Consider the following 56,996-nt stretch of genomic DNA (forward strand, 5'->3'; position numbering starts at 1 on the left):
GAGGCGCAGCCCGTCGCCGAGGCGGTCGTGGAGCAGGCCCCCGAGGCCGTGGCCGAGGTCGCTGCCGAACCCGCCGCCGAGCCCGCCGTCGAGGCCGAGGTGCCCACCACGGCGGAGGCCGGTCAGGAGGCGGCCCCGGCCGCCGAGCAGGCCGAGCAGCCCCAGCAGGCCGTGGAGGCCGTGGAGGCGCCGGCGACCGAGGCGCCCGCCGCCGAGGCCGCCGCGGCGGAGGCCGTGGCCGCCGACGCCGGGGCGCCCGAGCAGCCCGCCGGCCAGTCCGCCGAGCAGCCGGAGGAGCAGCCCGCGGCCGAGGCGGCCGTCGAGGAGCCCGCCGAGCCGCGCGGCCCGGCCGCCCCCGGCTTCGACGAGGCCGGCCGCGAGGCCGTCCACCAGGTGATCCGCGAGCGCCGTGACATCCGCAACGGCTTCCGCCCGGACGCGATCCCGCACGAGGTGCTGATCCGCGTCCTGGAGGCGGCCCACACCGCGCCCAGCGTCGGCTACTCCCAGCCCTGGGACTTCGTGGTGATCCGTTCGGCGAAGACCCGTCGCCGGATGCACGCCCTGGCCGAGCGCCAGCGCGAGGCGTACGCGGACTCGCTGCCCAAGGGCCGGGCCAAGCAGTTCAAGGAAATCAAGATCGAGGCCATCCTCGACACGCCGGTCAACATCGTGGTGACCGCCGACCGCACCCGCGGCGGCCGGCACACGCTGGGCCGGCACACCCAGCCCCAGATGGCCCCGTACTCGGCCGCCCTGGCCGTCGAGAACCTCTGGCTGGCCGCCCGCGCCGAGGGCCTGGGCGTCGGCTGGGTGAGCTTCTTCGACGACGAGGAGCTGGTCCGCGAGCTCGGTCTGCCCGAGCACCTGGAGGTCGTCGCCTACCTCTGCGTCGGCTTCGTCGACAGCTTCCCGGACGAGCCCGAGCTGGAGCAGCAGGGCTGGGCGAAGAAGCGCCCGCTGTCCTGGGTCGTCCACGAGGAGCAGTACGGCAACCGCGCCCTGCCGGGCGAGGAGCCGCAGAGCCTGCTCGCCGAGACGCTGCGCGGGATCCGCCCGCTGGACGCCAAGGCGCTCGGCGAGGCCTGGGACCGCCAGAAGCGGATGACCAAGCCGGCCGGATCGCTCGGCATGCTGGAGATCATCTCCGCGCAGCTGTCCGGGCTGTCCCGCAAGTGCCCGCCGCCGATCCCGGAGCCCGCCTGCGTGGCGATCTTCGCCGCGGACCACGGCGTGCACGCCCAGGGCGTCACCCCCTGGCCGCAGGAGGTGACCGCCCAGATGGTCGGCAACTTCCTGGCCGGGGGAGCGGTGATCAACTCCTTCGCCAAGCAGATCGGCACCGAGGTCTGCGTGGTCGACGTCGGCGTGGCCGCCGAGCTGCCGGACGCCATCCAGCAGGGCCGCACCACCGGTCTGCTGCCGCGCAAGGTCCGGCCCGGTACGGCCGACATGACCCAGGGCCCGGCGATGACCCGCGAGGAGGTCCTGCAGGCCGTCGAGGTCGGCATCGAGACCGCCCGCGACCTGGTAGCCGCCGGTAACAAGGCGCTGGTCACCGGCGACATGGGGATCGCCAACACCACCGCCTCGGCCGCCCTGATCTCGGTCTTCACCGGCCTGGACCCGGCCGAGGTCACCGGCCGCGGCACCGGCATCGACGACGAGACCCACGCCCGCAAGATCGAGGTCATCCGCGCCGCGCTGGCCCTGCACCAGCCCGACCCGGCGGACCCGATCGGCGTCCTCGCCGCCGTCGGCGGACTGGAGCACGCCGCGATCGCCGGCTTCCTGCTGGGCGCCGCCTCGCTGCGCACCCCGGTGGTCCTGGACGGGGTCATCGCGGGCTCGGCGGCGCTGGCGGCCAAGGCGATCGCCCCCGAGGTGCTGGCCGCCTGCATCGCCGGCCACCGCTCGGCCGAACCCGGCCACCAGGCGGCGCTGGCGAAGCTCGGCCTGCGTCCGCTGATCGACCTGGACCTGCGGCTCGGCGAGGGCACCGGTGCCCTGCTGGCCCTGCCGCTGGTGCAGAGTGCGGCCCGGGCGATGCACGATGTAGCCACCTTCGACTCCGCCGGGGTCACCGAGAAGGCCTGACGCACCCCGTCACCGCTCCGCGGACCGGCCCGAGGGCGCGCCGGTCCGCGGAGCGGCGTCACGTCGTACCCCCACCCCCACACCCGCACCCCCGATCCAGGAGCAGCGCCGATGACCGCGCCCACCCCGCACCCCAGCACCGAAGGACGCACGCCCTACCCGGTCGGCCTGCTGCTCGCCGGCCGCCGCGTGGTCGTGGTCGGCGGCGGCCAGGTCGCGCAGCGCCGGCTCCCGGCGCTGATCGCCACGGGTGCGGACCTGCACCTGATATCGCCGGCCACCACCCCTGCCGTCCAGGCCATGGCCGACGCCGGCGAGCTGACCTGGCACGCCCGCCCGTACCGGGACGGCGACCTGGCCGGTGCCTGGTACGCCCTGGTCGCCACCGACGACCCGGAGGTCAACGGGGCGGTCAGCGCCGAGGCCGAGCGCGAGCGGGTGTTCTGCGCCCGCAGCGACGACGCCTCCGCCGCCACCGCCTGGACGCCGGCCAGCGGCCGGGACGCGGGTGCCACCGTCGCGGTGCTCACCGGCGACCCGCGCCACTCGGCGGGCCTGCGCGACGCCATCGTGGACGGCCTGCGGGACGGCTCGCTGGCCGCCCGCCAGTTCCGTGCGCACGGTGCCGGCGTGGCCCTGGTCGGCGGCGGCCCGGGCGACCCGGACCTGATCACCGTGCGCGGCCGCCGGCTGCTCGCCGACGCCGACGTGGTGGTCACCGACCGGCTGGCCCCGCGCGAGCTGCTCGCCGAGCTGCCCGAGCACGTCGAGGTGATCGACGCGTCCAAGATCCCGTACGGCCGGTTCATGGCCCAGGAGGCGATCAACCGGACGCTCGTCGAGCACGCCAAGGCCGGCAAGTTCGTGGTCCGGCTCAAGGGCGGCGACCCGTACGTCTTCGGGCGCGGCGGCGAGGAGCTGCTGGCCTGCGCGGAGGCCGGGCTGCCGGTCACCGTGGTGCCCGGCATCTCCAGCTCGATCAGCGTCCCGGCGGCGGCGGGCGTGCCGGTCACCCACCGGGGCATGACGCACGAGTTCACCGTCATCTCCGGCCACGTCGGCCCGGACGACGAGCGCTCGCTGACCAACTGGGCGGCCGCCGCGCAGATGAGCGGCACGCTGGTGCTGCTGATGGCGGTGGACAAGATCGGTGCGATCGCCGCCCGCCTGGTGGAGCACGGGCGCCCGGCCGACACCCCGGTGGCGATCGTCCAGGAGGGCACCACCGCCGCCCAGCGGCGGGTGGACGCGACCCTGGCCACCGTCGCCGCCGTGGTCGAGGCGGAGCGGATCAAGCCGCCGGCGGTGATCGTCGTCGGCGACGTGGTCAACGTGCTCGCGGCGGCCTTCCGCAGCTGAGCGCCGCGCGGTTCCGGGGCGGGCGACGGGTCAGGCCCCGCCCCCGGAGCCGCGCGGGGACGCCGCACCGGCGGCCGGGCCCCTGGCGGGCTACTCCAGCGGCTGCTCCGTCCAGATCACCTTGCCCGTCGCCGTGTAGCGCGTCCCCCAGCGGTCCGCGAACTGGGCGACCAGGAACAGCCCGCGCCCGCCCTCGTCCGTGGTCGCCGCGTACTTCAGGTGCGGCGAGGTGCTGCTGCCATCCGAGACCTCGCAGATCAGCGCGCGGTCCCGGAGCAGCCGCACCCGGATCGGCCCGGAGCCGTAGCGGATCGCGTTGGTCACCAGCTCGCTCAGGATCAGCTCGGTGACGAACGCCGCCTCGTCCAGCCCCCACGACGCCAGCCGCTCCGCCACCGACGACCGCACGGCGCCCACCGCGGCCGGGTCGGAGGGCACCTCCCACTCCGCCACCTGGTCCGGTGCCAGCCCCCTGGTCCGGGCCACCAGCAGGGCGATGTCGTCCAGCGGGCGCTCCGGGAGCATCGCCCCGAGCACGTCCGCGCAGGTCTGCTCCGGCGTGCGCGGCGGCCCGGTCAGCGCCGCGCGCAGCAGCTCCAGCCCCTCGTCGATGTCCCGTTGGCGGTCCTCCACCAGGCCGTCGGTGTACAGCACCAGGCGGCTGCCCTCCGCCAGGTCCAGCTCGACGGTCTCGAACGGCAGCACCGCCAGCCCCAGCGGCGGGCCGGTGGCCAGCTCCGGGAACACCACCCGGCCGTCCGGGGCCACCACGGCCGGCGGCGGGTGCCCGGCGCTGGCCATCGTGCACCGGCGCGCCACCGGGTCGTAGATCGCGTAGAGGCAGGTCGCCCCGGCGAGCGCCGCGTCCGAGCCGCTCGCGGACTCGTCCTGGTCGATCCGGTTGACCAGCTCGTCCAGGTGCCCGAGCAGTTCGTCCGGTGGCAGGTCCAGGGTCGAGAAGTTGTGGATCGCCGTCCGCAGCCGCCCCATCGTCGCCGCCGCGTGCAGGCCGTGCCCCACCACGTCCCCGACCACCAGCGCCACCCGTGCGCCCGGCAGCGGGATCACGTCGAACCAGTCGCCGCCGACACCGGCCTGGGCCGGCAGGTAGCGGTGCGCGACGTCCAGCGCGTTCTGCGCGGGCAGGTTGCGCGGCAGCAGGCTGTGCTGGAGGGTCACCGCCATCGCGTGCTCGCGGGTGTAGCGGCGGGCGTTGTCGATGCACACCGCCGCGTGCGACACCAGCTCCTCGGCCAGCGCCACGTCGTCCGTCTCGAACGGCTCGGGCCGGTCCGAGCGCCAGAACCGGGCCACCCCCAGCAGCACCCCGCGGGCCCGCAGCGGCACCCGCACCAGCGAGTGGACCCCGTACGCCAGCACCCTCGCGGACCGCTCCGGATCCTGCTCGCGCCAGTCCCGGGCGTCCGCCAGCCGGGGCTCCAGCCCGGGTCTGCCGCTGTGCAGGGCCCCGGCCAGCGGCGTCTCCGGCACCACGTCCAGCACGGTGTCCACCGGGTAGAAGGGCGCGTCGTCCCGGATCCCGGCGAACGCGGCGCGCCGCATCCGTCCCATCGAGGGGCCCGGCGGCGGCTCCTCGCCGGCCAGCACCTGCTCCGCCAGGTCCACGGTGACGAAGTCCGCGAACCGCGGCACCGCCACCTGCGCCAGCTCCTCCGCCGTGCGCGTCACGTCCAGCGAGCTGCCCACCGTCACCCCGGCGTCGTAGAGCAGCCGCAGCCGGCGCTGGGCGACCTCCGCCCGGCCGGAGAGCGCGAGGAGTTCGGTGGAGTCGCGCAGCGTGGCGACGCAGCCCTGCGGACCGCCCGCCGTACTGGTCAGCCGGACGTTCACGGCCAGCAGCCGCTCCCCGGCCATGACCACCTCGTCGGTGACCTGGCGGTCGGCGGTGAGCAGCTCCAGCGGGGCCGGTTCCAGGCCCAGCTCGGTGACGGGCCGGCCCTCGGCGTCCGCCGGCAGGTCCAGCAGCCGCCGGGCCTCGTCGTTGCAGAGGATCAGCCGCCCGTCGCCGCCGACGATCATGACGCCCTCGCGCACCGCGTGCAGCACGGCCGCGTGGTGCTCGTACATGCGGGTCATTTCCTCCGGGCCCAGCCCGTGGGTCTGCCGCCGCAGCCGCCGGCTGATCAGCGCGGTGCCGAGCGTGGCGAGCCCGACCGCGCCCGCGGCGGCGCCCAGCACCACCGGTAGCTGGCGCTCGCTCGCGGTGCTCACGTTGGCCAGCGTGATGCCGGCCGAGACCATCCCGGCCACCGAGCCGTCCGGCGCGTAGACCGGGACGACGGCCTGGACCAGCGGGCCGAGGGTGCCGGTGACCTCCTCGGTCACCACCTGGCCCTGGAGGGCGGGCTCGTAGGTGCCGATGAACTTCTGGCCGATCCTGGCGGGGTTGGGGTGGGTCAGCCGGATGCCGTCGTTGTTCAGCACGACGATGAAGTCGACGCCCGCCGCGACCCGCGCGGACTGCGTCTTCGGCTGCAGGATCGCGGTGGGATCGGGGGAGCGCAGCGCCGCCACGATGCCCGGCGAGTTGGCGAAGGTCTGTGCGACCGCCACCGACCGGTTGCGGGCCTCGTTGTTCGCGTCGTTGCGGGACTGCACCACCAGAGCCACCGCGGCCGCCACCACGAGCAGCAGCACGACGAGGATCTGCAGCGCGAAGACCTGCCCGGCCACCGACCGGTGCTTGACGGGCCACGGCCGTTTCGCGCGTGGCAGCTGTTGCCGACCGTATGGGCGCCCACCGGAGGGGCCGGCGGAACCAGTAGCACCAGAGGCCGACGGAGCCCAGGATCGACCCGGAAAACGGGCCATACGGTCATATTTGCACTATGGCTGGCGGAGAGCCAAGGCCAGCGGATCCGACCGCTTGGGCCGTTTGGCCTTCGCCGCCCCGCCTTGGCAAGATCGCAGGGTGTCCGAACCCCGTGCCATCACCGACCCCGCCGACCCTCGCCTCGGCGACTACACCGGCCTCACCGACGTCGAACTGCGCCGCCGGCGCGAACCCGCCGAGGGCCTGTTCATCGCCGAGGGGGAGAAGGTCATCCGCCGCGCCCTCGCCGCCGGCTACCGGATGCGGTCGATGCTGCTGACCGCCAAGTGGCTGGACGTGATGGCCGACGTCATCGCCGAGGCCGACGCCCCCGTGCACGTCGTCGAGCCGGGGCTCGCCGAGGCCGTCACCGGCTACCACGTGCACCGCGGCGCCCTCGCCTCGATGGAGCGCAAGCCGCTGCCGGAGGCCGCCGAGCTGCTCGCCGGGGCCCGCCGGGTCGCCGTCCTGGAGGGCCTGGTCGACCACACCAACCTCGGCGCCATCTTCCGCAGCGCGGCCGCGCTCGGCATGGACGCCGTCCTGCTCTCGCCGGACTGCGCCGACCCGCTCTACCGGCGCGCCGTCAAGGTCTCGATGGGGGCCGTGTTCGCGGTGCCCTACGCCCGACTCGATCCCTGGCCCGCGGCCCTGGACGCGGTGCGCACCGCCGGGTTCACCCTGTTGGCCCTCACCCCCGCCGACACCGCCGTCGACCTCGCCACCCTCTCCCCGCACCGGCTCCCCAGGGCCGCCCTGATGCTCGGCGCCGAGGGCGACGGCCTGACCCGCGCGGCCCTGGCGGCCGCCGACCACCCCGTCCGCATCCCGATGGCGCACGGCATCGACTCCCTGAACGTCGGCGCCGCCGCCGCAGTGTCCTTCTACGCCGTCACCGCCCCCACCCCCTGACCCCGCCGCCGACCGAAAAGCCGCCCCACCAGGCGGCAGCCCCCAGCCGTCGCCTCGCGTACAGGACGTCGCCCTCCCCGACCTCCCACGCAAGACCCCCAGCCGCTCGACCCGGATCCGGGCGCTTCACCCCCAGCACGAGACATCGCCCCGCCCGACTTCCCACCCGGCCGAACGGCAGGCCCACCCCGTCCGGTGCCCGCGGCACTTCGGCGGCTCCCTGCGGCCACGAAAGGTCGCCCGCCCGACTTCCCATGCGGGATGCCCTGGGCGGCCGGCGTGGATCCGGTACTACCCCAGCACGAGACGTCGGCCCGTCCGACTTCCCGCGCCGGTAGGCAGCAGATCGCTGCAGCCCGTGCCCGCGGCACTTCGGCGTTTCTCCTCGCACATGAAAAGTCGCCCCGCCGGACTTCGCGGGCGGCGATGCTTTCAGGGTCTGCTTCGGGCGTGGGAAGTCGGTCTGGCCGACTTTTGGGTGAGGTAGTCGGGTTGGTAATGGGGGGACTCGATGCCGGTGGGTTCACCCGGGGCACGAAAAGTCGGCCGGGCCGACTTCCTGGGTGGTTGTGGGGTCAGCCGGTGGGGGAGGTCGGCGGGGGTGGGGCGGCGGCGGGCGGTGGGGTGCCGGGGGTGGAGGCGCCGGGCCAGGACTCCTCCAGGGTGCCGTCGGCGCGGACGGTGTAGCGCGTGGAGGTGACGGCGCCGCCGGGCGCGCGTTCGTCACGGACGACCGTGCCGCCGTCGAGCCGCCAGGCGGCCGCCGCCTGCGGGTCGGCCGCGGAGGAGCGGGAGGAGGCCGCGGCCGGGGTGTCCCCGCTGAAGGCGAAGAGCTGGACGAGGTCCACGGGAACCGAGCCCTCGGTCCGGCGCAGGACGACCACCGTCGCCGGGGAGCCCTTGTACCGGGCCGGCAGTACCGCGCTGAGGGTGACCTGCGGGCCGCCGCCGACCGATCGGCCGTCCCGCAGGGCGATGCCGGGCCCGCCGGCGCCGTCGGGGTAGCTGCGGTTGGGCCAGTCCACGGCCGGGCCCGTTCCCTGCGGGGGAGCCAGCGCGCTTTCCCCGGGCCGGACGGCCGCCGGCGCCGCGAGCGGCGTGGCCTGGGGCTGGGCGGCGGCCGGTGGCGCGGCGGCCCCGTCCACGGAGGTCCCGCCCACCGAACCGCCCACCGAACCACCCGCCGACCCGCTCGGCGCAGCCGGTGCGCTGACGGCCGGGGAGGCCGGGGGCCGCAGACCCTGGTTGCTGCGGTTCTCGCAGCCCTGGGCGGCGGCGATGGCGAGGGCGACGCCGATCGTCACGGTGACGAAGACGACGATCCGCTGCCGCAGCAGCCGCTGCCGGGCGCTGCCGGGGCGCCCGCCGCCGGGGGCGGGAGTGTGCTGGCGGTCGCGGGGGCGTCCCCGGTCGCGGGGCCCGGGACGGCCGGGCGGCGGGGTCTGCGGGCGTTCCTGCAGCCGTCGGGTCACCGGGGTGGGCTCGGGGCGGGGGAGCGGTGCCGCGGACCCCTGCGGGCGGCGCGTCGCCGCCGCGCGGGGCCGGGCCGCCGCGGGTTCGGGCGAGCGCCCGGGTGCGGGTACGCCGTGCCGCGCCGCGTCGGGCGCGGGCGGTCCCCCCGGTGCGGGTGCGGGCGGCGCGCCGCGGCCCGGTCCGGGCCGGGTGGCGCGAGGGGCACCGGCGGCCGCGCCGCGGGCGGCGAGTTCGCTGAGCCGCTCGTGCAGGGCGGCGGCGCCGGGCCGCTCGGCGGCCTCCTTGGCGAGGCAGGCCCGGATGAGGGGGGCCAGCTGCGGCGGTAGCGCGGAGAGGTCGGGTTCCTCGTGGACGACCCGGTAGAGCATGACCTCGGAGGAGGCGCCGGATCCGAACGGGGTGTCCCCGGTGAGCGCGTAGGCGAGGGTGGCGCCGAAGGCGAAGACGTCGGTGGCGGGTGTGACGGCGGCGCCGCGGACCTGTTCGGGTGCCAGGAAGCCGGGGGAGCCGACGGCGGTGCCGACGTGGGTGAGCGTGCTGGCGCCGCGGGACCAGGCGATGCCGAAGTCGATGATGCGCGGGCCGCGGGGGGAGAGGAGGATGTTGGAGGGTTTGAGGTCGCGGTGGACGACCCCGGCCTCGTGGACCTTGACCAGGCCGTCGGCGAGGGCGGCCCCGATCCGGGCGGCCTCCGGCCAGCTGAGCGGCCCTTCGTCGCCGACCCGCTTGTAGAGCGAGGGGCCGGGCACGTAGGCGGTGGCCAGCCAGGGGCGGTCGGCTTCGATGTCGGAGCCGACGACGCGGGCGGTGCAGCCGCCGCGGATGCGGGAGGCGGCGGCGATCTCGCGGGCGAAGCGGGTGCGGAACTCCTGGTCCTCGGCGAGTTCGGCGCGGATCAGCTTGAGGGCGACGCGCTGGCCGCGGCGGTCGGAGCCGAGGTAGACGACGCCCATGCCGCCGGCGCCGAGTCGCCGGTGCAGACGGTACGGCCCGACGATGCGGGGGTCCTCACGCCTCAGCCGCATCATCGCCATGTTCCGTCCCCGTCAGCCCGTGGGTGAGGCCCCGTCGGTTGGGGCATCGTCAGTTCCTGTCTGGCACAGCTTACGGACTGCCTGCTGCGGTGTGCTGATACGCAACACCTCAAGCGGCCGTGCGATTGTCGGATCTTGCGTTGACCCGCAGGTCACAGGGGTGCCGGATCGTTTCTCGGGGTTGCCCCTCAGGGTTCCCCCGGGGGTGCGGCGAAGGCTCTCTCCCCCTCCGGTAGTACGCCCCGAGTCCGGGCGTCATACTCCGGGATGCCCGCGGAACAGTACGACGGCATGACGCCCGAACGGCCCCCCGAGCCATAGCGTTGTGGTCAGCGGTGGACGGGGAGCTCGTCCCCCGAGGTAAGCCGTCCACCGCGCCAACTCGATCGGATCACAGGAGCAAGGGCATGGCACCGCAGCTCACGGGAACCCCCCGCCGCCGTCGGCCGGCCTTCACCCAGTCCCGGTCGACGGAGCAGCCGACCAGGCACCCGGCGGTGGCGCTCGCCATGGCGCTGCCCTGCGCGGTGCTGCTGGTGATCCTGTTCGGCGGTTGGGACCAGATGGCGAACCAGGCCCAGGCCGTCGCCGACCTGATCTCGCGCTGAGAGCGACCACCCACGAGGGGAACCACACTCCGGCCCGCAGGGGCCGGCCACAGAACGGGCACTGGTCCCCTGGGGACGGGGAGCAGTGCCGCCGGGGAGGCCGTGGCCGCGTTGACACGCGGACGGGCGAGGAGCGGTGCGCAGAGCACCCCGGCAGGCGGAGACGCCGCGTACGGACGTCGGTGAGGGCGACCGTACGCGGCTCTTCCCTTTTCCCGGGCCGGGCAGCCCCGGGCCCCGGCCCCACGAGCCCCCTCCAGGGGCCGCGCCGGGAACCCACGCCCCCTTCCGAGGCCCCGCCGCGCGACGTCATCGGACCGCCGGGGGAACGCCGAAAGGCCGGGGCCGTGATCCTCACGGATCACGGCCCCGGCCGTTGCTGTGCGCGATACTGGGATTGAACCAGTGACCCCTACCGTGTCAAGGTAGTGCTCTCCCGCTGAGCTAATCGCGCCTGGTGTGGCGGTCCTGCAGCAGACCCCTAAGGGCCCGACGTGCGCGATACTGGGATTGAACCAGTGACCCCTACCGTGTCAAGGTAGTGCTCTCCCGCTGAGCTAATCGCGCGGGGAGGTCGTCCGGTGGAACCGGTCGTCCTCTTGGAGGTGGAGACGGGATTTGAACCCGTGTACACGGCTTTGCAGGCCGTTGCCTCGCCTCTCGGCCACTCCACCAGGCAACACACGAAGAACGATCTTACACTGTTCTCCATCGAGCGGACGACGAGATTCGAACTCGCGACCCTCACCTTGGCAAGGTGATGCTCTACCAACTGAGCCACGTCCGCCTGTCTCCCGGGGGCTTCACCGCTTTTCTTCGGCTGCGCTCCCTGGCGACGTGTTGAACTCTAGCGGATTCCCGGGCCAGCTAAAAATCCGTTCCCGCAGCGTGCCGAGGGGATGCCCGCGGAGGGGGGTCCGGCCGGGCCCCGGAGCCGGTCACCGGCCGCCACCTGCGGCGCTCCCGGACGATCATCCGCAGGCCACCTGGCGCACACCCGCGCGACCTCCGGAGCTGCTCACGCCCCCCGGGCCGGACCCGCGCCCCCGACCTACACTTCAGGCACCGCCGCCCAGCACCACCGCGCAGGAGAACCGTGTCCGGCCCGATCGACCCCCGCACCCCGCTCGCCCGCTTCGGCGGCCGCCTGGCCACCGGCCTGCGCGACGTCACCTCGGACCCGGCCGCCCTCGACTCCACCGGCCACTGGGCCGTCGCCTACGACTTCGAGGGCCGGCTGACCTGCGCGCGCTTCGACGAGGTCCGCCCCGCCCCCGCACCGCCCTCGGGAGCGGGCTGGCGCGGACCGGAGGCCGGTGACTGGCAGAGCTCGCTGGACCGGGCCGCCTACACCGCGGGCGTGCGCCGCATACGCGAACACATCGCCGCCGGCGAGGTCTACCAGGCCAACCTCTGTCGGGTCCTCTCCGCGCCGCTGCCCGACCCGGAGCTCAGCGACGTCGACGCCCTCACCGGTCTGCTCGCCCACGGCAACCCCGCGCCCTACGCGGGCACCATCCGGCTCCCCGCGCACGGCGTCGAGATCGCCACCGCCTCGCCCGAGCTCTACCTGCGCCGCACCGGCCGCACCGTCTCCTCGGGGCCGATCAAGGGCACCGGCCGCACCGAGGACGACCTCCTCGACAAGGACCACGCCGAGAACGTGATGATCGTGGACCTGGTCCGCAACGACCTCGGACGGGTCTGCGCCACCGGCAGCGTCACCGTCCCCGACCTCTGTGCCGTCGAGAAGCACCCCGGGCTGGTCCACCTGGTGTCCACCGTCGAGGGCACCCTGCGCGAGGGCGCCGGCTGGCCCGAGCTGCTCGCCGCCACCTTCCCGCCCGGATCGGTCACCGGCGCCCCCAAGTCCAGCGCCCTGCGGATCATCGAGGCCCTGGAGACCGCCCCGCGCGGCCCCTACTGCGGTGCCGTCGGCTGGGTGGACGCCGACCGCGGCGAGGGCGAGCTCGCCGTCGGCATCCGCACCTTCTGGATCGACCGGAGCGACCCGGCGGCCCCCGTGCTGCGCTTCGGGACCGGCGCCGGCATCACCTGGGGCTCCGACCCCGACCGGGAGTGGGCGGAAACCGAACTGAAGGCCGCTCGGCTGGTCGCGATAGCGTCGGGCGGCGAAACCGACCCGACCGGGACGTAAGCCACCCCGACTCCCGCCCTAGGAGCAGCCCTCCATGCAGAACCCCACCACGAGCTGGGTCAACGGGACGCTCGTCGACTCCGCCGACGCCGCCGTCTCGGTCCTCGACCACGGACTCACCACCGGCGACGGGGTCTTCGAGACCATGAAGGCCGTCGACGGACGGGCCTTCGCGGTCACCCGCCACCTCGACCGGCTCACCCGCTCCGCCCGCGGACTCGGCCTGGCCGACCCGGACCGCGACCTGGTCCGCGATGCCTGCGCGCAGGTCCTGGCCGCCAACCCGGTCCCGCTGGGCCGGCTGCGGATCACCTACACCGGTGGCAACGCCCCGCTGGGCTCCGAGCGCGGCACCACCGGCCCCACCCTGGTCGTCGCCCTCGGCGCGATCGACCGCCGCCCGGACGAGACGGCCGTGGCCGTCGTCCCGTGGCGCCGCAACGAGCACAGCGCCGTCGCCGGCCTCAAGACCACCTCCTACGCCGAGAACGTGGTCGCCCTGGCGGCCGCCCACCGCGTCGGTGCCTCCGAGGCCCTCTTCGCCAACACCGCCGGCCGGCTCTGCGAGGGCACCGGCTCGAACGTCTTCGTGGTCATCGGCGGCCGGCTGCTCACCCCGCCGCTCGAGTCGGGCTGCCTGGCCGGCATCACCCGCCGACTGGTGGTCGACTGGTGCGGCGCCGAGGAGGCCGACCTGCCGCTGAGCGCGCTCCAGGACGCCGAGGAGGTCTTCCTGACCTCCACCACCCGCGACGTCCAGGCCGTGACCCGCGTCGACGACCGTGAACTGCCGGGCGTCGGCCCCGTCACCGCCAAGGCGATGGCCGTCTTCGCCGAGCGCAGCGGGGACGACCTCGACCCGTGACCCCGGCGCGTGACTCGGGCCCCGGCCCCGGCCCGTGACTCCGGCCCGGCGACGGACCCGGTGGCCGCACCGCCGACGCGGTCCGGCCACCGGGGTGGAGGGATCCGGGGTAGAGGGATCCGGGCACGGGGAAGGGACCACCACATGACCACGACGCTGCGTCCCGAGGGTCCCGAGACACCCACTGCCGCCGGCGGCCGCACCAGGCGCTGGCAGATCTGCGCCAACGGCCGCCCGGTCGGCGCGCTGCGCACCACTGCCGTCCCGCACGGCTCCCAACTCTGGGGTGAGATATCGGAGTTGGAGGTCAGAGAAGGGCGCGGCCGGGGCCGCGGAACGTTCGGCGCGCTGGCCGCGGAGGAGGTGCTGCGCAGCTGGGGCTGCACCCGGCTGGACGCCAACGTCCCCGAGCCGGCGCGGATCGCCAGGGAGCTGGCCGTCACCCTCGGCTACACCGAGCGGACCAGGAACCTGGCGAAGCGGCTGACGGCGGCCCCGGCCCTCCCGCCCGGCGCCACCGCCCGCCGGATCGGGCAGGCCGAGTTCCCGGCGTGGCTCGACCGGTCCGCCCGGCACTACGTGCGGTCCCTGGTCGACTCCGGGCTGAGCGAGGAGCAGGCCCGCGCGAAGTCGGAGCTGGACCACCTGCGCCAGCTCCCGCAGGGCGCCGACAGCCCGGGCGTCGCGCTGCGCCGGCTGTGCGCGGACGGCACGGAGGAGCCGCTCGGCTCGCTCTGGCTGGACCTCCACCTGCGCGACCTCCCCGACGGCGCGCCGCTCGCCTGGGTGATGGTCGTCGAGGTGTCCCCGGCCCACCGGGGCCGGGGACACGGCCGAACGCTGATGCTGCTGGCCGAACGCGAGTGCCTGGCCGCCGGGGTGCGCGACCTGGGGCTCAACGTCTTCGCCGACAACGAGGTCGCCATCGGGCTCTACGCCTCGCTCGGCTACCGGGTCACCAACCGCCTCTACGGAAAGCCGCTGTGACCGGACGTGGCGTCAGGAGGCCTTCGCCGCCTCGAGGACGGCCTCGATCCGGGCCCGCAGGCCGTCCTGGCTCTGCCCGCCGTCCAGCCGCTCCCGGCCGATGACGTAGGTGGGCGTGCCGGTGATCCCGATCGCCCGGCCCTCGGCCTGGTCGGCGTCGACGGTCAGCATGTGCCGGCCGTCGATCAGCGCGGTGTCGACCTCCTCGACGTCGGCCCCGACCTCCCGGGCGACCTCCAGCAGCACCTGCTGACCGCGTGCGTCCAGGTCCTCGACCCGGGCCAGCAGCGCCTCCACGAACGGCCACCCCAGCCCCTGCGCGAACGCCTCCTCGGCGGCCTCCGCGGCCGCGTAGGCGTGCTTGTGCTTCTCGAGCGGGAAGTGCCGGACCTCGATGCGCAGCGCGTCGCCGTACGCGGCGCGCAGCGCCCGTACGTCGTCCAGCGCGGTGCGGCAGTCCGGGCACTGGAGGTCGCACCAGAACTCGAGGCGGGGGAGGGAACCATCGATCATCCCCCCAGTGTTCCACTAGTGGGCGCCCGCTCCGGCCGACGGTGCGCCCCGGTGCAGGCCGACAGGGAGGCAGTGATGACCAGGACGACCGGACTCGAAGGGGCGGGCCGGTGCTGACGGCGGCGGTCAGCTTCGTGCTCACCGCCGGCGGGGTGGCCGTGGCCGGTCTGCGGGCCTACCGGCGGCGCTACCTGTCCGCGACCCGCTGGTTCGCGGTGGCCCTGCTGCCCGCCGGGCTCTACCTGACGGGCCTGTTCCCGGTGGCCCGGACGATCGGTGACGAGTTCGCCGACTGGGCGACCAGGCTGGTCTTCGACCCCCGGGTCTGGACGGGCATCGTGCTGCTCGGCGTCTCCGCCGCCCTGCTGGTCGCGACCCGCTGGCTGGGCCGCCGGGGCGCGGCGGACGCGGAGCAGGTGGCCGCACCGGCGCGTCCGGCCGCGGCCGGCCCGGCGGCGGAGCGCCCCGCGGTGGCCCCGGCCGCACCGAAGCGGCCGGCGGCGGGCAAGCGCGACGACGGGCTCGGCGATTTCGCCGACATCGAGGAGATCCTCCGCAAGCGCGGCATCTGACCTCCGGCGCCGGGCGCCTGCGGCGCGGCGGCTCAGGCGGAGGGAACGGCCTCCGCCGACCGCTGCCGCGCCCGGTAGGCGGCGACGTGCAGCCGGTTGCCGCAGGTGCGGCTGTCGCAGTAGCGCCGGGAGCGGTTGCGGGAGAGGTCGACGAAGACCCGGGCGCAGTCCGGCGCCTCGCACCGGCGCAGCCGCTCCCGCTCGCCCGCCATGAGGATGAAGGCCAGCGCCATGCCCAGCTCGGCGGCCAGGTGGTCGCCGAGCGCGGCGTGCGGCGCGAAGTAGTGGATGTGCCAGCCGTGGTGGTCGTGGTTGGTGAGCCGCGGCGTCGTGCCGGCGGCCGCGACGATCCCGTTGACCAGCTCGGCGGCCTCGGCGGTGGACTCCGTCCCGAACACCTCGCGCAGGCGGGTGCGGAGCTCGTGCACCTTGCTCAGGTCGTCGTCGGTCAGCGAGTCGATCTCGCTGATCGCCTGGCCGACCACGAAGGCGTCGAGCGCGGCCACGTCGGGCAGGCGCTCGGTCCCGCAGACCTCGGGCGCGGTGTTGAGCAGCTCGACGAGGATGCTCAGCGCGCACTCGGTGTCATGGGTGATCAGCACGTTGGGGGCTCCTCGCGCAGGGGGCTCCGGTACCCCGCGTCCACGGTTACCCCAGACCATACCGGGCCTTGCGGCAGAAGGGCGGCGCGTTCTTTCGAAGGCGTGTACGGATCTCGTCAGAGCGTCGCAAACCGGGCGGCCGGCGGCCCGCGGGCCGGTGGAACCGACGGCGCCCGGCAGCGAGGCCGGCCACCCGTACGGATGGCCGGCTCCGGTGCCGGGCGCCTGCGGTGTCACTGTCCGCTCCGGTGGGAGCGGGCCGGTCACCGGCCCCGAGACCGCGTCGTGCGCGGCTGAGTCTGCTGCCGTGCCCCCGAGTAGGACGGCTGCGGTGACGGCAGGGGGTACGACCCCGCCGACAGCGGGGCGTGACCGCCTCCGGGTGGGTCAGCTTTCGGCGAGGATGTGGGACAGCTCCCGGTCGAGGTCGAAGTGACGGTGTTCGGTGCCGGGGGGCACCGCGGCGTCCGTCCGCTTGAGGAACGACTCAAGCGCGCGGGCCGGGGCCTCCAGCAGGGCTTCTCCTTCCGGAGAGCTCAGCGCGATGCAGACCACCCCTTGCCCGTGGCTGCGGGACGGCCACACCCGGACGTCGCCGGTACCGGTGGGTCGGTGCAGCCCCTCCGCAAGGAGATCTCGGGCGAACACCCACTCCACGGTCTCGTCGGCGCCCGTGTGGAACGTGGCGTGCACGGCGTAGGGGTCGGCGGTGTCGTAGCGCAGGCCCGCGGGGACGGGCAGTGAGGACTCGCTGGACACGATGAGGCGCAGGTGCAGCTCGCAGCTGACCGTGGTGTTCATAAGCGCCATGGCCTTTCGCTCAGTGTGCGCTCGGGGAATCGCACGTCGGCGAACGGACCATCCCACCCCCAAGACCGATGTAAACCCCTCTGTCCCGATTCGGGCGCGAGTCGTACCCCTTACGGCGCATTGCGGAATCGCGGCGGAGCGGCCGGGGCCCGCATTACCGGGCGCTTCTCGGTTACTTTCCTGGCATGACTGTGCGAAACGACAAGACGGCCGGGAACACGGGAACGGGTGAACCGGATCCGTCGGACGGACCGGCCGGTGCCGGTGCCGGTGCCGACGGCGGCCGGGCGGCCGGCTCCCGGGCCCCGGCGTTCGTCCGCCGTTCGCGCGCGCTGCACCAGGCCTGGCGGGTGGGGGTCTTCACGGCCGGCCTCGCCGTGGTCGTGCTCGGCGTGGTCATGCTGCCGCTGCCCGGCCCCGGCTGGGTGGTGATCTTCCTGGGCATGGGGATCTGGGCCACCGAGTTCGGCTGGGCCCGGTCGGTGCTGCGCTGGACCCGCCGCAAGGTCACCGAGGCGGCCCACCGGGCCATGGACCCGCGGGTGCGCCGCCGCAACCTCACCGTCACCGCCGTCGGCCTCGCCGTGCTCGCGGGGGCCGGCGGCTGGTACCTCGCCCGGTACGGGCTGGCGCTCCCCTGGAGCGGGGGCGGCTGACCGGCCCGGGGGCGGGGGAGGCCGCAGCAGGGGTGTTCGGAGCACCCCCGGGGATGCGGTAATGTTTTCCCTGCACCCGGGCGATTAGCTCAGCGGGAGAGCACTTCGTTCACACCGAAGGGGTCACTGGTTCGATCCCAGTATCGCCCACCGGAATGCATAGTGATACGTGAGGCCCAGCCGATTATCGGCTGGGCCTCACGTGTATTTCCGGAATCCCCGAACGGTGGCCGGTGGGAATGCGACTGAGGATCAGTCATCTTCCGCGCGGAGCGCGAGTTCTGCCGGTGCGCCAGCGTCACCCGGAGGGCGCGAGTTGTACGACGACCGCCAAATGGTGCTACAGTTCTTCTCGTTGCCCGGGCGATTAGCTCAGCGGGAGAGCACTTCGTTCACACCGAAGGGGTCACTGGTTCGATCCCAGTATCGCCCACCGGACAGCACGCAGGCCCTGACCAGGAAACCGGTCAGGGCCTGCGGCGCGTCCGGGCCCGGTTACGCCGCCGCCTCGCAGCCGTGCCCGGGCTCCAGCCGGCGGCCGCAGCCGCACCGGGCCGGGCGCAGCGGCCAGGAGAGGTCCACCCGCTCCGGCGTCCCCGACCGGTCGAACCAGCTCTGCAGGCCCCGCGCCTGCGCCGCGTGCCAGATCGCCTGCCGCAGGTGCAGCTCCGCCGCGGTCAGCCCGCCCAGCGCCGCCGGGTAACGGAACCCGATCCGCCGGGTCAGCGCCAGCGCGGCCGTCGCGTCCGCCGCCGCGTCGTGCGCCCCGGCCAGCTCCACGCCGTAGTGCGCGCACAGGTCGGTCAGCGTCCGCCGGCCCTTGCGGTAGCGGTCCACGTGCTTGTCCAGCACCCGGGGGTCCAGCACCACCAGCCCGGCCGCGCCCAGCCCGCCGGTCAGCGTCAGGCCGTGGTGGCGGCGCAGCTCCCGGTCCAGCAGCGTCAGGTCGTACGGGGCGTTCATCACCACCACCGGGACGCCGGCCCGGGCCTGGGCCGCCAGTGCGCGGGTGACCTCCGCCACCACCACGCCGACCGGCCGCCCGTGCGCGCGGACCTGTTCGTCGGATATGCCGTGCACCGCCCGGGCGCCGTCCGGGATGGGCACGCCCGGATCGGCGAGCCAGGTGGTGGTCCGGACGTCCGCGCCGGGGGCGCACTGGACGACCAGGGCGGCCGAGACGATGCGGTCGGACTCGACGTCCACGCCGGTGGTCTCGGTGTCGAAGGAGGCGAGCGGGCCGGTGTACCAGTGCTGCTGCATGACTGCCCCTCAGGCGAGCGTTCCGCACCCCGGTGATACCCGCTCCTGACGCCCTTTCAACCGTTTGGCGCAGGGCGGACCGGGGATCCTCCGGGGGGACGTCCCGTTCGGTTCCGGACGGGCCCGGAGCCGGGGGAGGCCACGGGGAGATGGCACTGACGCAGCCGCAGCCCGACGGGGCGGCGGCCGTCCTGCGGGGGAACCTCGCGGTCACCGCCTGCATGGAGACGCTGCAGGTCGGCTACCTGCACGCGGTCGCCGCCGCGGCCGGCTGCTCGCTCTCCCAGCCGTTCCCGGACAACGGCATCGACTGGCAGGTCAGCCACGGCTCCCGGGAGCACGAGGTGGACGACGAGGTCACCGTCAAGATCCAGCTCAAGGCCACCCAGCAGATCGCGCCCGGGCCGCCCGGGCCGTTCTTCAGCTTCACCCTGGACAACGACCACCTGCGCAAGCTGGCCCGGGCACGGGTCGCGGTGCCGCGCATCCTGGTCGTGATGCTGCTGCCGCGCCGGGTCGACCACTGGCTGCGGGCCCGCCCGGACGCCCTGGAGCTGCGGCACTGCTGCTACTGGGTCAACCTGGCCGGCCACCCGGTCACCGGGCAGCGGCGCACCAACGTGCGGGTGCCCACCGGAAGGGTCTTCGACGACCGCGCGCTCTGCGACATCATGGCCCGGGTCGGCGCGGGTGAGAGCCCGTGACGGCCGGGCCCCGGCAGCGAGGAGCAGCATCCATGACACCGCCGCACGCACCGGACGGCCCGGCCCCGGCCCTGCCCGACCCGGCCGCCGTCGACCCGGCGGTGCTCGCCACCCTGCTGGCCCGGCACGGCTGGGTCCGGCGGGGCGGCCCCGCCGCGCGCTACGGACGCTGGACGCCCCCGGAGGACGAGCCCGGCACCAGCCTGCTCGTCCCCGCCGGGGACGGCTTCGACGACGCCGTCGACCTCCTCGCCGACGCCGTCACCGCGCTGTCCCGGTCCGCCACCCCCTCCGCCCGAGCCGTCCTCCGGGCCCTCGCGGTGCCCGGCGACGAGCTGCGCTGGCACCGTGAACTGCCCGGACCGGCCGGGGCCGCCCCCTGGGCGGAGGCCGAGCGGCTGCGGGGCGCCGCCCGGGCGATGCTCGCCGCCGGCGCCAAGGCCGCCCGGAGCACGGCCGCCTACTTCGGGGCGCGGCTGGACGACCACGCCGCGGACTTCCTGGACCGGGTCCTGGTCGTCGAACAGGGCACCGACCTGACCGCCCACACCCCCGCCCCCGAGGGCCGGGCCGCCGTCACCACGCTGGTGCGGGCCCTGGAGGCGCTGCGCGACGCCGTCGACTACCGGCGGGTCAGCGGCGGGTCCGACGTCTTCGAGAACGCCGTCGGGGCCGGGGTCAGCCGGGAGCTGGTGCAGTCCGTCGAGGAGCTGGTCCGCGGCACGACGGCGGCCCGGCTCGCGGTCGCCTGGTCGGCCGCCGCCGGGACGCCGGGCGGGTTCGGCGACCGCCGGATCGTCCTCGAGTTCTCGCCCGGCGACCTGCCCGCCCTCGCCGAGGCGGCCGACCTGCTGGAGCGGATCGAGCCCGCGGTGGCGGTCACCGTCGTCGGCGTGGTCGTCCGGCTCAAGCGCGCCGGCCCGACGGGGCCGGGCGCGGTGCGGCTGCGCGTCCTCGGCGGCGCGGAGGTCCGCGAGCTCAAGCTCCGCCTGCCCGACCCGGACTACCGGATCGCCGCCGAGGCCCACCTCGCGGGCCTGCCGGTCCGGGTCTCCGGCCGGCTCGAACGGCACGGCGCCTTCCGCCGGCTGACCCGGCCGCACGGCCTGGAACCCTGCGGCTGGGAGGACGCCGAGCGCGAGCGGCTGCTGAAGTCCCTCGGGGACGGGCGGGGGGAGGGCCCGGGCGAAGGGGGAGAGGGGGCGTAGGTGCGCGGCGGGGGTGACGCTCTCGGTACCATCGTCACGCGCAGCGCAGTGTTGCGTCCTCTGAATCCAGCACGTCAGGAGAGACCGGTGACGGACGTCCGGGTAATCATCAGCCGCGAACCCGATCGGGAAGAGCGCGTGGTGACGACGGGCACCACGGCCGCCGAGCTCTTCGCCGACGACCGCTCGATCATCGCCGCCCGCGTCGGCGGCCAGCTCAAGGACCTCGCGTACGTCCTGCAGGACGGCGAGGAGGTCGAGCCGGTCGAGATCGGCAGCAAGGACGGCCTCGACATCCTGCGCCACTCCACCGCGCACGTCATGGCCCAGGCCGTGCAGCAGCTCTTCCCGGAGGCCAAGCTCGGCATCGGCCCGCCGGTGAAGGACGGCTTCTACTACGACTTCGACGTCGAGAAGCCCTTCCACCCCGATGACCTCAAGGCCATCGAGAAGAAGATGCAGGAGATCATCAAGCGCGGGCAGAGGTTCTCCCGCCGCGTGGTCACCGACGAGTCCGCCCGCGAGGAGCTGGCCGCCGAGCCGTTCAAGCTGGAGCTGATCGGCCTCAAGGGCTCCGCCGCCACCGCCGGCGAGGGCGCCGACGTCGAGGTGGGCGCCGGCGAGCTCACCATCTACGACAACCTGGACGCCAAGACCGGCGAGCAGTGCTGGGGCGACCTCTGCCGCGGCCCGCACCTGCCCAGCACCCGGCACATCCCGGCGTTCAAGCTGATGCGCAACGCGGCCGCCTACTGGCGCGGCAGCGAGAAGAACCCGATGCTGCAGCGCATCTACGGCACCGCGTGGCCGAGCAAGGACGAGCTGAAGGCCCACCTGGACTTCCTCGTCGAGGCGGAGAAGCGCGACCACCGCAAGCTCGGCAACGAGCTCGATCTCTTCTCCATCCCGGAGGAGATCGGCTCCGGCCTCGCGGTCTTCCACCCCAAGGGCGGCGTCATCCGCCGGGCCATGGAGGACTACTCGCGCAAGCGGCACGAGGAGGAGGGCTACGAGTTCGTCTACACCCCGCACGCCACCAAGGGGAAGCTCTTCGAGAAGAGCGGCCACCTCGACTGGTACGCGGACGGTATGTACCCGCCCATGCAGCTCGACGAGGGCGTGGACTACTACCTCAAGCCGATGAACTGCCCGATGCACAACCTGATCTTCGACGCGCGCGGCCGCTCGTACCGTGAACTGCCGCTGCGCCTCTTCGAGTTCGGGACGGTGTACCGCTACGAGAAGTCCGGCGTGGTGCACGGCCTGACCCGCGCCCGCGGCTTCACGCAGGACGACGCGCACATCTACTGCACTCGCGAGCAGATGGCCGAGGAGCTCGACTCCACGCTGACCTTCGTGCTCAACCTGCTCCGCGACTACGGTCTGACCGACTTCTACCTGGAGCTGTCGACCAAGGACCCGGAGAAGTTCGTCGGCAGCGACGAGGCCTGGGAGGAGGCCACCGCCGTCCTGGCGAGCGTGGCCGAGAAGCAGGGCCTGCCGCTGGTCCCGGACCCGGGCGGCGCGGCCTTCTACGGCCCGAAGATCTCGGTGCAGGCGCGCGACGCCATCGGCCGCACCTGGCAGATGTCGACCATCCAGCTCGACTTCAACCTGCCGGAGCGGTTCGACCTCGAGTACACCGGGGCGGACGGCTCGCGCCAGCGGCCGGTCATGATCCACCGCGCCCTCTTCGGTTCGATCGAGCGCTTCTTCGCGGTGCTGCTGGAGCACTACGCCGGCGCCATGCCGCCGTGGCTGGCCCCGGTCACCGTCACCGGCATCCCGATCACCGACGAGCACGTGCCGTACCTGCTCGACGTCGCGGCGGAGCTGAAGAAGCACGGGGTCCGGGTCGAGGTGGACACCTCCGACGACCGCATGCAGAAGAAGATCCGCAACGCCCAGAAGAGCAAGGTCCCGTTCATGCTCATCGCCGGTAACGACGACGTCGAGGCGGGCGCGGTGTCCTTCCGCTACCGCAACGGCGAGCAGAAGAACGGCGTCCCGGTGGCGGACGCGGTGCAGGAGATCGTCGAGGCGGTGCGGAGCCGGATCCAGGTGTGATCCGCTGGCACGACCGTCACGCGCGGGGCAGGCTCTCGACGAGTCTGCCCCGCGCGGCTTTGCAAGCACCGCCGGGCGAATATGCTGATCAGCATGACGACTGAGCCGGAACTGCAGCGGGGCGTCGGTGAGCCGGACGGCTTCCGCCGCCTGTGGACCCCCCATCGGATGGCGTACATCCAGGGTGAGAACAAGCCCACCGGCCCGGCTCCGGACGACGGTTGCCCGTTCTGCTCGATCCCCTCGCTGAGCGACGAGGACGGCCTGGTCATCGCCCGGGGGAGCGCCGTCTTCGCGGTGCTGAACCTGTACCCGTACAACGGCGGCCACTTGATGGTCGTCCCGTACCGGCACGTGGCGGACTACACCGACCTGGACGAGGCGGAGACGGCCGAGCTGGCCGACTTCACCAAGCGGGCGATGACCGCGCTGCGGGCCGCCTCGGGCGCGCACGGGTTCAACATCGGGATGAACCAGGGCGCGGCGGCGGGGGCCGGGATCGCCGCGCACCTGCACCAGCACGTGGTGCCGCGCTGGGGCGGCGACACCAACTTCATGCCGGTGGTCGGCCACACCAAGGTGCTGCCGCAGCTGCTGGCGGACACCCGCAAGATGCTGGCCGAGGCCTGGCCGCAGGACTGACCGCGGCGTTCCGCGACCGGCCCGGCCGGCCGGAACGCCGGAAGGGGCCCGCCACCGTCGATCCGGTGGCGGGTCCCTCCGTGTTGTCGGTCGTACGGGCGCCTGCGCGGCCTACTCGAACTGGTCGACCCTGTACGGGCGGGTGCCCTGCGCCTCGGACTTGATGATCGAGGCGCGGTTCTTGAAGCGCTCGGTGTCCAGGTCGTGCTCCTCCAGGAACTCCAGCGTGGCGGCGTGCACCGCGCCGAGCACCGGGACGGAGGCGTTGAGCGCGTTGTCCGTCATGAAGCGGCTGCCCCACGGCGGGCTGGCCCAGGCGTGCCGGAAGCCGAACGGCTCGGGCAAGCCCATGCCGCCGCCGAGCCAGGCGAGCAGCCCGGGGGCCCGGGTGAAGGGCGCGCGCAGGGCCTGGCGCACCACCTCGTCGTTGTCGATCAGGGGGAGCTGGACGGTGCGCTCCTCCCAGAACTTGCCGGTCTTCTGGACGGTCTTCTCCTTGGGCGCCGGCTTGTCGCCGAAGACGCCGTTGACCGGGCCGAGCGCGTAGCCGGCGACGGTGACCGTGAGGGTGTTGGCGAGCAGGGTCACCGTGATGGTGAAGGTGATGATCAGCTTGCCGTCGAAGGTGATGAACTGGGTGGCCAGGTAGTGCCGGGGGCCGCCGCCGGCGAAGGTCTGCTTGTCGGCGATGGTCTGCAGGGCGAAGTCGCGCATCCGGTCGCCGTCCATGTCGGCGTTGCCGGGGCGGGAGATCTCGTCGGCGTTCTCGCCGATCTCCATGACCGCCCACTGCTTGACCGTGATGTTGGTCATCCCGCTGTTGGCGACCTCGCTGACGGCGAGCCCCTTGAGGTGCGAGGAGATCTTCCGGACGAGGTCCCAGGGGTGGAAGGCGCGGAAGTCGGAGTGGCCCTCGGCGGGGCGCATCACGTCGACCAGGCGCCACTCGCCCCAGCGCCGGCCGATGCCGAGGATGCCCTTGGGCCCGGCGTAGTGCTGGATGTTGGTCTCCTGCTCGCCGTCCATCCGGGCGAGCCGGTCGCGCAGGTCGACGGCCTTCTTGTCGAGGTCGTCGCGGGGGACGGCCTTGGCGACGCTGGCGGCGACGGCGTTGCCCTCGACCAGGGCCTGCCAGCGCGCGCGGAGGTCCTTGGTGGACTGCAGCACGATGCGCCGGGCGAGGATCCAGCCGATGATCGGCGGGACCATGGCGATCCGCAGGTAGACGCCGAGCGGGCCCTGGACGGGCGGCTTGACCAGCACCAGCACGGACACCACGGCCGCGGCCAGCAGGGCGAGGCTGCCGTAGAGCTCGTCCTGGAGGGCCTTCCCCTTCATGAGGTAGATCCGCAGGTAGAACGCGCCGACCCAGAGCAGGGTGCCGGGCAGTGCGAGCAGGCCGAAGAGCAGCGTGACCACCGTCAGCCTGCGGTCCCGCGCGGCGCGCAACTCCTGGGCGGCGAGGCAGTGTTCGACGATCTGGCGGGTGTCGGTGCCGAACGAGGGCACGATCGGCTTGCGCCCGGCGCCCACCGTGCGGGCGATCACGGCGGCGCTGAACGCCTCGCCGAGATTGGCCTCGAAGAGCTTGAACCGGGGCTTCTTGTGGGTCGCGGCGGTGACCTTGCCGACGAAGTCCTCGATCTTGCCGTCGCGGTACGCGACCGAGGAGAGCGCCTGGGTGACTCCGGTCTGCGGCCCGGCGTCCGTCCGGGGTATCTGCGCACCCGGGGTCATGTCGAGTGTGGTCACGGTGGCGACCCTCCTCCCCTTGTCAGCGGCAGGTTACCGTGCCGTGGTGCCGCCGCGCTCATGATCGTCTGAAGTGCCGTCACGATCCGGCCGCACCCGGCCCGAGGGGCATGATGCCCAGCTTCGGGCGGGTCGATACCCGGGCGGCGGGGGCGTGTGGGGGTGGGGCAGGATGGTGGTGACCGCGAGGAAGGGGGCCCACCCGATGGACCCGGTGCTGGTGTTCGACGGGGACTGCTCGTTCTGCTCGTCCTGCGTGCGGTGGGGGGAGCGCTACCTGCGCCAGACCCTGGCCTCGGGCGGCTGGGAGGCGGTGCCGTTCCAGTTCGCGGACCTGCCCGCGCTGGACGCGCGGGCCGGCGGGCGCGGCGAGCTGACCGCGGAGCGCGCGGAGCGCGAGGTGCTCTGGCTGACGCCGACGGGCCGGGTGTACGGGGGAGCGCAGGCGGTGGCCCGGCTGCTGCTGCGCACCGGCGGTGCCTGGGCCTTCCTGGGCGCGGTGCTGACGCTGGCGCCGGTGCGGCCGGTGGCGGGGCTCGCCTACCGCTGGGTGTCGCGCAACCGCCACCGGATGCCCGGCGGCACGGCGGCGTGCGCGCTGCCGCACCGGCCGGGCGGCGTTCAGTCGGTGTAGCGGGCGGCCACGGCGGTCGGCATGGGTTCGTGGCGCAGGTAGGCGCGGGAGAACTCGGCGGTGCCGTGGGTGAGTGAGCGCAGGTCGACGGGGTAGCGGACGAGTTCGAGCTCCGGGACCTCGGCGCGCAGCAGGGTCAGGCCCGGGCCGCCGGTCTCGGTGCCGAGGACGCGGCCGCGGCGGGCGGCGAGGTCGCCGAGGACGGCGCCGAGGTAGTCGTCGGGCAGCATCACGGTGACGGCGGCGACGGGTTCGAGCAGCCGGATGACGGCGTGCTCGGCCGCGTCGCGCAGGGCCAGGGCGGCGGCGTTCTGGAAGGACGCGTCGGAGGAGTCGACGGAGTGCGCCTTCCCGTCGGTGAGGGTGACCCGGACGTCGACGAGCGGGTGCCCGGTGGCGACGCCCTTGGCGAGCTGGGCGCGCAGGCCCTTCTCGACGGAGGGGATGAAGTGCTTGGGGACGGCGCCGCCGACGACCCGTTCCCGGAACTCGAAGCCGGAGCCGGCCGGGAGCGGCTCGACCTCCAGGTCGCAGATGGCGTACTGGCCGTGGCCGCCGGACTGCTTGACGAGCCGGCCGTGGCCGGCGGCGGCGGTGCCGAAGGTCTCGCGCAGGGCGACCTTCGGCTCCACGGTGTCGACGTGGACGCCGTGCCGGCTGCGCAGCCGGTCGAGCACGACGTCGACGTGGGCCTCGCCGGTGCACCAGAGGACGAGCTGGTGGGTGTCCGGGTTCTGTTCGAGGCGCAGGGCCGGGTCCTCGGCGGTGAGGCGGGCGAGGGCCTGGGAGAGCTTGTCGTCGTCGGCCTTGCTGTGGGCCTCGACGGCGATCGGGAGCAGCGGCTCGGGCAGCGTCCAGCCGTCGAGGTCGACGGGGTGGCCGGGGTCGTGGACGGTGTCGCCGGCGCGGGCGGTGGTGAGTTTGGCGGCGCAGACCAGGTCGCCCGCGACGGCGTGCGGGACGGGCCGCTGGAGCTTGCCGAACGGGCTGGTGAGGCCGGTGACGCGCTCGTCGCCGTTCTGGTCGGCGGTGTGCGCGGGGCCGGTGAGGTGGATCCGGGTGTCGGGCCGCAGGGTGCCGGCGTACAGGCGCAGCAGGCTGATCCGGCCGACGTAGGCGTCGCCGGTGACGCGGACGACCTGGGCGGCGAGCGGGGCGTCCGGGTCGCAGTCGGGGGCGGGGCGGGTGCGTTCGGTGGGGTCGGGGAAGGTGTGGACGATCAGGTCGAGGAGCTCGGCGGCGCCGAGGCCGTTGTCGCTGGTGGGGACGGCGGGGTGGAGGACGCAGTCGAGGACTTCGCGGCGCAGGCCGGCTTCGAGCGCCTCGGTGTCGAGGGCGTCGCCGGCCAGGTAGCGCTCCATCAGGGTGTCGTCCTGGCCGGAGATGGCCTCGACGAGGCTGTCGTGGGCGGGGCCGGTGTCGGGCAGCGGGGCCGCCCGGCCGTAGGTGTCGCCGGTGAGGAGGTCGACGCTGCCGTCGGGGTGGCCGTCGTGGAGGACGGGCAGGAAGAGCGGGCGCAGGGTGTCCGGGCCCAGGTCGAAGGCGTCGTGGCAGGCGGTGAGGATGTCGTCGAAGCCGGTGTGGGCGAGGTCGAGCTTGGCGACGGCGATGGCGCGCGGGATGCCCTCGGCGGCGCACTCGCGCCAGCGGGCGCGGGTGGGGGCGGTGACCGGGTCGGTGGCGGAGACGACGAAGACGGCGGCGTCGGCGGCGTGCAGCGCGGCGCGCAGGTCGGCGGTGAAGTCGGGGTGGCCGGGCGGGTCGATCAGGTTGATCTTGACGCCCTTCCACTCGAGCGGGAGCAGCGAGAGCTGGACGGAGCGCTGCTGGTGGTGCTCGATGTCCTCGTGGTCGGACACGGTGGTGCCGTCGGTGACCCGGCCGGCCCGGCCGGTGGCGCCGGCGGCGAGCGCCAGGGATTCGGCGAGGGTGGTCTTGCCCACACCGCTGGAGCCGATCAGGACGACGTTGCGCAGGTCCCGGGGGCCGGTGACGGCGGGCGCCTGAGCGGCTCGTGCCGTGCTGCGGTCGGGCATCGGGGTCTCCTCCCGTAGCGCCGGGGGTGTCCTTCGAAAGTCTAGGGGCGGGTGTCGGGGCGGCGCGTGTCGTACGACGGGCGGGTGCGGGGCGGGACGGGTGTGTCGCGGGGCGGTGGGTGCGACGGAGCGGCTCCCCGGCCTGGCTACGATGGGTGCGCCGGCCGGGCTGATCCGTCCGGTCGTCTGCCGCGCGAACTGCGCCAGGCGGGTACCAGGGAGATCGGAGCGGTCGGGAAGGCCATGCTCAACAAATACGCGCGTGCCTTCTTCACACGTGTCCTGACCCCGTTCGCCGCGTTCCTGATCCGGCTGGGCGTGAGCCCGGACGCCGTGACGCTGATCGGTACCGCCGGTTCGGTGGCCGGTGCGCTGGTGTTCTTCCCGCGCGGGGAGTTCTTCTGGGGCACCATCACGATCACGCTGTTCATCTTCTCGGACCTGGTGGACGGGAACATGGCCCGCCAGCTGGGCCGGACCAGCAAGTGGGGGGCGTTCCTGGACTCCACGCTGGACCGGGTCGCGGACGCCGCGATCTTCGGCGGCCTGGCGATGTGGTACGCGGGCAAGGGCGACAACGACCTGCTGTGCGCGGTGGCGATCTTCTGCCTGGCGAGCGGTCTGGTGGTGTCGTACACCAAGGCGAGGGCGGAGAGCCAGGGCCTGCCGTGCGACGTGTCGGGGCTGGTGGAGCGGGCGGAGCGGCTGGTGATCAGCCTGGTGGCGGCCGGGGTCTCGGGGCTGCACACGTTCGGGGTGCCGTACGTGGAGTGGCTGCTGCCGGTGGCGCTGTGGCTGGTCGCGGCGGGCAGTCTGGTGACGGTGTTCCAGCGGATGCTGACCGTGCGCCGGGAGGCGTTCGAGGCCGACCGAGCGGCGGCCGGGAGCTGATGGGGGGCGTCCTGCGGTGACGGACCGACTGGTGTACTGGGCGTACGCGCTGGGCTGGGCGGTGCTCAAGCACCTGCCGGAGCGGGCGGCGCGGGGCCTCTTCGACGGCCTGGCGGACTACGCCTGGCGCAAGCGCGGCAAGCGGGTGCTCCAGCTGGAGGCCAACCTGCGCCGGGTCCGTCCGGGGCTGGACGAGGCGGGGGTGCGGGAGCTGTCCCGGGCCGGGATGCGCTCGTACCTGCGGTACTGGATGGAGTCGTTCCGGCTGCCGGTGTGGAGCCGCGAGCGGGTGGCCCGCGACGTACGGGTGGACGGCACGGAGCACCTGCGGGAGGCGATGGAGTCCGGGCGGGGCGCGGTGATAGCGCTGCCGCACATGGGCAACTGGGACCTCGCGGGCACCTGGGTGGCCCAGCAGGGCTTCCCGTTCACGACGGTCGCGGAGCGGTTGAAGCCGGAGCGGCTGTTCGACCGGTTCGTGGCGTTCCGGGAGGGCCAGGGCATGGAGGTCCTGGCCCTGACCGGCGGCGGGGTGAACGTGATCGGCACGCTGGCGCGGCGGCTGCGCGAGGGGCGGCTGGTCTGCCTGGTGGGGGACCGCGACCTCTCGGAGGCGGGCCTGGAGGTGTCCTTCTTTGGGGAGGCGACCAGGATGCCGGCCGGTCCGGCGGCGCTGTGCCAGCGGACCGGGGCGGCGCTGCTGCCGGTGACGCTCTGGTACGAGGGCCCGGTGATGCGGGCACGGATCCACCCCGAGGTGCCGGTGCCGCCGGGGGAGGACCGCAAGGAGCGGACCCGGGCGATGACCCAGGCGCTGGCGGACGTGTGGGAGCGGGGGATCGGCGAGCACCCGGAGGACTGGCACATGCTGCAGCGCTTCTGGCTGGCCGACCTCCCGGTCCGTGAGACGGTGGGGGAGGCGGCCGGGCCGCGCCCCGAGCGGGCCCGGGAGGCCGGGCCGGAGCAGGCCGGCGAGCCCGCGGCCGAGGCCTCCGGGTCCTGATCCCGGCCGACCGGGTCCTGGCCCCGGTCAACAGGAGTGCCCGCAGGAGTACCCGAAGGAGCATGAGGAACCCGTGAAGATCGGCATCGTCTGCCCGTACGACTGGGACGTCCCCGGCGGGGTGCAGTTCCACATCCGGGATCTCGCCGAGCACCTGATCGGCCTGGGCCACGAGGTGTCGGTGCTGGCGCCGGCCGAGGACGACGAGGCCCTGCCGCCGTACGTGGTCTCGGCCGGGCGGGCGGTGGCGGTGCCGTACAACGGCTCGGTGGCGCGGCTGAGCTTCGGCATCCTGTCCGCGGCGCGGGTGCGGCGGTGGCTGCACGACGGGCGGTTCGACATCCTGCACGTCCACGAGCCGGCCTCGCCCAGCCTGTCGATGCTGGCCGCGTGGTCGGCCTCCGGGCCGATGGTGGGGACGTTCCACACCTCGAACCCGCGTTCGCGGGCGATGATCGCGGCCTCGCCGATCCTGCAGCCGGGCCTGGAGAAGATGCGGGCCCGGATCGCGGTGTCGGAGTACGCCCGGCGGACGCTGGTGGAGCACCTGGGCGGCGACGCGGTGGTGATCCCGAACGGCGTGGACGTCGGCTTCTTCGCCGAGGCCGAGCCGGACAAGCGCTGGACCGGCGGCGCGGCGGACGGCGAGCCGGGCACGATCGGCTTCATCGGCCGGATCAACGAGCCGCGTAAGGGCCTGCCGACGCTGCTGGCCGCGCTGCCGAGGATCCTGGCGGAGCGGCCGGGGGTGCGGCTGCTGGTGGCGGGCAAGGGCGACGAGGAGGAGGCCGTCGCGGGCCTGGCGCCCGAGGTCCGTGCGCAGGTGGAGTTCCTCGGCATGGTCAGCGACCGGGACAAGGCCCGGCTGCTGCGCAGCGTGGACCTGTACGTGGCGCCGAACACCGGGGGCGAGAGCTTCGGGATCATCCTGGTCGAGGCGATGTCGGCGGGCGCCCCGGTGCTGGCCAGCGACCTGGACGCGTTCAAGCAGGTGCTGGACGGCGGCGACGCCGGCGAGCTGTTCCCGGTGGAGGACGCGGACGCGCTGGCCCGGTCGGCGCTGCGCCTGCTGGGCGACCCGGGGCGGCTGGAGGAGCTGCGGAAGGCGGCCTCGCGGCACGTGCGGCGGTTCGACTGGTCGACGGTCGGCGCCGACATCCTGGCGGTGTACGAGACGGTGACGGCGGGGGCCGCGGCGGTGGTCGAGGAGGACGTGCGCAGCGGCCGGCGCGGCCGGTTCGGGCTGGCGCGCGACTGATCCGCGTCGGCGGGGGGACCCTGCGGGGCGGCGGCCGGGCCGGGTTAGGGTCGGTGGTCCGTACTGGTGTCGACGCATGGGGGAATTCCGATGCCGCAGATCTCCGTGGACTACTCGCCGGGCCTGGCCGGCTCCTTCGACCGCAGGGCGCTGGGCGTGGCGATCAACCGGCTCGCGGTGAAGACGATCGACGCGACCCCGGGCGCCTGCAAGACGCTGTTCCGCTGCGACGAGGACTTCGTGGTGGGGGACGGCGAGGAGCCGGCGGCGCAGGTGTACGTCGAGTTCCAGATCTTCCCGGGCCGGACGCCGGAGGCGAAGGCGGCGCTCAGCGAGGGCGTGCTGGCGCTGCTGGCCGAGCACGTCCGGCCCGAGCCGGGGGTGCGGCTGCACACCGCGGTGAACGTCTCGGACATCGACCGGGAGTCCTACCGCAGCGCCGCCCTCGGCGGGTAGGGCATGGCACCGGCCCGGCCGCTGCGAGCACGTCGGGCCGGTGACACCGGGTAGCGTTGCGCCCCGTGACTACCTGGATCTGGGCCGGCGTGGCCGTGGTGCTGTTCGGCATGTACCTGAGTTGGACGGCCGGCCGGCTGGACCGGCTGCACGCCAGGATCGACGCCGCGCGCGCGGCGCTGGACGCGCAGCTGGTCCGCCGGGCCTCGGTGGCGATGGAGCTGGCGACCTCCTCGCTGCTGGACCCGGCGGCCTCGCTGCTGCTGCTGGACGCGGCCCACGCGGCCCGGCAGGCCGAGGACGAGCAGCGCGAGGTGGCGGAGAGCCAGCTGAGCCTGGCGCTGCGGGCGGTGCTGGAGGAGCCCGAGCAGGTGGCGGCGCTGGTGGCCGAGCCGGGTGGCGAGGACGCGGTGCGGGACCTGACGGCGGCGGTGCGCCGGGTGCCGATGGCCAGGCGGTTCCACAACGACGCGGTGCGGGCGGCCCGGGCGGTGCGCGAGCACCGATTGGTGCGGTACTTCCGGTTGGCCGGAAAGGCGCCGTTCCCGATGGCCTTCGAGATGGACGACGCCCCGCCGCCCGCTCTCACGCCCGAGGGAGCGCCCGCCTAGGCTGTGCTCGGATACGGCCCGTTTGTCGCATCCCGTCGTCCGGGCTGGACTTGGTGGCGCATGGTTGGGCCCCTTGTTCCGCCTACCATAGGGCGATAGCACTGGTTCATCTTCGAGTGAGGTCTCACGTGTCCACCACCCCCACCACCGCAGACCAGCCGCAGATCGGCACCGCCCGGGTGAAGCGCGGCATGGCCGAGCAGCTCAAGGGCGGTGTGATCATGGACGTGGTCAACGCCGAGCAGGCCAAGATCGCCGAGGACGCCGGAGCGGTGGCCGTCATGGCCCTGGAGCGGGTTCCCGCCGACATCCGCAAGGACGGCGGCGTGGCCCGCATGTCCGACCCGAACATGATCGAGGAGATCATCGAGGCCGTCTCCATCCCGGTGATGGCCAAGTCGCGGATCGGCCACTTCGTCGAGGCCCAGGTCCTCCAGTCGCTGGGTGTCGACTACATCGACGAGTCCGAGGTGCTGACCCCGGCCGACGAGGTCAACCACTCCGACAAGTGGGCCTTCACCACCCCCTTCGTCTGTGGCGCCACCAACCTGGGCGAGGCCCTGCGCCGCATCGCCGAGGGTGCGGCCATGATCCGCTCCAAGGGCGAGGCCGGCACCGGCAACGTCGTCGAGGCCGTCCGCCACCTGCGCCAGATCAAGAACGAGATCGCCAAGCTGCGCGGCTTCGACAACAACGAGCTGTACGCCGCCGCCAAGGAGCTGCGCGCCCCGTACGAGCTGGTCAAGGAGGTCGCCGAGCTCGGCAAGCTGCCGGTCGTGCTGTTCTCCGCCGGTGGCGTGGCCACCCCGGCCGACGCCGCGCTGATGCGCCAGCTGGGCGCCGAGGGCGTCTTCGTCGGCTCCGGCATCTTCAAGTCGGGCGACCCGGCCAAGCGTGCCGCCGCCATCGTGAAGGCCACCACCTTCTTCGACGACCCGAAGATCATCGCGGACGCCTCGCGCAACCTGGGCGAGGCCATGGTCGGCATCAACTGCGACACCCTGCCGGAGACCGAGCGCTACGCCAACCGCGGCTGGTAGTCCGCCCGTACTCCTGAGCCGGCCCGCCGCGCGCCGAGGCGCCGCGGCGGGCCGCGCCACGTACTTCCGTAGATCGATCGAACGAGGTTGAAGACCGTGAGCACTCCAGTCATCGGCGTCCTCGCCCTGCAGGGCGACGTCCGCGAGCACCTGGTCGCGCTGGCCGAGGCCGACGCGCTGGCCCGTCCGGTGCGCCGTGCCGAGGAGCTGGCCGAGGTCGACGCGCTGGTGATCCCCGGCGGGGAGTCCACCACCATGTCCAAGCTGGCGCTGCTGTTCGGCGTGATGGACCCGCTGCGCGAGCGGGTGGCCGCCGGGATGCCGGTGTACGGCACCTGCGCGGGCATGATCATGCTGGCCGACAAGATCCTCGACGGCCGGGACGACCAGGAGACCGTCGGCGGCATCGACATGACGGTGCGCCGCAACGCCTTCGGCCGGCAGAACGAGTCCTTCGAGTCCGGGATCGCCTTCAAGGGCATGGCGGACGCGCCGGTGCACGGCGTCTTCATCCGCGCCCCCTGGGTCGAGGCCGTCGGGGCCGGCGTCGAGGTGCTCGCCGAGCTGCCCGCCGCGGACGGCCCGGACAGCAGGATCGTGGCGGTGCGCCAGGGCAACCTGCTGGCCACCTCGTTCCACCCGGAGCTCACCGGCGACCACCGCGTGCACGCCTATTTCGTCGCCATGGTCGAGGAGCACCTCGCCGCGAAGTGACGGGGTTCCTACCACCCGTTGCGACACCGGTAAGATCTCATCTGTTTCATTTCCATTTGGCGACGTAAAGGAGCTGGCGATGTCCGGCCACTCTAAGTGGGCTACCACCAAGCACAAGAAGGCCGTGATCGACGCCAAGCGCGGCAAGCTCTTCGCCAAGATGATCAAGAACATCGAGGTGGCGGCGCGCACCGGCGGTCCCGACCCGGCCGGCAACCCGACCCTCTACGACGCCATCCAGAAGGCGAAGAAGAGCTCGGTCCCGATCGACAACATCAACCGCGCCGTCAAGCGCGGTGGTGGTCTGGAGGCCGGCGGCGCCGACTACCAGACGATCATGTACGAGGGCTACGGCCCGAACGGCGTCGCCGTCCTGATCGAGTGCCTCACCGACAACCGCAACCGCGCGGCCTCCGACGTGCGCGTCGCGATGACCCGCAACGGCGGCTCGATGGCCGACCCGGGCTCGGTGTCGTACCTGTTCACCCGCAAGGGCGTCGTGATCGTCCCCAAGGCCGACGGCGTGGACGAGGACAAGCTCTTCGAGGTCGTCCTCGACCAGGAGCCCGAGGAGATCAACGACCTCGGCGAGTCGTTCGAGATCGTCTCCGAGGCCTCCAAGATGGTGGCCGTGCGCACCGCGCTGGTGGACGCCGGCGTCGACTACGACTCGGCCGAGGCCAACTTCCTCCCGAGCATGCAGGTCGAGCTGGACGTCGACGGCGCCCGCAAGATCCTGAAGCTGATCGACGCGCTGGAGGACAGCGACGACGTGCAGAACGTCTTCGCCAACTTCGACATCTCCGACGAGGTCGGTGCGCAGCTCGACGCCGAGTGATCCTCCCCGAGTGATCGCCCGCGGGCGATCACCGGCGGGTGATCGTTCCCGCGGCCCGGCCCGGTGGTCCCAGGACCGCCGGGCCGGTGTCGTCGGCGGGGTTGTCGGACCCGGACGGTAGCCTTCGCAGGTCGCCCGCCGTGAGCCGCGGAGCGCGCCGGCGCCGGGTCCGGATCCGGGCCCGGGCCCGGAGGCGGGCGGCGATCGACGGAGAGGCGGGGCTTGTGGTTCGGGTACTGGGCGTGGACCCGGGGCTGACCAGGTGCGGGGTCGGCGTGGTCGAGGGTGCGCCGGGCCGGCCGCTGCGGATGGCCGGGGTCGGGGTGGTGCGCACGCCCGCCGAGGCCGAGATCGGGCAGCGGCTGCTGCTGGTCGAGCAGGGCATCGAGCAGTGGCTCGACGAGCACCGGCCCGACCTGGTGGCCGTCGAGCGGGTCTTCGCCCAGCACAACGTGCGGACGGTGATGGGCACCGCCCAGGCCAGCGCGGTCGCGATGCTCTGCGCCACCCGGCGCGGCATACCGGTCACCCTGCACACGCCGAGCGAGGTCAAGGCCGCCGTCACCGGCTCCGGCCGGGCCGACAAGGCCCAGGTCACGGCCATGGTGCAGCGCCTGCTGCGGCTGGACGCCCCGCCCAAGCCGGCCGACGCCGCGGACGCCCTGGCGCTGGCCATCTGCCACATCTGGCGCGGCGGCGCGACGAACCGCCTGGAGGCCGCGGTGCGGGCGGCCCGCGCCACCTCCCCGCAAGCCCGTCCCACCCCCCGTTGAAAGGCAGTAGCCGGTGATCGCCTTCGTGCAAGGGCCCGTGGCGGCCATCTCCTCCGGACTCGCCGTGGTCGAGGTCGGCGGGGTCGGCATGGCCGTGCAGTGCACGCCGAGCACGCTGGCCGGGCTGCGGCTGGGGGAGCCGGTCCGCCTCGCCACCTCGCTCGTGGTCCGGGAGGACTCGCTGACCCTGTTCGGCTTCGCGGACGACGACGAGCGCGCCGTCTTCGAGATCCTGCAGGCGGCCCCGGGCGTCGGCCCCAAGCTGGCGCAGGCGATGCTCGGGGTGCACAGCCCGGACGCGCTGCGGGCCGCGGTGGCCGGCGGCGACGAGAAGGCGCTGGTGGCGGTGCCCGGCATCGGCAAGGCCAAGGCGGCCAAGCTGCTGCTGGAGTACAAGGACAAGCTGGGCGCCCCGCACGGCGCGGTGCCGGCGCAGAAGCCGATCGCGGCCGGTCCGGCTCCGTGGAGCGAGCAGCTGCACTCGGCGCTGACCGGCCTCGGCTACGCTCCGCGGGAGGCGGACGAGGCGGTCGCGGCCGTCGCCCCCGAGGCGGAGGCCCAGGCGACGCCGGACGTCGGTGCGCTGCTCCGGCTCGCCCTGCGCGGCCTCAACCGGGCCCGCTGACCACTGACGATCTGTCCGTTTGTCGACTTTGGAGTCCACAGCACATGAGCGAGCGAAGCGGGGCGGGGTCATGAGTGCGTACGACCCCGATCCGGTCGACCGGCTGGTGACGCCCGCCGCCGACGGTGAGGACCAGGCGGTCGAGGCGGCGCTGCGCCCCAAGCTGCTGGAGGAGTTCATCGGCCAGGAGCGGGTGCGCGAGCAGCTGTCCCTGGTGCTCCAGGCGGCCCGCAAGCGCGGCAGCGCCCCGGACCACGTCCTGCTCAGCGGGCCGCCCGGGCTGGGCAAGACCACCCTGTCCATGATCATCGCCGCCGAGCTGGGCGCCCCGATCCGGATCACCTCCGGCCCGGCGATCCAGCACGCGGGCGACCTCGCGGCGATCCTCTCCTCGCTCACCGAGGGCGAGGTGCTCTTCCTCGACGAGATCCACCGGATGTCCCGGCCGGCCGAGGAGATGCTCTACATGGCGATGGAGGACTTCCGGGTCGACGTGATCGTCGGCAAGGGGCCGGGCGCCACCGCCATCCCGCTGGAGCTGCCCCCCTTCACCCTGGTCGGCGCCACCACCCGGGCCGGCCTGCTGCCGCCGCCGCTGCGGGACCGCTTCGGCTTCACCGGCCACATGGAGTTCTACGCGCCGGCCGAGCTCCAGCAGGTGGTGCGGCGCTCGGCCGCGCTGCTGGACGTGGAGATCGACCCGGCGGGCGCCGCCGAGATCGCCGGCCGCTCGCGCGGCACCCCGCGCATCGCCAACCGGCTGCTGCGCCGGGTCCGCGACTTCGCGCAGGTGCGGCACGACGGCCTGGTCAGCGCCGAGATCGCGGCCAGGGCGCTGGACGTCTACGAGGTGGACGCACGGGGCCTGGACCGGCTGGACCGCGCGGTGCTGAACGCGCTGCTGCGGCTCTTCGGCGGCGGTCCGGTCGGTTTGTCGACACTGGCGGTCGCCGTGGGTGAGGAGGCCGAGACGGTGGAGGAGGTGGCCGAGCCGTTCCTGGTCCGCGAGGGGCTGCTGGCCCGGACCCCGCGCGGGCGGATCGCCACCGCCGCCGCCTGGCAGCACCTCGGGATGACCCCTCCGGTCCAGACCACCCGCGGCGCGGTGCCGGCCCAGTCCGAACTCTTCCCGGCCGACGGGGGCTGAACGGGTGACCGCCCGCCGCCCGCTTCCCGGTGGGCGGTGCCACCGCGCCCCGAGGAGAAGCCACGGGAGAAGTCCGGGGAAACTGTGCAGGCGGAGGGTCGCCACTTTCGGCGGCAGGATGCGATGCTTGGCGTTGTCCGATCAGTTCGGGGTCGCCTAGACTCCGCCGGACCGCCCCTCTCACCTGACGGGCCGACCATTACCACACAGGCTGCCGATCGGCGGCCCGTAAAGGACCCTGGCTGCAGTGAACTTCATCATCCTTCTCCTCCCGATCCTGGCGATCGTGCTCATGTTCCGGTCGCAGAAGAAGCGCCAGCAGCAGCAGCAGCAGATGCAGACCTCGCTGGAGCCCGGGGCGGGAGTGCGCACCATCGGCGGCCTGTACGCCCAGGTGAAGGCGGTCAACGAGGAGACCATCGAGCTGGAGATCGCTCCCGGCGTGGTCACCCACTTCACCAAGAGCGCGATCGCGGCCGTCCTGGACCCCCAGGAGTACGACGCGATCATCAACGGCCGCCCCGCCGACGACGAGCTCGCCGAGCCGGAGGCCGAGGACGCCGAGCCGGTCGAGGACAAGCCGCTGACGCTGACCAAGGACAGCGCCGAGAAGGGCGACGTCGAGGGCGGGGCTCCCGCGAGCAAGTAGTACGGTCGGGCACCAGCCCGGCCGCGCGGCGCAGTGCCGCGAGCCCACAGGACCTCAGGGCCGCAGAACCGCCATGCCCCCGTCCCGCCACGAGCCGGACGGGGGTCCGGTCGGGGAGGTGGCATGGACAGGGAGAAACGAGCAAGGTGGCAACACCCAAGTCGCGCCCGCGCGACGGCTACCCAGGGCGGGCACTGGCCCTCATCCTGGTCGTCACCGTCGGACTGGTCGCCCTCATGTTCGGGACGGGCAACACCAAGCCCCGGCTCGGGATCGACCTCGCCGGCGGCACCAGCATCACGCTGACCGCGAAGTCGACGGACCCCAAGGCGATCAACAAGTCCAGCATGGACATCGCCACCGGGATCATCGAGCGCCGCGTCAACGGTATGGGTGTCTCCGAGGCGGAGGTCCAGACCCAGGGCGACGACACGATCATCGTGAACATCCCCAAGGGCGGCGACCGGCAGAACGCGGCGGACCAGGTCGGTACCACCGCCAAGCTGTTCTTCCGCCCGGTCCTCGCCGTGGCGCCCAGCGGCTTCACCCCGCCCGCGCCCAGCGGCTCCCCGTCGGCCGGTGCCACCGGCTCCCCGAGCGCGACCCCGTCGAACGGTGCCACCGCGGCCCCCTCGGCCACCGCCTCCGGCACGCCCGCCGCGAGCGCCAGCCCCACCAAGCAGGGCCGCGCCCTCGGTGAGGCCCTCGCCGCCGACGCCAGCCCGAGCGCCGCCGCCACGGGCGCGAGCACCGCCCCGAGCGCCCCGGCCGCCGGCACGCCGTCCGCCGCCGCCACCCAGCCCAGTGCCGCCGACGTCAGCGCCGCGCTGACCCAGGGCACCGTGCCGCCGGAGCTGTCCGCCGCCTTCGCCGCCCTCGACTGCTCCAAGCCCGAGGTCCGCGCCGCCCAGACCGGCGCCGACGACAAGGCCGTCGTGGCCTGCTCGCAGAAGCCCCAGAACGGCTACTACGAGAAGCTGGCCCTCGGCCCCGCGGCCGTGAAGGGCGCGGACGTCTCCAAGGCCCAGGCCACCATCGACACCCAGACCGGCGCCGGCTGGCAGGTCCAGCTGCAGTTCAACGGCACCGGCACCGACGCGTTCGCCAAGGTCACCGGCCAGCTGGCCACCCAGACCCCGCCGACCAACCAGTTCGCGATCGTGCTGGACAACGAGGTCGTCTCGCACCCGCAGGTCAACGGCCCGATCCCGGGCGGCAGCGCCGTCATCACCGGCCGCTTCACCCAGGCCGAGGCGCAGGACCTGTCCAACGTGCTGAGCTTCGGCGCCCTGCCGCTGGAGTTCGCCAAGAGCGACATCACCACCGTCTCCCCGGCGCTCGGCAGCGACCAGCTCAAGGCCGGCCTGATCGCCGGCGCCATCGGCATGCTGCTGGTGGTCGTCTACTCGCTGGTCTACTACCGCGGCCTCGGGCTGGTCTCGATCGCCGGTCTGCTCGTCTCGGCGGCCCTGACCTACTCGATCATGAGCCTGCTCGGCGGCGGGATCGGCTTCGCGCTGAACCTGCCGGCCGTCTGCGGCGCGATCGTCGCGATCGGCATCACCGCGGACTCCTTCATCGTGTACTTCGAGCGCATCCGCGACGAGGTCCGCGAGGGCGCCCCGCTGCGCCCGGCGGTCCAGCGGGCCTGGCCGCGCGCCCGGCGCACCATCCTGGTCTCGGACTTCGTGTCGTTCCTCTGTGCCGCGGTGCTCTACGTGGTCTCGGTCGGCAAGGTCCAGGGCTTCGCGTTCACCCTGGGTCTGACCACCGCGCTGGACGTCGTGGTGATCTTCCTCTTCACCAAGCCGCTGATCACGCTGCTGGCCCGGCGGAAGTTCTTCTCCGACGGCCACCCGTGGTCCGGTCTGGACCCGAAGCGGCTGGGCGCCCGCCCGCCGCTGCGCAGCAGCCGTCGCCGTAGCTCCTCCTCCTCTGCCGCCGTGAAGGAGGCCTGACACCGTGTCTCGCTTCTCCAATCTGGGTCACCGGCTCTACCAGGGCGAGGTCAGCTTCGACTTCGTCGGCCGCCGCAAGCTCTGGTACTCCATCTCCGGCGTGATCGTGCTGGTCGCGGCGATCGGCCTGGCCATGGGCCTGCACCTGGGCATCGAGTTCAAGGGCGGCTCGGTCTACACCGTGAGCAAGCCCGGGCTGACCGTCTCGCAGGCGCAGGAGACGGCCGACAAGGTCGTCAGCTCGCACCCGCTGGTGCAGTCGACCGACAACGGCAAGATCCGCATCCAGGTCAGCACCGAGGAGTCGAAGAGCTCGGACGAGATCCGCTCCGAGCTCTCGCAGAAGCTGTCCGTCCCGCTGAACACGGTCGAGGCCCAGGTCATCGGCCCCAGCTGGGGCAAGCAGATCTCCCAGAAGGCGCTCACCGGCCTGATCATCTTCATGATCCTGGTGACGGCCTACCTGGCGATCGCCTTCGAGTGGCGGATGGCGGTGGCCGCCCTGGTCGCCCTCATCCACGACCTCCTGATCACCATCGGCGTGTACGCCCTGGTGGGCTTCGAGGTCACCCCCGGTACGGTGATCGGCTTCCTGACCATCCTCGGGTACTCGCTCTACGACACGGTCGTCGTCTTCGACACCGTGAAGGAGAACACCAAGGGGCTCACGAAGCAGAACAAGCTCACCTACAGCGAGGCGGCCAACGCGGGCCTCAACCAGACCCTGGTGCGTTCGCTCAACACCACGGTGGTCGCCCTCCTGCCGGTCGCGGCGCTGCTGTTCATCGGTGGCGGCATCCTGGGCGCCGGCACGCTGAACGACATCTCGCTCGCGCTGTTCATCGGCCTCGCGGCCGGTGCCTACTCCTCGATCTGCGTCGCCACCCCGCTGCTGGCGCAGCTCAAGGAGGAGCAGCCCGAGATGAAGGCGCTGCGCAAGCGGGTCCTGCAGCACCGGGCCGCGGCCGCCAAGGCCGCCGCCGCGGGCGAGGCCCCGGGCGAGGAGATCGCGGACGAGGACCTGCCGGCGGGTATGGTCGGTCAGCGTGGCCGTGCGGCCGGCACCCCGCGTGCCAAGGGCCGTCCGTCCTCCAAGCGCTGAGCCCGACCCCGACCCCCGAGGACACCACCGTGACCACCGCCGACACCGCCCCTCCCAGCCCGCAGCCGGGCGGGAGGGGCCCGCTCGCCGAGCTGCTGAACAGCCGGATCCGGGACGTCCCGGACTACCCGAAGCCGGGCGTGCTGTTCAAGGACATCGCGCCGCTGCTCGCCGACGCCGAGGCCTTCGGCGCCCTCACCCGGGCGCTGGCGGACCGGGCGCTGGAGCTCGGGGCGACCAAGGTGGTGGGCCTGGAGGCGCGCGGCTTCGTGCTGGCGGCCCCGGCGGCCGTCGCGGCCGGACTCGGTTTCGTGCCGATCCGCAAGCAGGGCAAGCTGCCCGGCGAGGTGTTCCGGCGCTCGTACGAGCTGGAGTACGGCTCGGCGACGCTGGAGGTGCAGTGCGACGCCTTCGCGCCCGGTGAGCGGGTCCTGGTGGTGGACGACGTGCTGGCCACCGGTGGCACCATCGGTGCCTCGCTGGACCTGGTGAAGGAGGCCGGCGCCGAGCTGGTGGGCGTCCTGGTGCTGATGGAGCTGGGCTTCCTGGACGGCCGGCAGCGGCTGGCCGGGCACCTCGGCGGGGCTCCGCTGGAGACGCTGGTCACGGTCTGAGGGACCTGATGGAGGGCGGCGGTCGGATCATCCGACCGCCGCCCTTCCGTTTCCGGGCCGGGTGGATGAACACCGGGCCGCCCGGCTCGGTACCATGAAGATTCATCCCCTCCCGGTCGCGTCGCACCGTACGGGCCGCGGCAGGGGTCGGCCCCCCGGTGCCCCGAGGAGAGTCCTTGCCCGACGAGGTTGTGCCCACGGCCGCAGCGGCCGCCCCCGACAACCGTCCCACGCCCTCGGGGGCCACCCCGGCACGCCCGGCGCCGACCTCCTCGCGACCGACCGCGCCGACCGGCCGCGGCTCCTCCTCCGGCGGCATGCGCGCCCGCCTGGCCCGCCTCGGCGGCCAGCGCTCCAGCGTGCTCAACCCCGTTCTGGAGCCGCTGTTCCGCTCGATCCGGGCGAACGACCCGAAGGCCGACCCGGCGCTGCTGCGGGACATCGAGCGGGCCTACGCCGTCGCCGAGAAGTGGCACCGCGGGCAGAAGCGCAAGAGCGGCGACCCGTACATCACCCACCCGCTCGCCGTGGCGACCATCCTCGCCGAGCTCGGGATGGACGCCCCGACCCTGATGGCCGGGCTGCTGCACGACACGGTCGAGGACACCGACTACGGCCTGGAGACCCTGCGCAAGGACTTCGGCGACTCGGTGGCCCTGCTGGTCGACGGCGTCACCAAGCTCGACCGGGTCAAGTTCGGCGAGGCCGCGCAGGCCGAGACCGTCCGCAAGATGGTCGTCGCGATGGCCAAGGACCCGCGGGTCCTGGTGATCAAGCTGGCCGACCGCCTGCACAACATGCGCACGATGCGCTACCTCAAGCGGGAGAAGCAGGAGAAGAAGGCCCGCGAGACCCTCGAGATCTACGCCCCGCTGGCGCACCGGCTGGGCATGAACACCATCAAGTGGGAGCTGGAGGACCTCGCCTTCGCGATCCTCTACCCCAAGATGTACGACGAGATCGTCCGGCTGGTCGCCGAGCGCGCCCCCAAGCGGGACGAGTACCTGGCGACCGTCATCGACCAGGTCCAGGGGGACCTGCGCGGCGCCCGGATCACCGCCTCCGTCACCGGCCGGCCGAAGCACTACTACTCGGTCTACCAGAAGATGATCGTCCGGGGCCGGGACTTCGCCGAGATCTACGACCTGGTGGGCATCCGGGTCCTGGTCGACACCGTCCGCGACTGCTACGCGGCGCTGGGCACCATCCACGCGCGGTGGAACCCGGTGCCGGGGCGGTTCAAGGACTACATCGCGATGCCCAAGTTCAACATGTACCAGTCGCTGCACACCACGGTGATCGGCCCGGGCGGCAAGCCCGTCGAACTGCAGATCCGCACCTTCGACATGCACCGCCGGGCCGAGTACGGCATCGCCGCGCACTGGAAGTACAAGCAGCGCGCGGTGGCCGGCGCCTCCAAGGTCCGCACCGACACCCCGACCCAGGTCCGCAAGGACGACAAGGCCGGCGCCGTCAACGAGATGGCCTGGCTGCGGCAGCTGCTGGACTGGCAGAAGGAGACCGCCGACCCGGGCGAGTTCCTCGAGTCGCTCCGCTTCGACCTGGCCAGCAACGAGGTCTTCGTCTTCACGCCCAAGGGCGACGTGATAGCGCTGCCGGCCGGTGCGACCCCGGTCGACTTCGCCTTCGCGGTGCACACCGAGGTCGGCTACCGGACCATAGGGGCCCGGGTGAACGGGCGGCTGGTGCCGCTGGAGTCGACCCTGGAGAACGGCGACACCGTCGAGGTGTTCACCTCCAAGGCGGAGAACGCCGGCCCGTCCCGGGACTGGCTGGGCTTCGTCAAGTCGCCGCGCGCCCGCAACAAGATCCGCGCCTGGTTCTCCAAGGAGCGCCGCGAGGAGGCGATCGAGCACGGCAAGGAGGCGATCGTCCGGGCGATGCGCAAGCAGGGCCTGCCGATCCAGCGGATCCTGACCGGCGACTCGCTGGTCACCCTGGCCCACGAGATGCGCTACCCCGACATCTCCTCGCTCTACGCCGCGATCGGCGAGGGCCACGTCGCCGCGCAGAACATCGTGCAGAAGCTGGTCCAGGCGCTCGGCGGCGAGGAGGGCGCCACCGAGGACCTCGCCGAGACCGCGACCCCGACGCACGACAACCGCCGCGCGGTGCGCCGCCGGGCCAAGGGCGACCCGGGCGTGATCGTCAAGGGCGTCGAGGACGTCTGGGTCAAGCTCTCCCGCTGCTGCACCCCGGTGCCGGGCGACCCGATCCTCGGCTTCGTGACCCGCGGCAACGGCGTCTCCGTCCACCGCGCCGACTGCGTCAACGTCGAGGCGCTGAGCCAGCAGCCGGAACGGATGATCGACGTCGAGTGGGCGGCCACCCAGTCCTCGGTCTTCCTGGTGGCCATCCAGGTCGAGGCGCTGGACCGGTCCCGACTGCTGTCGGACGTCACCCGGGTGCTCTCCGACCAGCACGTCAACATCCTGTCGGCGGCGGTGCAGACCTCCCGCGACCGGGTCGCGATGAGCCGCTTCACCTTCGAGATGGGCGACCCGAAGCACCTCGGCCACGTGCTCAAGGCCGTCCGCGGCGTCGAGGGCGTGTACGACGTCTACCGCGTCACCTCGGCCCGCAAGTAGCGGCCGGGCGCGCGGCGCGCACGAGGAAGGCCCCCGGGGGAGTTCCCCCCGGGGGCCTTCGGCGTACGGCGGGCCGACCGGGACGGTCAGCCGCTGAACTCCTCCTGGCTGCGGTGCGCCTGCTCCAGCAGGGTCTGCACACCGGCCAGCTCGGACTCCAGCTTCGCGGCCTTGGACGCGTTGCCGGCGGCACGGGCCTTGTCCAGGTCGGCCTGGATCTTCTCGGCCTTGGCCTCGAACAGGCCGACCATGCCGGCGGCACGGGCCTTGGCCTCCGGGTTGGACCGCTTCCACTCGGCGTCCTCGGCCTCGCGGATGGCCCGCTCGACCGCGTTCAGCCGGCCGTCCAGCTTCGGACGGACGTCGCGCGGCACGTGCCCGATCGCCTCCCAGCGCTCGTTCACCTCGCGCAGCGCGGCCTTGGCCGCCTTCAGGTCGGTGATCGGCAGGATCGCCTCGGCCTCGGCCGCCAGCGCCTCCTTGAGCTGCTGGTTGGCGACCTGCTCGGCGTCCCGCTCGCTGAACACCGCGGAACGGGCCTGGAAGAACACGTCCTGCGCGCCGCGGAACCGCGCCCACAGCTCGTCCTCGACGTCGCGCTGGGCCCGGCCGGCGGCCTTCCAGCGCGCCATCAGGTCGCGGTAGCGGGCCGCGGTGTCGCCCCACTCGGTGGACGAGGAGAGCGCCTCGGCCTCGGTGACCAGCGCCTCCTTGGTCTGCCGGGCCTGCTCGCGCTCGGCGTCCAGGGTCGCGAAGTGCGCCTTGCGGTGCTTGGAGAAGACCGAGCGGGCGTGCGAGAAGCGGTGCCACAGCTCGTCGTCGCTCTTGCGGTCCAGGCGGGGCAGGCCCTTCCAGGTGTCCACCAGGGCGCGCAGCCGGTCCCCGGCCTCCCGCCACTGGGTCGACTCGGCGAGCTGCTCGGCCTCGGCGACCAGCGCCTCCTTGGCGGTGCGGGTCTCGTCCTGCGCCTTGGCCCGGGCGGCCTTGCGCTCCTCGCGCCGGCTCTCGATCTCGCCGGCGAGCGTGTCCAGTCGCTTGGCCAGGGCCTCCAGGTCACCGACCGCGTGCGCCTCGACGACCTGGGTGCGCAGGTGGTCCAGCGCGGTCTGGGCGTCCTTGGCGGCCAGGTCGGTGGTGCGCACCCGCTTCTCCAGCAGGCCGATCTCCACCTCGATGCCCTGGTACTTGCGCTCGAAGTAGGCGAGGGCCTCCTCGGGCGAGCCGGCCTGCCAGGAACCGACGACGCGTTCGCCGTCGGCCGTCCTGACGTAGACCGTGCCCTGCTCGTCGACACGGCCCCACGGGTCGCTGCTCATAGCGCGTCCTCCACATGACGTCGCGCCCGCGCCGGGGCGGCGCGCGTCCGTCGTCCACAGTTGATGTGCGGCGGACCGATGAGTCCGCCGTCCCCGTCCGCCGAGACTTGCTGCCGAGGGTGGCGGCTAGGCGGGTCCGGGCACCCTATACAACGCCAACATAGGCGACCAGGCCCGGTGCTGTCCGCATCCGGGCCGGGCGATTTCGGGCCCGGGCCGCCCGCGGGCGCCGTCGGCAAGCCTCGCGGGCGACCCCGGGGTAGGTCAACCCTTCGTGGCGGTGACCGAGTTGAAGGTGACGTCGGCCATCGGGTGGCCGTCCGTGCCGCCCTCCAGGGTGCCCGCGGCGGCGATCTTCTGCACCACGTCCAGGCCGCCGGTGATCTTCCCGAAGGGGGTGTAGTTCGGCGGCAGCTGGGTGTCCTTGTAGACCAGGAAGAACTGGCTGCCGTTGGTGCCCGGGCCGGAGTTGGCCATCGCCACGGTGCCCGCCGGGTAGGTCGCGCCGGTCAGGTTCTCGTCCGCGAACTTGTAGCCCGGGTCGCCGGTGCCGCCGGGGACGGTCGCGCTGGCGGTCGGGTCGCCGCACTGCAGCACGAAGATGCCGTCGGTGGTCAGACGGTGGCACTTGGTGTGGTCGAAGTACTTCTCGCCGGCCAGGAAGGCGAAGGAGTTCACCGTGTGCGGCGCCTTGGCCGCGTCGAGCGACAGCGTCACCTTGCCGCAGTTGGTGTCCAGCACGGCCGTGTACGAGGCGGCGGTGTCGATCGACATGGCCGGCTCGGTCTTCCACTGCTTGCCGTTCGGCGCACCCGGCGCCGGCGCGGCGCAGCCCTCGACCGCCTTGCGGACCGGGGTGGTCGGCTCGTTGGCCTGGGTGGGCGCGGCCTGGGGCGACTTGTCCTTGCCGTCCGAGTCGAACGCGCCGGTGCCGATCAGCGCACCGCCGCCGGCCAGGACCACGACGGCGAGCGAGGCGCCCAGGATCGCGTTGCGGCGCTTGCGCGCGGCCCGGGCCGCGGCCCGGCGTTCCGCCTGGCGCTCGTACTTCTCTCGGGCGAGCTGCCGCCGCCGCTGTTCGCTGCTGACCACCGGCCGTGTCTCCTACGGATGTGCTGGAAAAGTGGATGGGTACCGGAGCGGATCATCGCATCCATCAGCGGCCAAGTGTAGGGACCGGGCCCGTAAGAACGCGGTGAACCTGTCAGGACGAAGCGCGGCCGCCACCCGCATCTGGTTCGCAACCGGACCCGCACCGCCGGTAGGCTGCCCATACACCACTGGTAGCCGCATCCCCGGAAGCCGCCCCCAGCACCCGGCAGCCGCACCCGCAGCCGCCGCTGCCGACCGCATCACGAAGGACGCGCGTGTTCATCGCCGGATTCCCCGCTGGAGCCTGGGGCACCAACTGCTACCTGGTCGCACCGGCGGCGGGCGAGGAGTGCGTCATCGTCGATCCCGGCCACCAGGCGGCCCGCGGCGTCGAGGAGATGGTCCGCGAGCACCGCCTCAAGCCCGTCGCCGTGCTGCTCACGCACGGCCACATCGACCACGTGGCCTCGGTGGTCCCGGTCTGCGGCGCCCGCGGCGTCCCGGCCTGGATCCACCCCGAGGACCGGTACATGATGTCCGACCCGGAGAAGGCGCTCGGCCGCTCCCTGGGCACCCAGCTGATGGGCGAGCTCACCGTCGGCGAGCCCGACGACGTGCGCGAGCTCACCGACGGCGCGCTGCTGGAGCTGGCCGGCCTGGAGCTCACCGTCGACCACGCCCCGGGCCATACCGGGGGGTCGGTGACCTTCCGGACGCCCGGTGCCGAGGACCTCCCCCCGGTGCTGTTCTCGGGCGACCTGCTGTTCGCCGGCTCCATCGGGCGTACCGACCTCCCGGGCGGGGACAGCGCGGCGATCATGCGCTCGCTGGCCCGGGTGTGCCTGCCCCTCGACGACACCACCGTGGTCCTCTCCGGCCACGGCGGACAGACCACCATCGGCCGCGAGCGCGCCACCAACCCCTACCTCCGAGAGGCAGCGGGGGCGGCAGGCGCCCCGGCCTTCCCGCGACGAGGAATGTGACGGAAGAGAAGTTGAGCACCTTCACCGCCCCCAAGGGCACCTACGACCTGCTGCCCCCCAGCTCCGCGACCTTCCTGGCGATCCGCGAGCGCATCGCCGCGCCCGCCCGCCGGGCCGGCTACGGCTACGTCGAGACCCCGGTCTTCGAGGACGTGAAGCTCTTCTCCCGCGGCGTCGGCGAGTCGACCGACATCGTCAGCAAGGAGATGTACAACCTCACCACCCGGGGCGGCGACGAGCTCGCGCTGCGTCCGGAGGGCACCGCCTCGGTGCTGCGCGCCGCCCTCCAGGCCAACCTGCACAAGCAGGGCAACCTGCCGGTCAAGCTCTGGTACTCCGGCTCGTACTACCGCTACGAGCGCGCCCAGAAGGGCCGCTACCGCCAGTTCTCGCAGGTCGGGGCGGAGGCCATCGGCGCGGAGGACCCGGCGCTGGACGCCGAGTTGATCATCCTGGCCGACGACGCCTTCCGCTCGCTGGGCCTGAGCGACTACTCGCTGCTGCTCAACAGCCTCGGCGACAAGCAGTGCCGCCCGGTCTACCGCGCCGCCCTGGTCGAGTTCCTCGCCGGCCTGGACCTGGACGAGGACACCCGCCGCCGCGCCGGGATCAACCCGCTGCGCGTCCTCGACGACAAGCGCGAGGCCGTGCAGGCCCAGCTCGTCGACGCCCCGAAGCTGCGCGACTACCTGTGCGAGGAGTGCAAGGCGTACGACGAGAAGGTCCGCGAGCTGCTCACCGCGAACGGCGTCGCCTTCGTCGACGACCCCAAGCTCGTCCGCGGCCTGGACTACTACACCCGCACCACCTTCGAGTTCGTGCACAACGGCCTCGGCGCCCAGTCCGCGATCGGCGGCGGCGGCCGCTACGACGGCCTCTCCGAGATGATCGGCGGCCCGGCGCTGCCCTCCGTCGGCTGGGCCCTCGGCGTGGACCGCACCTTCCTGGCGATGGAGGCCGAGGGCGCCGCCCTGGACCTCCCCGCCGCCACCTCCGTGTACGCCGTCGCGCTCGGCGAGGAGGCCAAGAACGTCCTGTTCGCCAAGGTCGTCGAGCTGCGCCGGGCCGGTGTCGCCACCGACCTGGCGTTCGGCGTGAAGAGCATCAAGAACGCCATGAAGTCGGCCGACCGGTCCGGCGCCCGCTTCGCCCTCGTCGCCGGTGACCGCGACCTCGCCGAGGGCGTCGTCCAGCTCAAGGACCTGACCACCGGCGAGCAGAACCCCGTCGCCCTCGACGCACTCGTCACCACCCTGAAGGAGAAGCAGCTGTGATCCGCACGCACGACGCGGGCACGCTCCGCCCGGAGCACGCAGGCACCACCGTCACCCTGGCCGGCTGGGTCGCCCGCCGCCGCGACCACGGCGGTGTCGCCTTCATCGACCTGCGCGACGCCTCCGGCACCGTGCAGATCGTGGTCCGCGACCTGGACTCGGTGCACGGCCTGCGCGCCGAGTACTGCGTCAAGGTCGTCGGCGACGTCCGGGTGCGCCCCGAGGGCAACGAGAACCCCGACATCCCGACCGGCGCCGTCGAGGTCGTCGTCAGCGGGATCGAGGTCCTCTCCGAGGCCGCCCCGCTGCCCTTCCCCGTCGCCGAGTACGAGCCGGGCACGGTCAACGAGGAGGTCCGGCTGCGCTACCGCTACCTGGACCTGCGGCGCGAGGGCCCGGCGAAGGGCCTGCGGCTGCGCTCGAAGGTCAGCAACATCATCCGCCGGGTGATGGAGGAGAACGACTTCCTCGACATCGAGACGCCGTACCTCACCCGCTCCACCCCCGAGGGCGCCCGCGACTTCCTCGTCCCGGTCCGCCTGCAGCCCGGCCACTGGTACGCCCTGCCGCAGTCGCCCCAGCTGTTCAAGCAGCTGCTGATGGTGGCCGGCATGGAGCGCTACTACCAGATCGCCCGCTGCTTCCGCGACGAGGACTTCCGCGCCGACCGGCAGCCGGAGTTCACCCAGCTGGACATCGAGGCCTCGTTCGTCGACCAGGAGGACATCCTGGCCCTCGGCGAGAAGATCGTCGGCGCCATCTGGCGCGAGGTGCACGGCTACGAGCTGCCCGCCCCGCTGCCCCGGATGTCCTACGCGGACGCCATGTCCCGCTACGGCTCCGACAAGCCGGACGTCCGCTTCGGGCAGGAGCTCACGGACCTCACCGAGTACTTCAAGGGCACCGCGTTCCGCGTCTTCCAGGCCCCGTACGTCGGTGCCGTGGTCATGCCCGGCGGCGCCTCGCAGCCCCGCAAGGCGCTGGACGCCTGGCAGGACTGGGCCAAGGCGCGCGGCGCCCGCGGCCTGGCCTACGTCGTCATCGACGCCGAGACCGGCGAGCTGCGCGGCCCCGTCGCCAAGAACCTGTCCGAGGAGCACCTGGCCGGCCTGGCCGCCGCCGCGGGCGCCAAGAACGGCGACGCGATCTTCTTCGCGGCCGGCAAGCAGCGCGCCTCCCAGGAGCTGCTGGGCGCCGCCCGCCTGGAGATCGGCCGCCGCTGCGAGCTGATCGACGAGTCGCAGTGGGCCTTCCTCTGGGTCGTCGACTTCCCGATGTTCGAGCCCATCGAGGACGACAAGGGCGAGTTCCAGGGCTGGCACGCGGTGCACCACCCGTTCACCGCACCGACCGCCGAGTCGCTGGCGACCTTCGACACCGACCCGGGTGCGGCGCTCTCCAACGCCTACGACCTGGTCCTCAACGGCTCGGAGCTGGGCGGCGGTTCGATCCGTATCCACCAGCGCGACGTGCAGAAGCGGGCGTTCGACGCGATCGGCCTCTCCGAGGAGGAGGCGGCCTCGCAGTTCGGCTTCCTGCTGGACGCCTTCAACTACGGCCCCCCGCCGCACGGTGGCGTCGCCTTCGGTCTCGACCGGATCGTCACGCTGCTCGGCGGCTACGACACCATCCGGGACGTCATCGCCTTCCCGAAGACGTCCACCGGCGGGGACCCGCTGACCGGCGCCCCGACGCCGATCACCCCGGCGCAGCGCCGCGAGGCGGGCGTGGACGCCACCCCGAAGCAGCGCGAGGACGCCAAGTCCGAGGCCCAGCCCAAGGCCTGACGCCGAATCCGCTAACCTGCAACGGCCCCGGACGGTCCACCCACCGTCCGGGGCCGGTCCACAACGGTGTGTGACACAGGGAGGGTTGACTCATGAAGGTCACCACGAGAGTCGAATGTCCGGACGACGCCCCGGCCACCAGACGCGTCCACATGGCCGCGTTCCCCGGCCCGGACGAGGCGGACCTGGTGGACGCGCTGCGCCGCGATCCCGCCTGGGTGCCCGGGCTGTCCGTGGTCGCGGTCGACGAGACCGGGCTGGTCATCGGGCACGCGCTGCTGACCCGGCTGCGGGTCGGCGAGGACGGCCTGGGGCTGGCGCTCGCGCCGGTCGCGGTCGCGCCGGAGTGGCAGCGCAAGGGCGTCGGCGAGCTGGTCGTCCGGGCCGCGCTGGCGGCGGCCGAGGAGGCGGGCGAGAAGCTCGTGGTCGTCCTCGGCGATCCGGCGTACTACGGGCGGTTCGGCTTCGCCCCGGCCGTGCGGCACGAGGTCAGCGGCCCGTTCGAGGTGCCCGAGACCTACTTCCAGACGCTGGCGCTGCCCGCGTACGACGGCGGTCCGCGCGGGCTCTGCCGTTACCCGGAGCCGTTCGTCTCGGTCTAGGCCGCGCCCCGGGCCGCGCCGGCCCGACCCCCGCCGAACGGTACCGTGACCCGGCAGCTGCGCACGAACGCGGCCATCGCCGGCGTGAGTTCGCGGTCCTTCGGCCAGTAGAGCCCGACCTGGCTCGGGCTGAGCCCCCGCACCGGCCGGTAGGCGACGTCATCCCGCGCGGCCAGCCGGCTCATCGTCTCCGGTGCGAAGCCGACGCCCTGGCCGCACACCACCGCGGCCAGCCACTCGTCGGAGTTGTGCGCCACCGCGCCGATCCGCACCGGACGCCCGCCCCGCTCGTGGGCCGCGAGCCAGTACTCGCGCCAGTGCCCGGCCTCGTGCGGTATCGCCACGAACGGTTCGTCCGCCAGGTCCTCGAGGTCGAGCTCGGCCCGGGCCGCCAGCCGGTGCCCGGCCGGCAAAGCCGCGACCCGCGCCTCCTGGCCGAGCACGGCGGCGTTGTAGTGCTCGACCAGCCACGGCGGTCCGTGCCAGAGCGTCAGGTCGATCTCGCCGGTGGCCAGTCCCGAGGTCGGGTCGAACCAGTTGTTCTGCCGCAGCTCCACCTGCCAGCCGGGCATCCGCCGGGCGAAGTCGGCGAGCGTGCTGCGGGTCACCAGGTTGATGATGCCGCCCTCGAACCCCACCCGCAGCACCGAGCACTGCCCGGCCGCGGCCGCGCGGGTGGTGCGCAGCGCGTCGTCCCAGCCGGCGAGCAGCGCCCCGGTGTGCTCCGCCAGTGCCCGGCCGGCCTGGGTGGGCGTCATGCCGCGCCGCGAGCGCTCGAACAGCTCGACCCCGAGCAGCGCCTCCAGCTGGCGGATCTGCTTGGTCAGCGTCGGCTGGGAGACGAACAGCCGGGCCGCCGCGGCGGTCAGCTGACCCTCCTCGCAGACCGCGGTGAAGCTGCGCAGCAACCGGGTGTCGACATCCATGCCCCAAGGTTATGGAACGGGATATTGGACCGGCCCGGCAGGTGTGGGCCAAGGTTGATCGTTCGGCGTCCGCGCCGATCGGACGGGGGAGCGCGGCAGCGGCGGTTCAGGGGGCCGCCGCTGCCGCGGACCCGTCGCACGACCTGCGGAACCGGCCCCCAGCGCCTACGGTGACTGGTGATCAGCGGCGTCGGACGGAGGAGCCCAGGTGGCGAAGGAGCAGCGGACCGCGGAGTCGGAGCGGCTGTCGAGGAAGCCCTACGAGCGGGAGCTGCTGCGGCTGCAGCAGGAGCTGGTCAAGCTCCAGGAGTGGGTGCGGGTCACCGGGGCCCGGCTGGTGGTGGTCTTCGAGGGCCGGGACGCCGCGGGCAAGGGCGGCGCGATCAAGCGGGTGACGGAGTATCTGAACCCGCGCATCGCCCGGGTCGCGGCACTGCCGACGCCGACCGAGCGGCAGCGGACGCAGTGGTACTTCCAGCGTTACGTCGAGCAGTTGCCGGCCGCCGGCGAGATCGTGCTGTTCGACCGCAGCTGGTACAACCGGGCCGGCGTGGAGCGGGTGATGGGCTTCTGCACCGACGAGGAGTACTGGCAGTTCCTGCACCAGTGCCCGACCTTCGAGCGGATGCTCATCGAGGCGGGCATCCTGCTGCGCAAGTACTGGTTCTCGGTCAGCGACACCGAGCAGGAGGCGCGCTTCCGGGCCCGGCTGGGGGACCCGATGAAGCGCTGGAAGCTCTCCCCGATGGACGTCGAGTCGATCACCCACTGGGAGGACTACTCGCGGGCCAAGGACGAGATGTTCGGCCACACGGACGTCCCGGACTCGCCGTGGCACGTGGTGGAGAGCGACGACAAGCGCCGGGCGAGGATCAACATGATCGCCCACCTGCTCTCCACCGTCCCGTACCACGAGGTCACCGCGCCGAGGATCGACCTGCCGCCCCGCCCGGCCCCGCGCGGCTACCAGCGGCCCCCGCGCGACCTGCAGAAGTACGTTCCGGACCACGCGGCGAAGCTGGGCTAGGACGTGGTCCCGCGGATCCCGTCGGACGGGTCGCGCCGCCGCGGTCCGCGCAGGCGCCCCGGGGCTGTCACGGCCCTCGCATAGGCTTCCGGTGTGGACGAACCGGACCTCTTCACCGCCGCCGCCGAGGAACGCCAGGCCAGGGAGCCCGGGCGGGCCCCGCTGGCCGTGCGGATGCGCCCGCGCACGCTGGACGAGGTGGCCGGGCAGCGGCAGCTGCTGAAACCCGGCTCGCCGCTGCGCCGGCTGGTCGGGGGCTCGCGCGGGCCGGCCGCCACCAGCTCGGTGATCCTCTGGGGCCCGCCCGGGACGGGCAAGACCACCCTGGCGCACGTGATCAGCCAGGCCGTGGAGGGCCGCTTCGTCGAGCTGTCCGCGATCACCGCCGGGGTCAAGGAGGTCCGCGCGGTGATCGACGGCGCCCGGCGGGCGGTCGGCATGTCCGGCCGGGAGACGGTGCTGTTCCTGGACGAGATCCACCGCTTCTCCAAGGCGCAGCAGGACTCGCTGCTGCCCGCCGTGGAGAACCGCTGGGTCACCCTGATCGCCGCGACCACCGAGAACCCCTACTTCTCGGTGATCTCCCCGCTGCTGTCGCGCTCGCTGCTGCTCACCATGGAGTCGCTCACCGACGAGGACGTCCGCGCCCTGCTGCGCCGGGCGGTGGCCGACGAGCGCGGCCTGGAGGGCGCCCTGGAGCTCACCGGGGAGGCCGAGGACCACCTGGTCCGGCTGGCCGGCGGGGACGCCCGGCGGGCGCTGACCACCCTGGAGGCGGCCGCCGGGGCGGCGCTGGAGAAGGGCGAGCCGAGCATCACGCTGGCCACCACGGAGACGGCCGTGAACCAGGCGGCGGTGCGCTACGACAAGGACGGCGACCAGCACTACGACGTGGCGAGCGCGCTGATCAAGTCGATCCGGGGCAGTGACGTGGACGCCACGCTGCACTACCTGGCCCGGATGATCGAGGCGGGGGAGGACCCGCGCTTCATCGCCCGCCGGCTGATGATCTCCGCCAGCGAGGACGTCGGCCTGGCGGATCCGACGGCCCTGCAGACGGCGGTCGCGGCCGCCCAGGCGGTGGCCCTGATCGGCTTCCCGGAGGCGCGGATCATCCTCTCCCAGGCGGCGATCGCGCTGGCGCTGGCGCCCAAGTCCAACGCCGCCTATCTGGCGATCGACGCGGCGCTGGCGGACGTCCGGCAGGGCCTGGCGGGGGCCGTCCCGCCGCACCTGCGGGACGCGCACTACGGGGGCGCGGGCAAGCTGGGCCACGGGCGGGGCTACCAGTACCCGCACGACCTGCCGGAGGGCATCGCGGCCCAGCAGTACGCGCCGGACGCGGTGCACGGCAAGGAGTACTACCGGCCGACCCGCCGCGGCGGCGAGGCCCGCTACGCGGACGTGGTGGAGTGGACGCGGGGGCGGCTGCGGGGGGAGTGAGCCCCGCCGGGGGGCGGGTGATCGGCCTCCCGGGCTGCCGGTATACTCGATCGGAGTGCCATGTCCCGGGACGGCGGCGGGGGAGACCCCACCGACCGGCCGCACCAGCGGGGCAGTGGCCGTAGGCCTCCTCCGGGAGGTCCGCACCAGGAGCGTCGCGCACCGTTATCGGTGTCGCGGGCGGCCGGACACCCGGCCGGCCCGTGTGACAAGCACTTCCGTGCCCGGCTCCGGAGAGCGGCTGATCGCGTCCGCGCAGGCGGCGTGGTTTTCTCCGGGTCGCGACGTGCGACCTCCGTCAACACCTGGTGAAGCCGTATTCGTAAGCAAGGAAGGTTTGGTTCATGGCGAACCAGAAGCGCCCCAAGGTCAAGATCGCGCGTGCGCTCGGCGTGCCGCTGACCCCGAAGTCCGTCAAGTACTTCGAGGCCCGCCCGTACCCGCCCGGCCAGCACGGCCGTGGTCGCAAGCAGAACTCGGACTACAAGGTCCGTCTGCTCGAGAAGCAGCGTCTGCGCGCCCAGTACGACCTGAGCGAGAAGCAGATGGCGCGCGCGTTCGACCGCGCGAAGAAGGCCGAGGGCAAGACCGGTGAGGCGCTCGTCGCCGAGCTGGAGACCCGCCTCGACGCCCTGGTCCTGCGTTCGGGCATCGCCCGCACCATCTACCAGGCCCGTCAGATGGTCGTCCACGGCCACATCGAGGTCAACGGCGGCAAGGTCAACAAGCCGTCGTACCAGATGAAGCCGGGCTTCGTGGTGACCGTCCGCGAGCGCAGCAAGGAGAAGGTCCCGTTCCAGGTCGCCCGTGAGGGTGGCTACGCGGGCGAGGGCCAGACCCCGAAGTACCTCGAGGTCAACCTGAAGGCCCTGGCCTTCCGCCTGGACCGTGCGCCGCAGCGCAAGGAGGTCCCGGTGATCTGTGACGAGCAGCTGGTCGTCGAGTACTACTCGCGCTGACCCGCGGCGGTTCCGCTCCGGCGGTACCACAGCGAGCCCCCGTCGCCTTTCGAGGCGGCGGGGGCTCGTCCCTTTTCCGGGGTGTGTCCCCGGTGTCCCCGGGATGCCCCCGGGGCCGGGTCGGCAGCGGCTCTCAGAGGTCCTCGCCGGTCATCGCGGCGGCCATCCGCAGGTGCGGGCGGGCCTCCGCGGCGCGGCCGCGGCGCTCCAGGGTGCGGCCGAGCATCAGCCGGGCGTAGGCCTCGGCCGGGTCGGCGTCGAGGATCCGGCGCAGCTCCTCCTCGGCGCGGCCGAGCTGGGCGGAGTGGTAGTAGCTGCGGGCCAGCAGCAGCCGGACGGAGAGGTTGCCCGGCTCCTCGGCCAGCACGCCCTCCAGCAGGCGGGCGGCGTCGGTGTACGCCTTGGACTCGAAGTGGAACGTCGCGAGGCGGTACTCGTCGGCGGTGGTGGTCACGGCCACGGTGGGCTCCTTCCGGGTGGTTCCTCGCCCCCTCCAGCAATGGACAAGTTTCAACTATTCCGCACCGGCGAGGGCGCCGGCGCGGGTGGCACCGAGCAGGGCCCGGGGCCGGGCTCAGGCCCGTCCGCAGAGCCCCCGCCGCCCAGCGCCCGGGAGACCGCCGCGTCCAGGTCGAGCCGGGCGCCGGCCTCGTAGCAGTCCTGGTACTCCTGCTCGGTGAGCCCGGCCCTGGCGCGCTCCGCGCACTCCTGGTGCGGGCCGAAGAAGGACCGCGAGCCCAGGAACGGCAGGCCGACCGTGCGCCAGATCCGGTGCGCCGCGCCCTGCAGCACCCGGGCCTCGCGCAGGTCCCCCGGTTCCCCCGGGCCGCCGGGCTCGGTCTCCAGCAGCGCCAGCAGGTCGATCGCCAGCACGATGCCCAGCAGGTCGTGGAACAGGTGGTTCAGCCGGACGCTCTCCCGGGCCAGCGCACGGGCCGAGCGGACGGCTCCGTCCATCCAGTGCGAGTACGCCATCGCGTACAGCACGTAGGCGTACGCCCACTGCTCGCCGTGCTCCTCGCACAGTTCGCGGGCCTGCCCGAACCACAGCTCGCCGCTCTCCACGTCCCCCTGGAACAGGTAGGCGACGCCCAGCTCGAACATGGCCATCACGACGTTGCTGTTCAGCTCGCCGATCGTCCGGTAGTGCCAGAGCGCCTCCTCGAACAGCTCGGCGGCGCGGTCCGGTTCGTCGCCGATCAGGGCCGCGCAGCCCTGCCGGTGGACGGCGTAGGCGAGCGCCCGGTCGTCGCCGGTGTCCAGGGCCTGGCGGCGGCACTCCTCCAGGGCCGGGCGGGCGGTCGCCAGGTCGCCCTGCAGGGTGGCCATGTAGCCCGTGACCCAGAGGGCCTTGGCGCGGGCCTCGGTGGGTTCGCGGTCCAGGGCGAGCGCGCGGTCCAGCCAGTGCCGGCCCTCGCCGAGGTGGCCGCAGCCGACCCAGTAGAACCAGAGCGTGCCGGCCAGCAGCAGGGCGATCTGCTCCTCGCCGGGCTCGGCCAGGCAGAACTCCAGCG

The 56,996-nt window shown here is 73.3% G+C and carries 49 protein-coding genes, 6 tRNA genes and 1 pseudogene (1 of these 56 cut by a window edge); 39 read left to right on the top strand and 17 right to left on the bottom strand.

Annotation, left to right across the window (positions count from 1 at the left end; genetic code table 11):
* Positions 1–2,097, top strand: a 2,097-nt coding sequence (gene cobT, locus ACIA8Q_RS19795) for a nicotinate-nucleotide--dimethylbenzimidazole phosphoribosyltransferase (protein WP_396317499.1), incomplete at its 5' end; no start/stop codon positions are given.
* 111 nt (positions 2,098–2,208) lie between these two features.
* Complete coding sequence (cobA, locus tag ACIA8Q_RS19800) at positions 2,209–3,456, top strand: uroporphyrinogen-III C-methyltransferase (protein WP_360208811.1); 1,248 nt, start codon at positions 2,209–2,211, stop codon at positions 3,454–3,456.
* A gap of 90 nt (positions 3,457–3,546) precedes the next feature.
* On the opposite strand, the gene ACIA8Q_RS19805 is transcribed toward cobA, so the two are convergent.
* The gene (locus ACIA8Q_RS19805) at positions 3,547–6,288 is read right to left on the bottom strand and encodes a SpoIIE family protein phosphatase (RefSeq protein WP_387905879.1); all 2,742 of its coding nucleotides are present in this window, start codon (positions 6,286–6,288) and stop codon (positions 3,547–3,549) included.
* Positions 6,289–6,388: 100 nt separating this feature from the next.
* On the opposite strand from ACIA8Q_RS19805, the gene ACIA8Q_RS19810 reads away from it, so the two are divergent.
* Complete coding sequence (locus ACIA8Q_RS19810; protein WP_360208816.1) at positions 6,389–7,201, top strand: RNA methyltransferase; 813 nt, start codon at positions 6,389–6,391, stop codon at positions 7,199–7,201.
* A 1,208-nt stretch (positions 7,202–8,409) separates the two neighbouring features.
* Here the strand turns inward: ACIA8Q_RS19810 and ACIA8Q_RS19815 are convergent.
* Positions 8,410–9,708: pseudogene (locus tag ACIA8Q_RS19815) on the bottom strand (serine/threonine-protein kinase); the annotation flags it as partial.
* Between the two features lie 407 nt (positions 9,709–10,115).
* Here ACIA8Q_RS19815 and ACIA8Q_RS19820 point away from each other — a divergent pair.
* Positions 10,116–10,316, top strand: a complete 201-nt coding sequence (locus ACIA8Q_RS19820; protein ID WP_360208819.1) for a hypothetical protein — start codon at positions 10,116–10,118, stop codon at positions 10,314–10,316.
* Between the two features lie 382 nt (positions 10,317–10,698).
* Here the strand turns inward: ACIA8Q_RS19820 and ACIA8Q_RS19825 are convergent.
* The 4 genes from ACIA8Q_RS19825 to ACIA8Q_RS19840 form a co-directional block, all read right to left on the bottom strand.
* Positions 10,699–10,770: transfer RNA gene (locus ACIA8Q_RS19825), tRNA-Val, on the bottom strand.
* A gap of 41 nt (positions 10,771–10,811) precedes the next feature.
* A tRNA-Val gene (locus ACIA8Q_RS19830) sits at positions 10,812–10,883 on the bottom strand.
* Positions 10,884–10,916: 33 nt separating this feature from the next.
* Positions 10,917–10,990 (bottom strand) — tRNA-Cys (locus tag ACIA8Q_RS19835).
* Between the two features lie 40 nt (positions 10,991–11,030).
* Positions 11,031–11,103: transfer RNA gene (locus ACIA8Q_RS19840), tRNA-Gly, on the bottom strand.
* A gap of 309 nt (positions 11,104–11,412) precedes the next feature.
* Here ACIA8Q_RS19840 and ACIA8Q_RS19845 point away from each other — a divergent pair.
* The 3 genes from ACIA8Q_RS19845 (at position 11,413) to ACIA8Q_RS19855 (ending at position 14,326) form a co-directional block, all read left to right on the top strand.
* A complete protein-coding gene (locus ACIA8Q_RS19845; protein ID WP_360208822.1) occupies positions 11,413–12,474 on the top strand; it encodes a chorismate-binding protein in 1,062 nt (353 codons plus the stop codon).
* A 34-nt stretch (positions 12,475–12,508) separates the two neighbouring features.
* Positions 12,509–13,339: an aminodeoxychorismate lyase gene (locus ACIA8Q_RS19850; RefSeq protein WP_360208825.1), complete on the top strand. Its 831-nt coding sequence runs from the start codon at positions 12,509–12,511 to the stop codon at positions 13,337–13,339.
* 144 nt (positions 13,340–13,483) lie between these two features.
* The gene (locus tag ACIA8Q_RS19855) at positions 13,484–14,326 is read left to right on the top strand and encodes a GNAT family N-acetyltransferase (RefSeq protein ID WP_360208828.1); all 843 of its coding nucleotides are present in this window, start codon (positions 13,484–13,486) and stop codon (positions 14,324–14,326) included.
* A gap of 12 nt (positions 14,327–14,338) precedes the next feature.
* On the opposite strand, the gene ACIA8Q_RS19860 is transcribed toward ACIA8Q_RS19855, so the two are convergent.
* A complete protein-coding gene (locus ACIA8Q_RS19860; RefSeq protein ID WP_360208831.1) occupies positions 14,339–14,839 on the bottom strand; it encodes a DsbA family protein in 501 nt (166 codons plus the stop codon).
* Positions 14,840–14,949: 110 nt separating this feature from the next.
* Here ACIA8Q_RS19860 and ACIA8Q_RS19865 point away from each other — a divergent pair, with 110 nt between their 5' ends.
* Positions 14,950–15,411, top strand: a complete 462-nt coding sequence (locus ACIA8Q_RS19865; RefSeq protein ID WP_360208833.1) for a hypothetical protein — start codon at positions 14,950–14,952, stop codon at positions 15,409–15,411.
* Between the two features lie 32 nt (positions 15,412–15,443).
* On the opposite strand, the gene ACIA8Q_RS19870 is transcribed toward ACIA8Q_RS19865, so the two are convergent.
* The gene (locus tag ACIA8Q_RS19870; protein ID WP_360208835.1) at positions 15,444–16,013 is read right to left on the bottom strand and encodes a CGNR zinc finger domain-containing protein; all 570 of its coding nucleotides are present in this window, start codon (positions 16,011–16,013) and stop codon (positions 15,444–15,446) included.
* A gap of 387 nt (positions 16,014–16,400) precedes the next feature.
* Complete coding sequence (locus ACIA8Q_RS19875; RefSeq protein ID WP_030056266.1) at positions 16,401–16,814, bottom strand: SsgA family sporulation/cell division regulator; 414 nt, start codon at positions 16,812–16,814, stop codon at positions 16,401–16,403.
* Positions 16,815–17,008: 194 nt separating this feature from the next.
* Between ACIA8Q_RS19875 and ACIA8Q_RS19880 the strand changes: the two genes are divergently transcribed.
* The 3 genes from ACIA8Q_RS19880 (at position 17,009) to ACIA8Q_RS19890 (ending at position 17,912) form a co-directional block, all read left to right on the top strand.
* Complete coding sequence (locus ACIA8Q_RS19880) at positions 17,009–17,479, top strand: TIGR02611 family protein (RefSeq protein WP_360208838.1); 471 nt, start codon at positions 17,009–17,011, stop codon at positions 17,477–17,479.
* 78 nt (positions 17,480–17,557) lie between these two features.
* Positions 17,558–17,629 (top strand) — tRNA-Val (locus ACIA8Q_RS19885).
* A gap of 211 nt (positions 17,630–17,840) precedes the next feature.
* A tRNA-Val gene (locus ACIA8Q_RS19890) sits at positions 17,841–17,912 on the top strand.
* Positions 17,913–17,974: 62 nt separating this feature from the next.
* Here ACIA8Q_RS19890 and ACIA8Q_RS19895 read toward each other — a convergent pair.
* Positions 17,975–18,742 (bottom strand): exonuclease domain-containing protein, encoded by a 768-nt coding sequence (locus ACIA8Q_RS19895; protein WP_360208841.1) that lies wholly within the window; start codon positions 18,740–18,742, stop codon positions 17,975–17,977.
* Between the two features lie 149 nt (positions 18,743–18,891).
* On the opposite strand from ACIA8Q_RS19895, the gene ACIA8Q_RS19900 reads away from it, so the two are divergent.
* The 4 genes from ACIA8Q_RS19900 (at position 18,892) to ACIA8Q_RS19915 (ending at position 23,363) form a co-directional block, all read left to right on the top strand.
* A complete protein-coding gene (locus tag ACIA8Q_RS19900) occupies positions 18,892–19,446 on the top strand; it encodes a DUF4365 domain-containing protein (RefSeq protein ID WP_360208844.1) in 555 nt (184 codons plus the stop codon).
* Positions 19,447–19,478: 32 nt separating this feature from the next.
* On the top strand, positions 19,479–20,654 hold the full coding sequence (locus tag ACIA8Q_RS19905) for a hypothetical protein (protein ID WP_360208846.1): 1,176 nt from the start codon (positions 19,479–19,481) through the stop codon (positions 20,652–20,654).
* Positions 20,655–20,741: 87 nt separating this feature from the next.
* Complete coding sequence (gene thrS / locus ACIA8Q_RS19910; protein ID WP_360208848.1) at positions 20,742–22,721, top strand: threonine--tRNA ligase; 1,980 nt, start codon at positions 20,742–20,744, stop codon at positions 22,719–22,721.
* 81 nt (positions 22,722–22,802) lie between these two features.
* Complete coding sequence (locus ACIA8Q_RS19915) at positions 22,803–23,363, top strand: HIT domain-containing protein (protein WP_360208851.1); 561 nt, start codon at positions 22,803–22,805, stop codon at positions 23,361–23,363.
* 111 nt (positions 23,364–23,474) lie between these two features.
* Here the strand turns inward: ACIA8Q_RS19915 and ACIA8Q_RS19920 are convergent, their stop codons facing one another.
* Positions 23,475–25,115, bottom strand: a complete 1,641-nt coding sequence (locus ACIA8Q_RS19920; protein ID WP_360208854.1) for a hypothetical protein — start codon at positions 25,113–25,115, stop codon at positions 23,475–23,477.
* A 205-nt stretch (positions 25,116–25,320) separates the two neighbouring features.
* On the opposite strand from ACIA8Q_RS19920, the gene ACIA8Q_RS19925 reads away from it, so the two are divergent.
* Complete coding sequence (locus ACIA8Q_RS19925; protein WP_360208946.1) at positions 25,321–25,749, top strand: DUF393 domain-containing protein; 429 nt, start codon at positions 25,321–25,323, stop codon at positions 25,747–25,749.
* Here ACIA8Q_RS19925 and ACIA8Q_RS19930 read toward each other — a convergent pair.
* Positions 25,737–27,785: an elongation factor G-like protein EF-G2 gene (locus ACIA8Q_RS19930; RefSeq protein ID WP_360208856.1), complete on the bottom strand. Its 2,049-nt coding sequence runs from the start codon at positions 27,783–27,785 to the stop codon at positions 25,737–25,739. The genes ACIA8Q_RS19925 and ACIA8Q_RS19930 overlap by 13 nt on opposite strands.
* Positions 27,786–28,028: 243 nt before the next feature.
* Here ACIA8Q_RS19930 and pgsA point away from each other — a divergent pair, with 243 nt between their 5' ends.
* The 16 genes from pgsA to ACIA8Q_RS20010 all read left to right on the top strand — a co-directional run bounded on the left by pgsA (position 28,029) and on the right by ACIA8Q_RS20010 (position 44,073).
* Positions 28,029–28,676, top strand: coding sequence for a phosphatidylinositol phosphate synthase (pgsA, locus tag ACIA8Q_RS19935; RefSeq protein WP_360208858.1), 648 nt, complete (start codon positions 28,029–28,031; stop codon positions 28,674–28,676).
* Positions 28,677–28,692: 16 nt separating this feature from the next.
* Positions 28,693–29,679, top strand: coding sequence for a phosphatidylinositol mannoside acyltransferase (locus ACIA8Q_RS19940; RefSeq protein ID WP_360208860.1), 987 nt, complete (start codon positions 28,693–28,695; stop codon positions 29,677–29,679).
* 73 nt (positions 29,680–29,752) lie between these two features.
* The gene (locus ACIA8Q_RS19945) at positions 29,753–30,937 is read left to right on the top strand and encodes a glycosyltransferase family 4 protein (RefSeq protein WP_360208863.1); all 1,185 of its coding nucleotides are present in this window, start codon (positions 29,753–29,755) and stop codon (positions 30,935–30,937) included.
* 90 nt (positions 30,938–31,027) lie between these two features.
* Entirely contained in the window at positions 31,028–31,393 is a 366-nt protein-coding gene (locus ACIA8Q_RS19950) for an isomerase (protein WP_360208866.1), read from the top strand.
* Between the two features lie 65 nt (positions 31,394–31,458).
* The gene (locus ACIA8Q_RS19955) at positions 31,459–32,004 is read left to right on the top strand and encodes a hypothetical protein (protein ID WP_360208869.1); all 546 of its coding nucleotides are present in this window, start codon (positions 31,459–31,461) and stop codon (positions 32,002–32,004) included.
* Between the two features lie 128 nt (positions 32,005–32,132).
* Entirely contained in the window at positions 32,133–33,044 is a 912-nt protein-coding gene (pdxS, locus tag ACIA8Q_RS19960) for a pyridoxal 5'-phosphate synthase lyase subunit PdxS (protein WP_063346811.1), read from the top strand.
* Positions 33,045–33,140: 96 nt separating this feature from the next.
* Complete coding sequence (gene pdxT, locus ACIA8Q_RS19965; RefSeq protein WP_360208872.1) at positions 33,141–33,758, top strand: pyridoxal 5'-phosphate synthase glutaminase subunit PdxT; 618 nt, start codon at positions 33,141–33,143, stop codon at positions 33,756–33,758.
* Between the two features lie 79 nt (positions 33,759–33,837).
* Positions 33,838–34,596 carry a YebC/PmpR family DNA-binding transcriptional regulator gene (locus ACIA8Q_RS19970; RefSeq protein WP_313762932.1) on the top strand — a complete coding sequence of 253 codons (759 nt, stop codon included), beginning with the start codon at positions 33,838–33,840 and terminating at the stop codon, positions 34,594–34,596.
* A gap of 224 nt (positions 34,597–34,820) precedes the next feature.
* Complete coding sequence (gene ruvC, locus ACIA8Q_RS19975) at positions 34,821–35,369, top strand: crossover junction endodeoxyribonuclease RuvC (RefSeq protein WP_360208875.1); 549 nt, start codon at positions 34,821–34,823, stop codon at positions 35,367–35,369.
* Positions 35,370–35,382: 13 nt separating this feature from the next.
* Positions 35,383–35,994 carry a Holliday junction branch migration protein RuvA gene (ruvA, locus tag ACIA8Q_RS19980; protein ID WP_360208877.1) on the top strand — a complete coding sequence of 204 codons (612 nt, stop codon included), beginning with the start codon at positions 35,383–35,385 and terminating at the stop codon, positions 35,992–35,994.
* A 70-nt stretch (positions 35,995–36,064) separates the two neighbouring features.
* Positions 36,065–37,141, top strand: a complete 1,077-nt coding sequence (gene ruvB, locus ACIA8Q_RS19985) for a Holliday junction branch migration DNA helicase RuvB (RefSeq protein WP_360208879.1) — start codon at positions 36,065–36,067, stop codon at positions 37,139–37,141.
* A gap of 247 nt (positions 37,142–37,388) precedes the next feature.
* Positions 37,389–37,790, top strand: coding sequence for a preprotein translocase subunit YajC (gene yajC, locus ACIA8Q_RS19990; RefSeq protein WP_360208882.1), 402 nt, complete (start codon positions 37,389–37,391; stop codon positions 37,788–37,790).
* A gap of 146 nt (positions 37,791–37,936) precedes the next feature.
* Entirely contained in the window at positions 37,937–39,748 is a 1,812-nt protein-coding gene (gene secD, locus ACIA8Q_RS19995; protein WP_387905906.1) for a protein translocase subunit SecD, read from the top strand.
* Positions 39,749–39,752: 4 nt separating this feature from the next.
* A complete protein-coding gene (gene secF, locus ACIA8Q_RS20000) occupies positions 39,753–40,850 on the top strand; it encodes a protein translocase subunit SecF (RefSeq protein ID WP_360208884.1) in 1,098 nt (365 codons plus the stop codon).
* Between the two features lie 29 nt (positions 40,851–40,879).
* Positions 40,880–41,464 (top strand): adenine phosphoribosyltransferase, encoded by a 585-nt coding sequence (locus ACIA8Q_RS20005; RefSeq protein ID WP_360208886.1) that lies wholly within the window; start codon positions 40,880–40,882, stop codon positions 41,462–41,464.
* A gap of 191 nt (positions 41,465–41,655) precedes the next feature.
* Positions 41,656–44,073 carry a RelA/SpoT family protein gene (locus ACIA8Q_RS20010; protein WP_387905935.1) on the top strand — a complete coding sequence of 806 codons (2,418 nt, stop codon included), beginning with the start codon at positions 41,656–41,658 and terminating at the stop codon, positions 44,071–44,073.
* An 86-nt stretch (positions 44,074–44,159) separates the two neighbouring features.
* Here ACIA8Q_RS20010 and ACIA8Q_RS20015 read toward each other — a convergent pair whose 3' ends face one another.
* Both ACIA8Q_RS20015 and ACIA8Q_RS20020 read right to left on the bottom strand, forming a co-directional pair.
* Entirely contained in the window at positions 44,160–45,389 is a 1,230-nt protein-coding gene (locus tag ACIA8Q_RS20015) for a DUF349 domain-containing protein (RefSeq protein ID WP_360208888.1), read from the bottom strand.
* Between the two features lie 264 nt (positions 45,390–45,653).
* The gene (locus ACIA8Q_RS20020) at positions 45,654–46,481 is read right to left on the bottom strand and encodes a peptidylprolyl isomerase (RefSeq protein ID WP_360208891.1); all 828 of its coding nucleotides are present in this window, start codon (positions 46,479–46,481) and stop codon (positions 45,654–45,656) included.
* Between the two features lie 275 nt (positions 46,482–46,756).
* Here ACIA8Q_RS20020 and ACIA8Q_RS20025 point away from each other — a divergent pair, with 275 nt between their 5' ends.
* The 4 genes from ACIA8Q_RS20025 to ACIA8Q_RS20040 all read left to right on the top strand — a co-directional run bounded on the left by ACIA8Q_RS20025 (position 46,757) and on the right by ACIA8Q_RS20040 (position 51,127).
* A complete protein-coding gene (locus tag ACIA8Q_RS20025; protein WP_360208894.1) occupies positions 46,757–47,464 on the top strand; it encodes an MBL fold metallo-hydrolase in 708 nt (235 codons plus the stop codon).
* A gap of 11 nt (positions 47,465–47,475) precedes the next feature.
* Complete coding sequence (hisS, locus tag ACIA8Q_RS20030; RefSeq protein WP_360208897.1) at positions 47,476–48,738, top strand: histidine--tRNA ligase; 1,263 nt, start codon at positions 47,476–47,478, stop codon at positions 48,736–48,738.
* The gene (aspS, locus tag ACIA8Q_RS20035; RefSeq protein WP_387905910.1) at positions 48,735–50,525 is read left to right on the top strand and encodes an aspartate--tRNA ligase; all 1,791 of its coding nucleotides are present in this window, start codon (positions 48,735–48,737) and stop codon (positions 50,523–50,525) included. The genes hisS and aspS overlap by 4 nt, the downstream gene beginning before the upstream one ends.
* Positions 50,526–50,617: 92 nt before the next feature.
* Positions 50,618–51,127 (top strand): N-acetyltransferase, encoded by a 510-nt coding sequence (locus ACIA8Q_RS20040; RefSeq protein WP_360208901.1) that lies wholly within the window; start codon positions 50,618–50,620, stop codon positions 51,125–51,127.
* On the opposite strand, the gene ACIA8Q_RS20045 is transcribed toward ACIA8Q_RS20040, so the two are convergent.
* Complete coding sequence (locus ACIA8Q_RS20045; RefSeq protein WP_360208903.1) at positions 51,124–52,053, bottom strand: LysR family transcriptional regulator; 930 nt, start codon at positions 52,051–52,053, stop codon at positions 51,124–51,126. The two genes, ACIA8Q_RS20040 and ACIA8Q_RS20045, sit on opposite strands and share 4 nt — an antisense overlap.
* Before the next feature lie 208 nt (positions 52,054–52,261).
* On the opposite strand from ACIA8Q_RS20045, the gene ppk2 reads away from it, so the two are divergent.
* From ppk2 to rpsD, 3 genes are all read left to right on the top strand, one after another.
* Entirely contained in the window at positions 52,262–53,080 is an 819-nt protein-coding gene (gene ppk2 / locus ACIA8Q_RS20050; protein ID WP_360208906.1) for a polyphosphate kinase 2, read from the top strand.
* Between the two features lie 93 nt (positions 53,081–53,173).
* The gene (locus ACIA8Q_RS20055) at positions 53,174–54,523 is read left to right on the top strand and encodes a replication-associated recombination protein A (RefSeq protein ID WP_396317500.1); all 1,350 of its coding nucleotides are present in this window, start codon (positions 53,174–53,176) and stop codon (positions 54,521–54,523) included.
* A gap of 344 nt (positions 54,524–54,867) precedes the next feature.
* Positions 54,868–55,482 (top strand): 30S ribosomal protein S4, encoded by a 615-nt coding sequence (gene rpsD / locus ACIA8Q_RS20060; RefSeq protein WP_360208910.1) that lies wholly within the window; start codon positions 54,868–54,870, stop codon positions 55,480–55,482.
* 133 nt (positions 55,483–55,615) lie between these two features.
* On the opposite strand, the gene ACIA8Q_RS20065 is transcribed toward rpsD, so the two are convergent.
* Together ACIA8Q_RS20065 and ACIA8Q_RS20070 are read right to left on the bottom strand one after the other, a co-directional pair.
* Positions 55,616–55,936: a tetratricopeptide repeat protein gene (locus tag ACIA8Q_RS20065; RefSeq protein WP_387905937.1), complete on the bottom strand. Its 321-nt coding sequence runs from the start codon at positions 55,934–55,936 to the stop codon at positions 55,616–55,618.
* Between the two features lie 56 nt (positions 55,937–55,992).
* A protein-coding gene (locus tag ACIA8Q_RS20070) for a regulator (RefSeq protein ID WP_363365738.1) crosses the window boundary here: on the bottom strand, positions 55,993–56,996 show its end. Its footprint extends 1,186 nt past the window's final position; 1,004 of the gene's 2,190 nt are visible here — the last part of the coding sequence; its start codon lies off the right edge, out of view; its stop codon occupies positions 55,993–55,995.

The sequence above is a fragment of the Kitasatospora sp. NPDC051705 genome, assembly GCF_044453265.1.
In the GTDB taxonomy this organism is placed as follows: domain Bacteria; phylum Actinomycetota; class Actinomycetes; order Streptomycetales; family Streptomycetaceae; genus Kitasatospora.

Coding starts and splice junctions, on each gene's coding strand:
- cobA (WP_360208811.1), top strand. CDS start 2,209: ATGACCGCGCCCACCCCGCACCCCAGCACCGAAGGACGCACGCCCTAC.
- ACIA8Q_RS19805 (WP_387905879.1), bottom strand. CDS start 6,288: ATGGCCCGTTTTCCGGGTCGATCCTGGGCTCCGTCGGCCTCTGGTGCT.
- ACIA8Q_RS19820 (WP_360208819.1), top strand. CDS start 10,116: ATGGCACCGCAGCTCACGGGAACCCCCCGCCGCCGTCGGCCGGCCTTC.
- ACIA8Q_RS19850 (WP_360208825.1), top strand. CDS start 12,509: ATGCAGAACCCCACCACGAGCTGGGTCAACGGGACGCTCGTCGACTCC.
- ACIA8Q_RS19855 (WP_360208828.1), top strand. CDS start 13,484: ATGACCACGACGCTGCGTCCCGAGGGTCCCGAGACACCCACTGCCGCC.
- ACIA8Q_RS19860 (WP_360208831.1), bottom strand. CDS start 14,839: ATGATCGATGGTTCCCTCCCCCGCCTCGAGTTCTGGTGCGACCTCCAG.
- ACIA8Q_RS19875 (WP_030056266.1), bottom strand. CDS start 16,814: ATGAACACCACGGTCAGCTGCGAGCTGCACCTGCGCCTCATCGTGTCC.
- ACIA8Q_RS19880 (WP_360208838.1), top strand. CDS start 17,009: ATGACTGTGCGAAACGACAAGACGGCCGGGAACACGGGAACGGGTGAA.
- ACIA8Q_RS19895 (WP_360208841.1), bottom strand. CDS start 18,742: ATGCAGCAGCACTGGTACACCGGCCCGCTCGCCTCCTTCGACACCGAG.
- ACIA8Q_RS19900 (WP_360208844.1), top strand. CDS start 18,892: ATGGCACTGACGCAGCCGCAGCCCGACGGGGCGGCGGCCGTCCTGCGG.
- ACIA8Q_RS19905 (WP_360208846.1), top strand. CDS start 19,479: ATGACACCGCCGCACGCACCGGACGGCCCGGCCCCGGCCCTGCCCGAC.
- ACIA8Q_RS19915 (WP_360208851.1), top strand. CDS start 22,803: ATGCTGATCAGCATGACGACTGAGCCGGAACTGCAGCGGGGCGTCGGT.
- ACIA8Q_RS19925 (WP_360208946.1), top strand. CDS start 25,321: ATGGACCCGGTGCTGGTGTTCGACGGGGACTGCTCGTTCTGCTCGTCC.
- ACIA8Q_RS19930 (WP_360208856.1), bottom strand. CDS start 27,785: ATGCCCGACCGCAGCACGGCACGAGCCGCTCAGGCGCCCGCCGTCACC.
- pgsA (WP_360208858.1), top strand. CDS start 28,029: ATGCTCAACAAATACGCGCGTGCCTTCTTCACACGTGTCCTGACCCCG.
- ACIA8Q_RS19950 (WP_360208866.1), top strand. CDS start 31,028: ATGCCGCAGATCTCCGTGGACTACTCGCCGGGCCTGGCCGGCTCCTTC.
- ACIA8Q_RS19970 (WP_313762932.1), top strand. CDS start 33,838: ATGTCCGGCCACTCTAAGTGGGCTACCACCAAGCACAAGAAGGCCGTG.
- ruvB (WP_360208879.1), top strand. CDS start 36,065: ATGAGTGCGTACGACCCCGATCCGGTCGACCGGCTGGTGACGCCCGCC.
- ACIA8Q_RS20015 (WP_360208888.1), bottom strand. CDS start 45,389: ATGAGCAGCGACCCGTGGGGCCGTGTCGACGAGCAGGGCACGGTCTAC.
- ACIA8Q_RS20040 (WP_360208901.1), top strand. CDS start 50,618: ATGAAGGTCACCACGAGAGTCGAATGTCCGGACGACGCCCCGGCCACC.
- ACIA8Q_RS20045 (WP_360208903.1), bottom strand. CDS start 52,053: ATGGATGTCGACACCCGGTTGCTGCGCAGCTTCACCGCGGTCTGCGAG.
- rpsD (WP_360208910.1), top strand. CDS start 54,868: ATGGCGAACCAGAAGCGCCCCAAGGTCAAGATCGCGCGTGCGCTCGGC.